This is a genomic window from Bacillus cereus group sp. MYBK195-1, from assembly GCF_051916605.1.
In the GTDB taxonomy this organism is placed as follows: domain Bacteria; phylum Bacillota; class Bacilli; order Bacillales; family Bacillaceae_G; genus Bacillus_A; species Bacillus_A cereus.
Map to the genome: position 1 here is coordinate 173,015 of NZ_JBQAGZ010000002.1, position 57,671 is coordinate 230,685.

Consider the following 57,671-nt stretch of genomic DNA (forward strand, 5'->3'; position numbering starts at 1 on the left):
CTGCCCGTAAAAGCCCGATTGGTGAGAGCTGATAATCAGTGGGGGATGAACAAAACCCCCACTGATTAAAGTTTCACTTTATAGTATGAGAAAGAATGTATGAACTATACAAATAATTCACATATAGTCCATACACTTTTGATTTTGCAGAGTAGTTTAATTGTTTAACTCTTTAATAATTATATCCAAACAGTGGGAAAGACGTACATGTGCGTCAGGAAAAATATCTAGTTGATGAAGATAGTATTTTAAGGAACTTTTACACCATTGGTAAGCACTAAGTAGAGCTGCTCTATAGTCCGTAGTATTTTGTAAAAAGCCATATTCTTTTGCTGTTATAACAAGGTGTGTGAAATCTTCACAACCTTGAAGGAGCTTATTGTGTATTTGTTGTCCAGCATGGTAGCGAAATTGACTTAAAGGCTCAGAAATGTATATTGCATTTCCTTTAGAAAGTAAAGAAATCCATGAGGCCATATCAACACTACAAGAATATTGTCGCTCTTTAAGGGTGCCAAAAGGTTCAGTGAGCAATTCCTTTCGGAACAAAGTAGTTGTAGGCTCACCGATAATGTTGTGTCCGCCCTTTAACATCCAATTACCTAAAAATATCCCGTTTAATGGGGTATCTTCACTATATAACCTTTGTGTTGGATGGGAATCACCTATTAGATTTCCATGATCATCAATACGTACTCGATAAGAAGTAACAAGAGCAAGGTTTTTATTGGGATCTTGCTCAAAATAGGCCATCATTTTTTGTATTTTATGCTTATAAAACACGTCATCGTCCATTAAAAAATTTATATACTCACCATTTGATTTTTCTATGAGCATAAGGTCATTGTGAAATTGTCCTAGAGTAGGGATATTTCGAATGTATGTTATATTTTTATAATTTGGTAAGTATTGTTCACGTATTAAAGTTGCTGTTTCATCATTTGTACTATCATCTCCGATGATGATTTCAATATTAGAATAAGTTTGTGCCAATGCACTTTCTAGAGCAATTTTGAAATAATGAGGCCGATTATAAGTGGGAATAAGGATGGAAACGAGAGGTGGATTTTTTTCATTTATCATACATAACTTCCTTTCAGAAGCTTTTTTTTGTAAGAACAATATCTTGGTAACTTGTATATTCATGTCTGCCGCACCATAAACCGTAATGCGGCTTATTGATTATTTCTAGGCCGTACTTATTCAATAGATTGCAAATATCTGTCTCAGGATAAGCAACTGCGAAATTCGGAATATCTTTATTTACAACGTAGCAATTTTCGATTCGATGATAAAAACCTAGTGTACTTTGTCCTGCATTTAAATAATAGGACGATTCAGGATTTATAAGAAAGAATGTAATGAAACATCTCCCGTCTTTTTTTAATACACGTACAATTTCAGATACGTAATGTTCTAATTCTTTTGGGAGAAGATGCGTAAATACAGAAGTTAAAAAGATAAAATCGAATGTCCCGTCTTCATAGGGAAAACGATATTGAGAGGCATCTTCTTTTCCTTCTGGATTATAGAATTGATTGTATATGTCAACATGTTCAAAGTGAAAATTATTACGCATAGTTGAAATGTTATTTTGACACCAAGTAATTCCATCTTTAAACAAATCAAATCCATAATACGCTCCATCATCATGTAAGTAATTCAATAATGGTACAGCCATTCGGCCGACGCCGCAGCCTACATCTAATACTTTTTCATTTGGTTTTAAAGCGCCAATTTGAATAAAATGCTTTAGGAACTCTTTTCCAACTTTTTTGAAGTCGCCACCTACATATTGGACGAGTTCAGGAGGGGGGAGTAAAGTCATTTCTTTGTTAAGTTCGCTCATGAGTATACCCCTTTCTTGTATGAGAAGATGCAGTAAATCTATTAATAAAATTTTCAATTTGTAGTGAGAGAACACAGGAAAACAATTGTTATATGTAGGGAGATTCCGAAAAAGAATACTTAATTGGATTAGAAGTAAGAGAAGAATGAGTGAAAATGGAATCTCCTATAGATTAAATCTTTTTTATTCTTTTCTCCAATAAACACCAAATACATCAATTTTAGTAATAGGGGCTTTTAAATTCCGTTGATTTCTAAAGTCTGTCACAGCCTCAGCGCATGGTGGTAGCCCGTAGTCATCGATAATTATATAGCCACCTTTAGAAACTTTATCATATAAGTTCACGAGACCATCCATTGTGGATTCATACATATCACCATCAAGCCGTGCAATTGCAATTTTTTCAATTGGTGCTGTTGGTAAAGTATCTTTAAACCAGCCTTTTAAAAATTTCACTTGATCATTTAGTAAATCATATTTTTTGAAATTCTCTTGTACTTGTTCTAAAGAGACGCGTAAGTAATCGAATGTGTGTAAATAATCACCGTAATCTTTTGGATATTGTTCTAGATTCGGTGCTGGCAAACCTTCAAATGAATCTGCAACCCACACATTACGATCCGTAATGTTGTTTGCTTGTAAAAAACCATTCATAAAAATGCATGATCCTCCGCGCCATACACCTGTTTCAATAAAATCACCTTCTATATTTTCACGAACAACGGTTTCCATCGCCTCTTGTAATTGGTTCATACGTTCTCGACCAATCATGCTATGTGCTGCTCTTGGCCAATCCATTCCATCATGGCGTTCACTTTTTGAAACATTTGGTTTTACAATTTTTAAGTTATGGTTTTCAGCATATTGCTTAATGAATAAAGGGAGGGGGACTGTAACTGGTTCGAATTCTGGTTCTTTCGAAATATGTAGAGATGCGGGTAAGTATGCCTCATATTCTAACCATATTTCAAATAAAATTGTCTTTTTTAGCAATTCGAGGTAAAGCTGAACAGCAGATTTACTTTCCATATTTGTGCCTCCTGCAAAATGTCATACAACAATATGATTATGTACATAATGAACGTTTCATGATTGAATTTGAAATTGAAAAAGCAGTAAAACTGATATCAGTTTTACTGCTAAGTAAAAAATTAAGCAATTTTTTCAATAATAATGGATGCACTCGTGCCAAGAGCTAATGATAACCCAAGTCCTGTAACAATTACTTCAACTAATGATGGAGTTGTCGTAATTTGCGTAATGGCTTGAACAACGATAGGTGATCCAACTGAAATTAAACTCGTTCCAGTACCTGGTACAGGTACTCCGTTCACTTGGATTGTAAGACCTCCTAATAGACTTACTGCTGCAGTGTATACGATAACAGTAATTTTATAGAATCCAGTTTCACTAATTACGAAAGTATCAGCATCTAATTGAGAAATTGCTGTACCAAACTGAGATCCAACAGTATTAAATGGTACTGGAGCATTAAGTCCAAGATCCAAAGAAATCCCAGCGGAGTTAAATGCATATAGTCCTGCTGGAAGTCCTAGTCCTGATGGTCCAGTCGGTCCCGTAGGTCCAGTAGCCCCAGTTGGTCCAGTAGCCCCAGTTGGTCCAGTAGCCCCAGTGTCACCAGTCGGCCCCGTAGGTCCAGTAGCCCCAGTGTCACCAGTCGGCCCCGTAGGTCCAGTAGCCCCAGTGTCACCAGTCGGCCCCGTAGGCCCCGTAGGTCCAGTAGCCCCGGTGTCACCAGTCGGCCCCGTAGGTCCAGTAGTCCCAGTGTCACCAGTCGGTCCCGTAGGTCCAGTTGGCCCAGTCGGCCCAGTCGGTCCCGTAGGTACAGTCGGCCCCGTAGGTCCGGTCGGTCCCGTAGGCCCGGTCGGCCCAGTCGGAAGGGTAAACGGTGGTATCGGTGGTAATGTAGGTCCTACAAGATTAGGGTCAAATGCACTAGCTGATAAAGATTCATCGGGATTTAATCCATTTGAATAATTATTATTTGACATAAATTCACCTCCATAAAGCGTTCATTATATAGTAGATGCAAAACCGAAAGAAAATGACACGGACATTTGAATTATTGAAAAGAAATCTTAAACTACTTGAACAATTTAAAAAAATGGAAAGTTTAGTATATGTATAACATATGATTGATTTGGAAGAGGGTGATTATGTTGAACAAGCAAGGAATTACAATTAGTTTATGTATGATTGTTCGAGATGAGGAGGAGACAATAGCCCGTTGTTTAGACACAGTTGAAAAAATTGTGGATGAAATTATAGTGGTTGATACAGGCTCCGTCGATCGAACGAAAGAAATCGTAGAGAAATACACTTCTAACATATATGATTTCCAGTGGATTGATGATTTTGCAGCAGCAAGAAATTTTTCTTTTTCAAAAGCGACGCAAGAGTATATATTGTGGCTAGATGCAGATGACGTCTTATTAGAAGATGCTCAAGAAGCATTGAAACTTTTAAAAAGAGAATTAGATCCTAAAATTGATGCTGTTTCGATGCCTTATCACCTTGCAATGGATTCTAACGGGAAACCTTTATATTGTACAAAAAGAAATCGACTTGTAAAGCGTGAAAAACAATTTCAATGGTTTGGAAAGGTTCATGAGTATTTAGCTATTTCTGGTGAGGTTTTTAGTAGTAATGTTGCTATTACACATAAAAAAGAAAAAAAAGTAACAAATCGTAATTTGAAAATTTTTCAAAATACTGTAGCGGCAGGTGAAGAATTAAGTCCGAGAGATTTATTTTATTACGCAAATGAATCTACGGATAACCAAAAATATGATGATGCAGTTCTTCTATATGAAACATTTCTTAATCAAGACGAAGGATGGTATGAAGAGAAAATTTATGCATGTGGTAAGTTAGGAGATTGCTATGCAAAGCTCGGAATGTGGGAGAAGGCAATCGAATCTTGTGTGAAGTCGTTTCGGTATGACGTCCCTAGAGGAGAGAATTGTACAAGAATAGGATATATATATATGGAACAAGAAAAATATAATGAAGCGATATTTTGGTTTAAACTTGCTACGGAAGTACCAATGGCAACGGAAAGTCCTTTCCATAGTCCAGCTAGCTACACATGGCTACCCTATTTACAAATGTGTATTTGTTATAGCAGGTTAGGAGAGCAGGATAAAGCATATTATTACAATGAATTAGCAGCTTCTTATGTTCCGAATAATGCTGCAATTGAATATAACCGTAAATATTTTCGTGGAGTTTTTGATAAACCATATAAAGCGTAATAGGTTTCGTTTTTTGTAGAAATGATTTATCGTTATTCTAACTCTAATAGATTGGTTATATATTAGAGTATCAGTAACGTAACCAATATAGATAAAAAATTTTATACTGCTATTTGCGGACTAATAATCAATGGGGAGGAACAAAAACTGCACTTTATAGAATTCATATGAGATTTATATTTCTAATTCAATTTGCATAAGGAGTGTGTGAAATGAATCGCGAAAAAAGTTCTTTATATGAAGAAAAATCCGAACATTATTATAATGCAGCGAATCCGAATTTATTAAAGCATATAAAAAAGGAATGGAAAGAAGTTCTTGATATTGGTTGCTCGAGCGGTGCATTGGGAGCGGCTATTAAAGAAAATGGTACACGTGTATCAGGAATTGAGGCGTTTCCAGAGGCGGCAGAAAAAGCGAAAGAAAGACTAGATCATGTTATTTTAGGGGATATAGAAAAAATAGATCTTCCTTATGAGGAGGGGCAATTTGATTGCGTCATATTTGGGGATGTATTAGAGCATTTATTTGATCCGTGGGCTGTAATAGAAAAAGTAAAGCCATATATAAAGCAAAATGGTGTGATTTTAGCAAGTATACCAAACGTTGCTCATATTTCAGTATTAGCTCCCTTACTTGCTGGAAATTGGACGTATACAGAATATGGTTTATTAGATAAAACACATATTCGTTTCTTTACATTTAATGAAATGCTAAGAATGTTTTTAAAAGCAGGATATGTTATTAGTAAAGTAGATCGTGTATATGTTGATCATAAAATGTATGAACCGCTTATTGAGGAGTTATATGGAATTTGTAAAAAATATCGTCTTGGAAGTGGCTTCATGGCTGAGACAGTTGTATTTCAGTATATTATTGAAGCTGAAAAATCACAATTATGAGTGCTGCAGACAAAACAATATTATTTGTTACATGTATAAATGATCGGAAATTGTATGCAAACTGCGTGCGTCATATATTGCAATTGTTAGTACCGCCAGGGTATATTGTACAATTTATGCCGATTCGAAATGCGAAAAGTATGACGAGTGGATACAATCAAGCCATTTCGCATCCAGCGAAGTATAAAGTTTATTTACATCAAGATGTTTTTATTATAAATAGGGCTTTTTTATACGGATTACTTCAATTATTTGAGGAACATGAACACCTTGGGATGATTGGGATGGTTGGAGCGCAATATGTTCCTCCGACTGGCGTATGGAACGAAGGGCGTGGAATTGTAGGAAAGGTCATTGGTTATATGAATGATTTGTTTTATATGGCAAGTTTAGAACAACCGTATCATGAATCAAAAACATTTATTCCTGTAGAATGTATTGACGGTTTATTAATGGCGACACAATATGATGTTCCGTGGCGAGAAGATTTATTTGACGGATTTGATTTTTATGATGTATCTCAATCATTTGAATTTAAAAAAGCAGGATATACAGTCGGTGTACCTGTACAGCGCGATGCTTGGTGTATCCATTATCATTTTGATGTGAATATGACGAACTATGAAAAGTATCGGAAAATATTTGTGGAACACTATATGTCAGATGTAAATAAGGAAGAATAAAAGGGGGGACAAAAATGAAAGATCATACAATATTAGTCGTTGTTTGTGTAAATAATGAGGAGCTTTTCAAACAATGTGAGAGCCAAATAAGAAACATTTTTGTTCCCCCAGGTTACACAGTACAAATTTTTCCGATACGAGATGCACAAAGTATGGCAAGTGCTTACAACCGAGCCCTTTCATATCCAGCGAAATACAAAGTGTATATACATCAAGATACATATCTTATTAATCGAGACATGTTTTCTACACTTATATCTCTTTTTAAAGAAAATGAAAAGCTTGGTTTAATAGGAGTCGCTGGGGCTCAGTTTTTACCGAATAACGGGATATGGTGGGAAGGGAAAAATTTAGTAGGGAAAGTGATTGAGTATAGAAGACGGAATTATCAATTATTAAATTTAGATCAGGTTTTTTATGGCAATCAACCATTTTTGTCAGTTCAGGCAATTGATGGTTTATTCATGGCAACGCAGTATGATATTCCGTGGCGAGAAGATTTGTTTCAAGGGTTTCACTTTTATGATGTGTCACAGTCTTTAGAGTTTCAAAGGGCTGGTTATTTAATCGGTATCCCAAATCAAGCAAATTTATGGTGTATTCATTACAACGGGGATGAGTTTGATGCGGATACATATGAGAAGTACCGGAAAGTGTTTGTAGAACATTACAAAGATATATTATCTCCATCATAAAGGAGAGATGCAAAGTGAAAGGAATTATTTTAGCAGGTGGTACTGGATCGAGATTATATCCAATAACGAAAGTAACGAATAAACATTTACTTCCTGTTGGTCGGTATCCGATGATTTATCATGCGGTATATAAGCTAAAACAATGCGATATTACAGATATTATGATTATTACAGGTAAAGAGCATATGGGGGATGTTGTTAGCTTTTTAGGGAGTGGTCATGAATTTGGAGTATCCTTTACGTATCGTGTGCAAGATAAAGCGGGCGGGATCGCACAGGCGTTAGGGCTTTGTGAAGATTTCGTCGGGAATGATCGTATGGTAGTTATATTAGGGGATAATATTTTTTCAGATGATATTCTTCCGTATGTTGAAGAGTTTGCAAACCAAAAAGAAGGTGCGAAAGTGCTATTGCAATCTGTAGAAGATCCCGAAAGATTTGGCGTAGCACATATTCAAAACCGAAAAATAGTTGAAATTGAAGAAAAGCCGAAAGAGCCGAAAAGTTCTTATGCGGTTACGGGAATTTATTTGTATGATTCGAAAGTCTTTTCTTATATTAAAGAATTAAAACCTTCTGCACGGGGAGAACTTGAAATTACAGATATAAATAATTGGTATTTAAAGCGAGGGGTACTTACTTATAATGAAATGAGCGGCTGGTGGACTGATGCGGGAACTCATGCTTCGCTTCAAAAGGCGAATACGTTAGCACGGGATATTAATTTTGGGAAACAGTTTAACGGAGAATAGGTGAGAATATGAAAGTTGTAGAAACAAATTTTACCGATGCAAAATTGTTAGAACCGAGGTTGTTTGGAGACGATCGTGGCTTTTTTTCAGAGAGCTATAATAAGCAGGTGCTAGAAACATTAGGGATAACGTATTCATTTGTACAGGATAACGTATCTTATTCGGCTAAGGCAGGAACGATTCGGGGACTACACTTTCAAAAAAATCCGAAAGCACAAACGAAACTCATTCAAGTTATGCAAGGGGCAATTTATGATGTTATCGTTGATTTACGAAAAAAATCACCGACATTTAAACAATGGAAAGGATATATTTTAAGTGCAGATAACCATCGGCAATTACTAGTGCCAAAAGGGTTTGCACATGGATTTTGCACGCTTGTCCCGCATACTATCGTTATGTATAAAGTAGATGAATATTATAGCGCAGAGCATGACTCAGGATTACTTTGGGAAGATAAAGATTTAGCAATTCCTTGGCCAGTAACCGATCCTATATTGTCCGATAAGGATCAGATATTACCATTACTAGAGGAATATGAAGATAGTTTTTAAGTAGGAGAGTTGTTTATGAATATATTAGTAACAGGTGGGGCTGGATTTATTGGAAGTAATTTCGTTCATTACATGCTACAAAGTTATGAAACATATAAAATTATTAATTACGATGCATTAACATATAGTGGGAATTTAAATAACGTAAAATCTCTTCAGGATCACCCGAATTACTCTTTTGTAAAAGGAGAAATTCAAAATGGAGAGCTATTAGAACACGTTATAAAAGAGCGAGACGTACAAGTGATTGTAAATTTTGCAGCTGAATCACATGTGGACCGTAGTATTGAAAATCCGATTCCTTTTTATGATACAAATGTAATTGGAACGGTCACTTTATTAGAACTAGTTAAAAAATATTCGCATATAAAACTTGTGCAAGTGTCAACGGATGAAGTGTATGGCTCTTTAGGAAAAACAGGGAAGTTTACAGAGAAAACACCGTTAGCTCCAAATAGTCCATATTCTTCAAGTAAGGCGAGCGCGGACATGATAGCTCTATCTTACTATAAAACATATCAATTACCGGTTATAGTAACGCGTTGTTCTAACAATTATGGACCGTACCAGTATCCTGAAAAATTAATTCCATTAATGGTTACGAATGCACTAGAAGGAAAAAAACTACCGCTATATGGTGATGGTTTAAATGTAAGAGATTGGTTACATGTAACGGATCATTGCAGTGCGATTGATGTTGTTCTGCATAAGGGACGTGTCGGAGAAGTATATAATATAGGTGGAAATAATGAAAAAACAAATGTAGAAGTTGTGGAACAAATTATTACTCTTTTAGGAAAAACAAAAAAAGACATTGAATATGTTACAGATCGTTTAGGGCACGATCGTCGTTATGCGATTGATGCAGAGAAAATGAAGAATGAATTTGATTGGGAACCGAAATACACGTTTGAACAAGGATTACAAGAGACGGTGAAATGGTATGAAAAGAATAAGGAATGGTGGAAACCACTAAAAGACCAGTAAGGGGCATGTTAAATGAAAGAGAGGGTTATCATAACAGGAGCAAACGGTCAATTAGGAAAGCAACTATTTGAAGAGTTAGACTCTGAAGAATATGATATATATCCATTTGATAAAAAGTTATTAGATGTGACAAATATATCCCGAATACAACAAGTGGTACAAGAAATAAAACCACATATAATTATTCATTGTGCTGCCTATACGAAAGTAGATCATGCGGAGAAAGAACAGGATTTTGCGTATAGAATAAATGCAATCGGAGCTCGAAATGTAGCGGTTGCTTCACAATTAGTAGGGGCGAAGCTAGTTTATATTAGTACTGATTATGTATTTCAAGGTGCCAGACCAGATGGATACGACGAATTTCATAGTCCAGCGCCGATAAATATATATGGGGCCTCTAAGTATGCGGGGGAGCAGTTCGTCAAAGAGTTACATAATAAATATTTTATCGTTCGCACATCGTGGCTATATGGTAAATATGGAAATAATTTCGTGAAAACGATGATGCGATTAGGAAAAGAAAGAGATGAAATATCCGTTGTAGCGGATCAAGTTGGCTCTCCTACGTATGTGGCGGATTTAAATATGGTTATTAATAAGCTCATTCATACTTCTTTATACGGTACATACCACGTATCAAACAGTGGTTCATGCTCTTGGTTTGAATTTGCACAAAAGATATTTTCGTACGCCAATATGAAAGTGAATGTATTACCTGTTTCAACGGAAGAATTCGGGGCTGCAGCTGCGAGACCCAAATATTCTGTTTTTCAACATAACATGCTACGATTAAATGGTTTTTCACAAATGCCGTCTTGGGAAGAAGGATTAGAGCGGTTTTTTATAGAAACCAAAAGTCATTAACAAATTTCTGTTAATGACTTTTTTGTTTGCCTTTAAGCGGTTTTATGGTACTATAATTATAGTATCAGGTACTAATAACAAGTATAAGTATTTCTGGGAGGATATATCATGGAACTATTACAAGGGAAAACATTTGTTGTTATGGGCGTTGCGAACCAAAGAAGTATTGCATGGGGAATTGCTCGCTCTTTGCATAATGCAGGTGCAAAATTAATATTCACATATGCAGGAGAACGTTTAGAAAGAAACGTTCGTGAATTAGCGGACACATTAGAAGGACAAGAATCACTTGTATTACCTTGTGATGTAACGAATGATGAGGAACTTACAGCTTGCTTTGAAACAATTAAACAAGAAGTAGGTACTATTCACGGTGTAGCACATTGTATTGCTTTTGCAAATCGCGATGACTTAAAAGGTGAGTTTGTAGATACTTCTCGCGATGGATTTTTACTTGCACAAAATATTAGCGCATTCTCTTTAACAGCTGTAGCAAGAGAAGCAAAAAAAGTAATGACAGAAGGCGGAAATATTTTAACGTTAACATACCTTGGCGGCGAGCGTGTTGTGAAAAATTATAACGTTATGGGTGTTGCGAAAGCTTCATTAGAAGCGAGCGTGAAATATTTAGCGAACGATTTAGGTCAACACGGTATTCGTGTTAACGCTATTTCTGCAGGACCAATTCGTACGTTATCTGCAAAAGGTGTAGGCGATTTTAACTCAATCTTAAGAGAAATTGAGGAGCGCGCACCACTTCGTCGTACAACAACGCAAGAAGAAGTTGGCGATACAGCAGTATTCCTATTCAGCGATTTAGCACGCGGTGTAACAGGAGAAAACATTCACGTTGATTCAGGGTATCATATCCTAGGATAAATATAATATTAATTTTTAAAGGACAATCTCTAAATGCTGAGATTGTCCTTTTTATTTGTTCTGAGAAAGAACGATTTTTAACGAAAGTTCTTACTACGTAATGAATATAACTATAATAGTACACGATTTATTCAGCTACGTATGGAAGTGGGAGGGACGAGTGTGAAGAATAAAAATAAAAGTTCAACAGTTGGAAAACCGTTGTTATATATCACGCAAGTAAGTTTAGAACTTGCTGCACCGAAAATCAAAAGGATTATTCTGACAAACTTTGAAAATGAAGATCAAAAAGAGAAAAGTAATGGACATGAAAATATTGTAAGCAGTGCTGTGGAAGAGGTAATAGAACAAGAACAACAAGAAGAGCAGCAAGTGGAAGAAAAAATAGAAGAAGAAAAAGAAGAACACATAGAACAAGAAGAGCAAGAACCAGAATCAGTAAGAACTGTCCCGTATAATAAATCATTTAAGGATATGAATAATGATGAAAAAATTCATTTTTTACTAAACCGCCCTCATTACATTCCGAAAGTAAGATGCAGAATAAAAACAGCTACAGTCTCATATGTTGGATCGATCATATCGTATCGTAATGGCATTGTATCTATTATGCCGCAAAATAGTATGAGAGATATTAGGTTGTCTATAGATGATATCCAATCGATTAGTATGGCCGGTTTTTAAATATGTAAAGGTGGTAGAAAGCTTCTACCACCCCAATAGTTTTTTAGTTTACTTTACGATAGAAACGTCGCGTAAGCATTGAATCGCACAGAAACAGCTTAAATCAACAGTAATGCAAGTAGTTGTAGATATTAATCTTGCATTTGGTACAGCTAAAAACGTACAAATTGGATCGTCACCAGGTGGTACCGGAGAACTGTCACCTAATACTACAGTTAATACACGTAGTACAGCACAGCTATCATCATCTACACTTTCCACACGGAAAATTGGAGATCGGCAGCTAGTAAGGCTTGCTGATGGTGCGAATGCTTCAAAAGGTTCTCCAGTTTTTGTGTATAAAATAAAAGGGCGTGTATTTGCTACTGATGCAGTATTGTGTGCACCTAAAAATGGGATTTCACAACCAGATCCACATGTTGTGGTAGAACAATCTTGTAATTCATTGATGAATTTTACAACGTCAACTACACAATGAGAAGAGCCATGGTGTTTATTTTCGTTACAACTCATTAATGTCACTCCTTATCTTCTTGTTTGTATTTACATTAATAAGATATTGGAGTCGAGGAGATTTGGTCACAATCTCAAGACCTTTTTTTTTAAATAGGCGAAAGAGGATAAGGGAAGGTGAAATTATGCTGTTTACAAGCTGGCTTTTATTTTTTATTTTCGCGTTAGCAGCTTTTAGGCTCACTCGTTTAATTGTATATGATAAAATAACAGCCTTTTTGCGAAGACCATTTATTGATGAATTAGAGATTACGGAGCCGGATGGAAGTGTATCAACGTTTACAAAAGTGAAAGGTAAAGGATTAAGAAAGTGGATTGGCGAATTATTAAGCTGTTATTGGTGTACAGGTGTATGGGTTAGTGCTTTTTTATTAGTTTTATATAATTGGATCCCTATCGTTGCGGAGCCGTTACTTGCATTATTAGCTATTGCAGGTGCAGCAGCAATCATTGAAACGATTACAGGATATTTTATGGGAGAATAATATATTTTCATAATACGAGAAAAAGCGGAGTTTAAAAGAATGAGGGAACGGAAATAAAAAGTTGTTCATATAGTAAATAGACAGAATTGACAGTAGAGGAGATGTTTGCTGTGAGCAATAATCCAAGGCAAAATTCATATGACCTGCAGCAGTGGTATCAAATACAGCAACAACACCAAGCACAACAACAGGCATATCAAGAACAATTACAACAACAAGGATTTGTGAAGAAAAAGGGATGCAATTGCGGGAAAAAGAAGAACACAATAAAACAATATGAAGAATGAAACACTCATGCTACTGTGAGTGTTTTTTATTATGTATAAAAAGCGGTATTTCTGTATTAGAAATACCGCTTTTTACTAGCTAATTTGTGCAACTGTTAATGCTGCCGCACGGATGTCTACAGTTCCAATTAACTCAACTGGCACAATTTGAATTAAGTCACCAGGATTTAAGTTAATAAGAATGACACCACTGGATACATCTACTTCACCAGTACCAATAACGTTAGAACGAACTGCTGTACCTGATCCAGGAATAATATTAGCTGGTGTATTTAATGATAAGAAGAAACGACCAGCTTCTGGTGCAGTAGGTACGTTATCAAGACTAATTGTTAATGTATAACTAATTTGATAAATACCAGCTCGTAGAATTCGAATGCCATCTCCGACACTTACTGTATCGTTGATTACAGGAACAGTAATATTTGGGTTTGGACTTACACTAGGTAATAGTAGTGGTGTAAATAGTGAAGCGAACTGAGGTGCAGAAGCATTGAAAGCAAAACCAAAGGCAGGTAGTGTACTAGCTGGTTTTGCCTCGCAATCGATTTTAGTAAATTCGCAATCAGAAGAGAACATGTTTTTCACTCCTTTATCTGTTTCTACTTTCAGTTAATGAAAAGGACAGGTTCTATGTTCTAGACAAGTTCCCAATTTTAAGAAATTTACATAAGAATACTCTTTAAGCATGGATTGGGTGGCAGAATTATCTGCCACCCAATCCATGCTTAACTCATTATTTAGTTTTAAATAGAAACATCACGTAAGCATTGAATAGCGCAGAAGCAACTTAAATCAACAGTAATGCAAGTGGAGGTTGATATTAGTCTTGCATTTGGTACAGCTAAAAACGTACAGATTGGGTCGTCACCAGGTGGTACAGCGGTACCATCACCTAAAACTACAGTTAATACACGCAATACAGCACAGTCATCATCATCTATACTTTCTACGCGGAAAATGGGAGAACGGCAACTAGTAAGGCTTGAAGATGGTGCAAATGCTTCGAAAGGTTCTCCGGTTTTTGTGTATAAAATAAAAGGACGTGTATTCGCTACTGATGCATTGTTATGTGCACCTAAAAATGGAACTTCGCAACCAGATCCACATGTTGTCGTTGCACATTCTTGTAGTTCATGTATAAAACGAACGACATTCGATACACAGTTGAAATCACACTCATGTTGATGATCTTCATTACAATTGCAGCTCATTATGTTCACTCCTTCTCGTGAGTTCTGACATACACTATTACAATATGAGTGGGATATGGCTGATATTACGTTAATTCTCACGATAAAAACAAGGAATTTATATAGGAGGGATGTACATAGCGTGATATAAAAAAAGACATCCTTATTTAGTGGATGTCTTTTCAGGTAAATCTTTTCGCACAGTATATAAAAAACGAGATATATCTAATTTCTTTCCTCTGAAAAATTGCGGAGAAGAAATGTAAAGTTCTTCTTTCGCACGTGTAATGGCGACATACAGTAACCGGCGTTCTTCTTCTAACGCTTCAGAAGTTTCCGTAACACGATCATTTGCATCTTTTAAAGAAGAAGTATGGGGCAGGATTCCATCACTCGCTCCAAGTAAAAAGACACATGGAAATTCAAGGCCTTTTGCGTTATGAATTGACATAAGTGAAACGGCATCTTTTTGCGGCATTGTTTTTAATGCTTCCATTTCTTTTTGACCTTGAATCGCCTCGTCGATAAATTGTAAATAAGCTGGAATATCGGTGAAACGAGTGGCAGACTCCATTAATTCTTCCAACATTTCTTCTTGTATGTCTTTATGCATTGTAAAGGAAGAACGATCGTTACTTTGCAAGTACTCTAAATATTTTCCTTTACCATGAATGATTTCTTTTAATGCTTTTTTCGGTTCTAATTCTTTTATAAATTTAATAAAATCGATGCGCTCATTTACCTTTTTCACTTGAAAAGGTTTTAAGCTTGGATTTAATAGTAAGAAATGAAGAAGAGAAGGGAAGCGCCCCTCACCATATTTCCATTGTTCACGTTCAATAAATGAAATACAATCATCACGTCCGATATACATCGTCGGCAATATGTTTGAAAGTGATTCTAGTCGAAACGGCTCAATCACAAGTCGTAGATGATCTAATACAGGCTTAATTAAAGAATGTTCATAAAATGATTGGCTCGCTCCGTGTTTAATAAACGGGATTTTATGAATGGTAAGCTGATCAAGTAACGAACGACTTACAGAATGTGTGCGATATAGTAAACAAAAATCTTTATAGTTTCGTTCACCGCTATCTACTTTTTCTTGAATGAGCTGCAAAATTTGATTTGCTTCATCAAGAGTTGTAGCAGGTCTTGCATAAAAAGGTTGTACACCTTCTTCACGAACGGAGTATAGCTCTTTATCAAAACGTTCTTGATTTAATTTTATAACTTCATTTCCAAGCCCGACGATAAAGGGATTGGATCGATAATTCGTATTTAGTGCAATGATTGTTGTGTTATCAAATTCTTTTGGAAAAGATAAAATAATTTGGTGACTTGCTCCTCGCCAGCCGTATATCGCCTGGTCGTCATCACCTGCGATAAATAAATTATTTCTTGGCGTGGCTAACAATTTTACAATTTCATATTGTGCATAGGATGTATCTTGAAACTCATCTACTTCAATGTAGTGAAAACGTTGTTGTAATTGAGTTAGTAAAGGAGCATTATTTTCTAACATATAATATGTTTCCAATAAGATGTCATCGAAATCAATATAATTGTATCTTTGTTTTACCTCTTCAAAACGTTCGTATACTTCTTTAAATTCTTGTTCGACTGGTGTTTTCGCTTTTACATCTTTCGGACGATTTAATTTGTTTTTCTCAAGTGAAATCATCGCGAGCATCGTTTCCGCATCGTAATCGTCTTTTAAACGCAATTCTTTTAAAATTTTTTTTATCATAATTTGTTTATGTTTTTCATTTGCTAAAATTTGCTGATTATACCCTTGACTACGAAGCAATTTTAAGAAAACAGAGTGGAATGTACCAGCAACAACGTAGCTACTTGCTGCATGATTCATACCTGGTAACTTCGCAACACGACTTCGGATTTCTTCAGCTGCTTTTTGTGTAAATGTAAGTAATAAAATATTTCGTGGATGAACTTGTTTTACATTTACTAAATAACCAACGCGAGTTGTTAAAACAGATGTTTTCCCGCTTCCGGCACCAGCTAGTGTAAGAACAGGACCTTCTGTTGTGCGCACGGCTTCTAATTGTTTTTCGTTTAAAAAAACATTTTGTTGCTCGAGAGCGCGGAAATAAGCCGCATCTACATCTTCTTCCATAATTAAATGGGTAGATGTTTTTGGAATATGAAATGTCGCACGCGGAATATCAGCGTGTGTTAACGATTTTTGTGAAAATTTTTCTTGTGTCATATGTTCACCTTCAAAACTATAGCATCAACATTTAACTTTAGCGGAAGAAAAAGAAAATAGCAATGTAAAAAAACAGGAGGGGTCACCTCCTGCTTTCAAATTACAATTCTTTTATCATTACGACGTGCGGGATATTTGCTTCCATAAATACATCAGAACTTGTTACATATCCAAGTTTTTTATAGAAATCTTCAGCATGTGTTTGAGCGTGAAGTTTCAATTTCGGTAGCGAATTTTCTTTTGCATACGCTTCAAGCGAATCCATAACAATTTTTCCGATGCCTTTTTTACGATGGGAATTTAGCACGCAAATGCGTTCCATTTTTCCGATACCATCAAGGGTGCGAAAACGTCCAGCACCAACTGGAACATCATTGTCATATATAACAACGTGTGTTGAAGTTTCTTCAAACTCATCGTACTCTTCTTCAGCAGAGACACGTTGTTCATTTACAAACACTTGTTTACGTACAGAGAATGCATCTCTTAGTTGTTCGTCCGTTTGTACAATCTGTGCGTGCAAATTAGTTGTTCCCCTTTCCAAGACGGAATGTTTCGTGTACAGTCCATGTTCCATTTTCTAATTGATATAGAAGATGGAAACGATCAATTGGTTGTTCGTAATAGAAATCTTTCATACGTAATCGGCCCAACACATCAGCATGCTCTGCATCTGATAAGCCTTGTCCGATTGTTAAATGAGGTACGAAAGCATATTCGCGTTCTTGCGTGAATAACCCGCTATGCATTTCTTCATTTAAGAAAGTAAGTTCAGGTGTTTTTTCTACTTTAAAGTAAAGGACGTTATTAACAGGTGCGAATGAACCAACTTTCCCAACATGAAGGGTGAAAGGGTTCGTTTTACTTGCGATTGTATGTAACTCGTTTACAATCGACTCTAATTGTTCATCTTGCGCCTCAAAGGGTGTTTTCAATGTAATATGTGGCGGAACTAATGCGTAGTGCGGGTCATAACGTTTACGCAATCCGTTCGCTTTATCTTGAATCATTTTAGATGGAAAAATTACAATGCCTAATTTCATGTTCCAATTCCTCCCTTTGTAAGTCTAGTTAGATTTTGAGATAAATAAATCTCTTTATCTATTATATCAAATTATTCTGAATACTGCTCTCTATTATTTCATTGGTAGAATATGAGAGAAGGCTTTCGGTAAATCAGTCTGCCAATATTTCCAAGTATGATTGCCTTCAAATTCCTCGTAATGCGTGATGAAGTTTCTAGCTGTAAGAAGCGTATTTAACTCACGGTTCGGCCCTACGAAATCAGATACTTGTCCATCAGTACGCTTTACAGCCGTTTCTTCTGTACCAATGACGTGATACAGTTCTAATGCCTGTGGATCTTTGAATTCTTTTGCTAAGTTCATCACTGTCTCATCCACAAATGGTGATTGCATAACGACTTTACCGAATGTATGCGGATACATAAGTGCAGTCAGAAAGGAAACTGTTCCGCCAAGAGAATCACCAATTAACACACGACCTTTCCCCATTTGGTACGTTGGATAATTTTCATCAATATATGGTGCAAGCTCGTGAGCAAGGAAACGAATATATGCAGCATTTTTTACTTCATTTGGGAAATATTTTTCTTTACGATCATGTACATTTTTATATGGAATACCGACAATAATTGTACGGTCAATTTCTTCGGTTTCACGAAGGCGCTCAATTACACGGTGCGCTTTACCGAGCTGAAAATAATCTCTACCATCTTGTGCAATTACAACTGTATGTTTGTGCAGTGGTGTGTAATTTACTGGTAAATAAACGAGAAGTGTAACGTCTTCTTGAAGTGATGCGCTATAAAATGAAATTTCTTCAATTCTCCCTATTGTTTGACTCATGTAGATCCCCCTAAATAAAAATTTACTGTAACGATTGTAAGAGCGACGCTTGTAGTGAAAAGGAAAGAAATATTCACTAATTGGTGCCTTAATTTCTATTTTACCATAATGGTACGAAGAATCTAAAAAATTAGTATTTAAGTTACGAAAGAAAACGGATATAATGAAGTGGGATTTTTGACAGGTGAGAGGGGAGACAGGATTTGAAACAAGAAAAATCAATCGCACTACCATTGGCTATTTCTATAATTGCCATTTCCTTTGCAGCAGTTTTTGTAAAGATGTCCTCAGCACCATCTTCAATATTAAGTATGTACCGCTTATGGATTATCGTACTTATTATGCTGCCTATCGTATGGAAAAAAAGAGAGGAATTTAATAAGATTCAAATGAAAGATTGGGGCTTTTTAATTGGATCTGGTTTCTTTTTAGCACTTCATTTTCTTTTATGGTTTGAATCTTTAAAGCATACAACAGTTGCTAGTTCAACAATTATTTTGGCACTTCAACCGATCGTATCTTTAGTTGGAGGTTTTTTTCTATTTAAAGAAAGAACAACATATTCAGCCATTGCAACGATGGGAATCGCTATTTTAGGAGTAATGTGCATTGGTTGGGGAGATTTAGGTTTAAGTAAGCAAGCAATTTATGGTGACATATTATCCTTTCTAAGTGTAATAGCAGTTGTCGGTTATTTATTTATCGGGCAAACGACAGTGAAGAAAGTATCACACTGGATTTATAGCTTTACAGTCTTTGCGTGCGCAGGTCTTTTTATGGGGATTTATAATGTCATATTACAAGTACCCTTTACAGGTTATACGAAGTGGGATTGGACTGTTTTTCTTTTACTTGCGGTTGTGCCGACAGTGTCACATGTAATTAATAATTGGCTGTTAAATTATGTGAATGCAACGACAATTTCAATGAGTATTTTAGGAGAACCTGTTGGAGCATCTATACTTGCGTTTTTCTTACTTGGAGAAAAATTAAATGCAATGCAAATTATCGGTAGCATGCTCGTATTGTTTGGTGTATCTGTTTTCTTACTGCAGCAACAAAAGCGAACAGCAAAAAATGTCGTAAACGAGCCGGTGTATACACAGGAATTATAGTGTTAGGGGAGAAAAGAGAAGTTATGATACTTCTCTTTTTGTTTTATAGAAATGAGGGCGTAGAAGGAGGAGGAAAATGGAAGAGATAGTAAAGAAGTATATGAATAGATTTACAACACTAAGTGAAGAAGAGTAGCAAATGATCCTCAGTGAATTACAAATTGAAGAATATAAAAAAGGAACAGTATTCCTAAGACAAGGAAATGTTCCGTTAAAATGTTATTTTGTATTAAAAGGATGCGTTAGGCAACATAGTATAGATCAAGCAGGGAAAGAAGTTACATCAAATTTTTATACAGAAGAACAGGCAATTTCGAATTTCAACCATCATAAACAAGATAAATCTTCATCTTTTTTTATTAATCTTGTAAAAAGTAAAAACTCAAATATTGAAATCAAGTAAAAGAGTGGCTACGAAGCCACTCTTTTACTTTGGATTTGTCATATAAGGTTGTACATGAATGACACATAGGTCACGGAATTTGCCTTCAGCAGTTGTGACAATTACGACTGCTTTACCTGCACTTTTTCCAGTAATCGTTACGGTGTCATCTTTTGGATATATGGTGATGATATCAGAATTCATATTTGACCAAATAAGCTCTTTATTCGTTGCTTGTATTGGTAAAATGGAAGCTGATAACACAATGTTTTGTCCCGTTTTTATTTTTAATTTATGTTTTTCCATATGAACACCGATGACTGAAATAACAGAAGGAGCAATTGAAATTTTAGGCGGATTAGGTTGCATGTTTAAACAAGACGCAGAAGTATTTGTGATAGGTGAAAATTTTCGTGTTTGTTGTTGCTGGAAAGCTGCTAACATGTTGGAGTCCCCTTTCTGTATAAGTGCTGATACTCATACTATAAAGGAGTAGTGTTATGTTAAATTTAACGAAACATAAAGAATTTGTTAAATTTGATAAGAAGATTGTCGAACTGTAAAAAATCTCTGCTGTTATGATAACAGCAGAGATTTTTTTATAAATTATGAAGATGTTGTTTTTCGAAATCCTCAAATTGCTCTTCAACTTCTTTTGAAGGTTGTGTTAGTAAACTAACAATTACGATGGCTAGTAAACTAATAGCGAAGCCTGGAATCATTTCATATAAGAAATCTTTTAAGAATTTGAATTGAGTCCATATAATAACAGTAGCGGCACCAGAAATCATACCGGCAAGTGCGCCCCATTTCGTCATACGTTTCCAATATAAGCTTAATAAAATAGCAGGTCCAAATGAAGAACCGAACCCAGCCCAAGCGTATCCAACAAGAGCTAAAATTGTATCATTTTGTTTAAATGCTAAAGCGCATCCAACTAATGCAATAACAAGTACAGCCATACGACCGACAAATACAAGCTCTTTATCAGAGGCAGAGCGTTTAAAGAATGTACGATATAAGTCTTCCGTTACTGCACTTGAAGTAACGAGTAACTGAGATGAGATTGTACTCATAATCGCTGCTAAAATAGCGGCTAATAAGAATCCAGTAATAAGTGGATGGAATAAAATTTTTCCTAGTTCAAGGAAAATTGTTTCTGGGTTAGATAATGTTAACTCTTGTTGTGAATAGTAAGCAATACCGATAAGACCAGTAAACATAGCTCCGACAACAGAGAAAATCATCCAGCTCATACCAATTCTTCGTGCGCTTTTCAGTTCTTTTACGGACGAAATCGCCATAAAGCGTACGATAATATGAGGTTGTCCAACATAACCAAGCCCCCATGCGAATAAAGAAATCATTCCTAAAGTAGAGGCACCTTTAAAAATATCTAAACGTGTTGGATCTACAGAGCGGATTGTATCAAATGCAGGTCCAAGTCCATTCGAATTCATAATTGTTACGATAGGAACAAGAATAAGAGCGACTACCATAATGATTCCTTGCACGAAGTCTGTCCAACTTACTGCTAAGAACCCACCAAATAATGTGTAAGCTACAACAACGCCTGCAACAATGAATAATCCAACGTGGTAGTTCATACCAAATGAATTTTCAAATAATACAGCGCCTGAAACTAATCCTGAAGCTACATAGAAAGTAAAGAAAATCATAATAACAAGTCCAGATACTAAACGTAGCATATGAGATTTGTCGTGGAAACGGTGTTCCAAAAATTCTGGAATAGTAATAGAGTTATTTGCAATTTCTGAGTAGGTACGTAAGCGAGGAGCAACATAAAGCCAGTTTGCGTATGCGCCTAGTGTTAGGCCGATCGCAATCCAACTACTACTTAATCCAACGCTAAACATTGCACCTGGTAATCCCATTAAAAGCCAACCGCTCATATCGGATGCTCCAGCACTTAATGCCGTTACTGCGGGGCCTAGTGTACGCCCGCCAAGCATATAATCTGTTAAGTTGGACGTTCGTTTATAGGCGAAATAGCCGATTACTAACATCCCGAGCATGTAAATAGAGATTGAAGTTAAAGTTAACATCTGCGTACTCATGAAGTTCCCCTTCCTTTTGTCATGTCTTTTGATGCGTTAATACCTGATTGATTAAAGTTTCACTTTATAATCTATCATGATTATTCTGAAAAATCCATATAGAAATACGAATTTTCAGAAATGTAAGCGTTTTTTGATGTTATTTTACTTTTTTAATATATAATATTCATACAAAAAACCTTATTTTTAATAGAGTATTTATTATATTTACATAAAAAGAGGTTGTTTTGTCAATATAATATTGAAAGGAAAGAAAAATAAAATTTTAAAAAAAGTATTGACTTGTAAAAAAAGTCAGGTCTATAATGAGTGCAACTTAAAAAAATGCAAGCGTTGATGAAGAAGAGTACACATGATGAACATGTCAGAGAGCTGATGGTTGGTGCGAATCAGTATGGAATTGATGTGGAATGGGCTTCGGAGCTTCCAAACCGAAACGAAAGAAGTAGGCTTTGGCGACATGATCTCATCGATACAAGAGACACGTATTGTTTTTGATACGGTAAAGTGCGTTACATTTGTAACGAATTAAGGTGGCACCACGGGAGTACCCGTCCTTTCTATAGGATGAGTACTCCCTTTTTGTGTATAAAAAATTAAATAAATGAAATCGTTTAAGTAAGAAGAGTACGTATATTGGAGACGTTACAGAGAGCCGGGAATAGGTGGGAGCCCGGTACGGTGCCATATACGGAATGGGCTTACGAGAGGTATGCTGAACAATTATTTTCAGTAGGCAACCCGGGTTCCGCCGTTACAAGGATAAGGTATAAATTTTGTACCTGAACAAAGCGGGATGCTTTTGCATCCAACACGAGGTGGTACCGCGGTATATTTATCGTCCTCTACATATTTTCGATATGTAGAGGACTTTTTTATTTTTCAGGGCGAGGTGGAGGACATGATGATGAAAGAAGAATTTATAAAACAAAAAAGAGAGAGAAAGACATTTTTAGTAATCACTGAAGAAGAAGGAGATAGCATTACGCCAATTTCTTTATATAGACGTATGAAAGGGAAGAAGAAATTCTTATTAGAAAGTTCACAGCTTCATCAAGATAAAGGGCGTTATTCTTACTTAGGATGTAATCCTTATGGAGAAGTGAAAAGCGTTGGTATGGAAGTGGAACGAACGATTTTCGGCCGGGCAGAAAAGTTACAAGGTAACGTACTACAAGTGTTAGAAGAAGTAATCGCACCATCACAAGTAGACAGTCCATTTCCATTTTGCGGAGGAGCAGTTGGTTATATTGGGTATGATGTCATTCGGCAGTATGAAAACATTGGAACGGATTTACACGATCCATTAAATATTCCAGAAGTACACCTTTTACTATATCGTGAGTTTATCGTTTACGATCATTTACGCCAAAAGTTGTCGTTTGTATATGTATGCAGGGAAGATGATTCAGCAGATTATGAGGAAGTATACGAAAGGATGCGAGTATACAAAGAGGAAGTGCTACAAGGAGAAGAAGCCGAAGTAAATGCAATACAATCCACATTATCATTTACTTCTTCTATAACGGAAAAAGAGTTTTGTGAGATGGTAGAAATTGCGAAAGAATATATAAGAGCGGGAGACATATTCCAAGTCGTACTATCACAGCGTTTACAAAGTGAATGTATTGGGGATCCATTCGCGTTATACCGAAAACTTCGAATTGCAAATCCATCACCATATATGTTCTATATCGATTTTCAAGATTATGTTGTACTCGGTTCTTCGCCGGAAAGTTTACTATCAGTAAGGGAGGATAAAGTGATGACGAATCCAATTGCTGGTACAAGGCCGAGGGGGAAAACGAAGAGGGAAGACGAGGAAATCGCAAAAGAACTGTTAGGCAATGAGAAAGAGCGAGCAGAGCATATGATGCTTGTAGATCTTGGGCGAAACGATATTGGTAGAGTGAGCGAAATCGGCTCGGTTACGATAGATAAATATATGAAAGTAGAAAAATACTCTCACGTTATGCACATTGTATCTGAAGTTTACGGAACATTGCGAAAACAAATGGGCGGATTTGATGCGTTAGCGTATTGCTTACCAGCAGGTACGGTTTCTGGAGCTCCGAAAATTAGAGCGATGGAAATTATAAATGAACTAGAGAATGAAAAAAGAAATGTATACGCTGGTGCAGTTGGATACGTTAGCTTTTCAGGAAATCTTGATATGGCGCTCGCCATTCGAACGATGGTCGTAAAGGGTGAAAAAGCATATGTTCAGGCAGGAGCAGGAGTCGTTTACGATTCAAATCCAGTAGCTGAATATGAAGAAACATTAAATAAAGCGAGAGCGCTTTTGGAGGTAATGAAATGATTGTACTTATCGATAATTACGATTCGTTCACATATAACTTGTATCAACTGTTAGGCGAACATGAAGAAGAAATTGTAGTTGTAAGAAATGATGAAATAACGATAGAACAGTTAGAAGAGATGAATCCAAGAGGAATTGTACTTTCACCAGGACCAGGAAAACCAGAGGATGCTGGCATTTGTATCGACGTCATCCGTCATTTTTATAAGAACGTTCCCATATTAGGGATTTGTCTTGGCCACCAAGCAATCATAGCTGCATTTGGAGGAGACATTGTTAGAGCAGAACGTATTAAACATGGAAAAACATCGCGTGTGAAACATAACGGAATGTCAATCTTTTCATACGCTACACAGCCGTTAACGGCAATGCGCTATCATTCCCTTGTTGCAGAGCAAACGAGCTTGCCAGAGTGTTTTGATATATTAGCGACAGCGATGGACGACGGAGAAATAATGGCAGTCCGTCACAATTATTATCCGCTCTTCGGATTACAGTTTCATCCGGAATCAATCGCAACAGAAGAAGGCGGAAAGTTAATACGTGCCTTTTTAACAGAAGTAAAAGAGGAGGAAAGAGTATGAATAACTATCTTCGTAAATTAGTTGAGGGTCAACATTTAACAGAAGAGGAAATGTATAAAGCAGGATTACTTTTATTAAGTGAAAACATATTAGAAAGTGAAATTGCAGCTTTCTTAGTCTTACTGAAAGCGAAAGGTGAAACTGCAGAAGAAATATACGGTCTCGTTCGAGCTCTTCGCGAAAAGGCATTGCCGTTTTCGAACCATATACAAGAAGCAATGGACAATTGCGGGACGGGTGGTGATGGTGCTCAAACGTTTAATATTAGCACAACATCAGCATTCGTACTGGCAGGAGCAGGTGTAAAGGTTGCAAAACATGGTAATCGTGCTGTTTCTAGTAAAACAGGAAGTGCAGATTTATTAGAAGAACTAGGTGTAAATATTAGTAGTACGCCAAGCGAAATTGATTATTTACTAGAGCATGTAGGTATTGCATTTTTATTTGCACCAGCGATGCATCCAGCACTAAGGCGCATTATGAAAATAAGAAAAGAATTAAACGTACCGACGATCTTTAACTTAATTGGCCCTTTAACAAATCCAGTGAATTTAGAAACACAATTTGTCGGTATTTATAAACGAGATATGTTATTACCAGTTGCACAAGTATTACAAAAGTTAGGCCGGAAACAAGCGGTTGTCGTAAACGGGAGTGGTTTTTTAGATGAAGCATCATTACAAGGAGAAAATCACGTTGTTATTTTAAAAGATAATGAAATAGTAGAAACGAGTATTGAACCTGAGAAATACGGTTTCCAAATAGTGAAAAATGAAGAGATTAGAGGCGGGAATTCGAAAGAGAATGCAAAGATTACGCTCGGAGTATTAAGCGGAGAAAAGAGTGTTTACCGCGATACTGTTTTATTCAATGCAGGTCTAGCTCTTTTCGCAAATGGAAAAACGGAAACGATTGAAGAAGGAATTACACTAGCGGCACATAGCATTGACTCTGGAAAAGCATTAGCCAAACTAAACTTATTAATTACAGCAAGTAATGAGAAATTAGAAAGGGTGAATTAACGTGGGGACGATTTTAGACAAAATAGTAGACCAAAAGAAAAAGGAAGTTGCGGCATTATATGAAACGTATACACCAGTAAAAGAAAGTAGAAAGACACATTCACTTGTAGAAGCATTACAGCAGTTTACTGTCATTGCAGAAGTAAAGCGAGCATCACCATCAAAAGGAGATATCAATTTACACGTTGACGTACGAAGACAAGTGGAAACATATGAGAAATGTGGTGCAGGAGCAGTCTCTGTTTTAACAGATGGTCAATTTTTTAAAGGATCGTTTCATGATTTACAAACGGCGAGAGAAGAAAGTAGCATTCCGCTTTTATGCAAAGATTTCATAATCGATAAAATTCAAATTGATAGAGCGTATGAAGCTGGCGCAGATATTATTTTACTAATCGTAGCGGCGTTAACGGAAGAGAAGTTAAAAGAGCTGTATAGCTACGTGTTAGAAAAAGGATTGGAAGCGATTGTTGAAGTTCATGATGAACAGGAATTAGAAACTGCGATTGTATTAAATCCGCATGTTATTGGTATTAATAACCGTAATTTAAAAACGTTCGAAGTAGATTTAAGCCAAACTGAAAAGCTTGGAAAAAGATTGAATGAGGAGAAATTACTTTGGATTAGTGAAAGCGGGATTCATTCAAAAGAGGATATTATTCGTGTTAAAAAAGCAGGAGCAAAAGGTGTATTAATTGGAGAGGCACTTATGACATCATCTTCTATTAGTAACTTTTTTGAAGACTGTAAGGTGAATATATGAAAGTGAAAATTTGCGGCATCACTGATATGGAAACAGCAAAACGTGCTTGCGAATACGGCGCAGATGCACTCGGATTTGTTTTTGCAGAAAGTAAGCGGAAAATCATTCCAAAGAGAGCGGAAGAAATCATTCAGGAGCTTCCAGCCAACGTGTTAAAAATCGGTGTTTTCGTAAATGAATCAGTAGAAGTGATCCAGAAAATTGCAGATGAGTGCGGGTTAACACATGTACAACTACATGGAGATGAAGATAATTATCAAATTAGAAGATTGAATATTCCGTCTATAAAATCACTAGGAGTAACTTCAGAGAGTGATATGAAAAACGCTCAAGGGTATGAAACGGATTATATATTATTTGATAGCCCGAAAGAAAAGTTTCATGGAGGAAATGGAAAGACATTTTCATGGGAACTACTTGGGCATATACCAAAAGAATTGCGAAAGAAAACGATATTAGCTGGTGGATTAAACGCTCTTAATATAGAAGAAGCAATTCGAACTGTTCGGCCATACATGGTCGATGTGAGCAGCGGAGTAGAGACAGAAGGAAAGAAAGATGTAGAGAAAATAAAACAATTTATTATAAAAGCGAAGGAGTGTTCCAAATGAACTACGCATATCCAGATGAAAAAGGACATTACGGTATATACGGAGGACGATACGTTCCAGAAACGTTAATGCAATCTGTACTAGAACTAGAAGAAGCATATAAAGAAGCGATGCAAGATGAAGCATTTCAAAAGGAATTAAATCATTATTTAAAAACGTACGTCGGAAGAGAAACACCGCTATATTATGCTGAAAATATGACGAAGTATTGCGGTGGTGCAAAGATTTATTTAAAACGTGAAGATTTGAACCATACAGGAGCTCATAAAATTAACAATACAATCGGTCAGGCACTACTTGCAGTGCGAATGGGCAAGAAAAAAGTTGTCGCTGAAACAGGAGCCGGACAACACGGAGTTGCAACAGCTACTGTATGTGCTCTTCTCGGGTTAGAATGTGTTATTTTTATGGGAGAAGAAGATGTAAGACGTCAAAAATTAAATGTGTTCCGAATGGAATTACTCGGAGCGAAAGTAGAAAGTGTAGCAGCAGGTAGCGGTACATTAAAAGATGCGGTAAACGAGGCGCTTCGTTACTGGGTTTCACATGTGCATGATACGCACTACATTATGGGATCTGTTCTCGGACCACATCCATTCCCGCAAATTGTCCGTGATTTCCAAAGTGTAATTGGGAATGAGACGAAGAAACAATATGAAGAATTAGAGGGGAAATTACCAGAAGCAGTTGTTGCTTGCATTGGTGGTGGGAGTAACGCGATGGGAATGTTTTATCCATTTGTACATGATGAAGAAGTTGCTCTTTACGGCGTAGAAGCAGCTGGAAAAGGCGTTCATACAGAAAAGCATGCAGCAACTTTAACGAAAGGAAGTGTCGGTGTTTTACACGGATCAATGATGTATCTTCTGCAAAACGAAGATGGGCAAATTCAAGAAGCACACTCTATTTCAGCAGGACTTGATTATCCAGGTGTTGGTCCAGAACATAGCTTGCTAAAAGATATTGGCCGCGTTTCTTATCATTCGATAACAGACGAAGAAGCATTAGAAGCATTTCAATTATTAACGAAAAAAGAAGGCATTATCCCGGCGCTAGAAAGTTCACATGCTGTCGCATATGCATTAAAATTAGCTCCGAAAATGAAGGAAGAAGAAGGACTTGTTATTTGCTTATCAGGCCGCGGTGATAAAGATGTAGAGAGTATAAAACGTTATATGGGAGAGGTGTAAAAAATGGGAGTAGAAAAAATTAAATCAGCGTTTGAAAATGGCAAGAAAGCATTTATTCCGTACGTAATGGGCGGAGATGGCGGCCTTGAAAAATTAAAAGAAAGAATTCGTTTTCTAGATGAAGCTGGAGCAAGCATCGTTGAAATTGGTATTCCGTTTTCAGATCCAGTCGCGGATGGCCCAACGATTCAAAGAGCAGGAAAGCGAGCGCTAGATAGCGGCGTAACATTAAAAGGCATTTTTCAAGCGTTAGCAGAGGTAAGGAAAGAAGTACAAATGCCCTTTGTTCTTATGACATATTTAAATCCTGTACTTGCATTCGGAAAAGAGAGATTCATCGAGAACTGTATAGAAGCAGGTGTAGACGGCATCATCGTTCCAGACTTACCGTATGAAGAACAAAATATTATTACGCCGTTACTTCGAGAGGCAAACATTGCGCTCATTCCACTCGTTACCGTAACGAGTCCTATTGAAAGAATTGAAAAAATTACGAGTGAATCAGAAGGGTTCGTTTATGCTGTTACAGTAGCGGGCGTAACGGGAGTACGTCAAAACTTTAAAGAGGAGATTCATAGTTACTTAGAAAAAGTAAAATCACACGTCAACTTACCAGTAGTCGCAGGATTTGGTATTTCAACAAAGGAACATGTAGAAGAAATGATTACAATATGCGACGGAGTTGTCGTTGGAAGTAAGATCATTGAGCTTTTAGAAAATGAAAAGCAAGAAGAAATATGTGAATTAATATATGCAACAAAACAAAAAGAAGAGGCGTAGTCTCTTCTTTTTGTTTTGCGTAATAAATGTTAAAATATACAGAAAATACATATAATTTAGAGGGTGAGAAGGCATGCTAAGACGTAAACTACTATATCTATTTTTAACTGTACCGCTATACGCTTGGCTTATTAGCATGACGAAAATAGAGTTAATGGCTCTATTTTTAGGGTATGTATTCATCTTTTCCAATTTAAATCGCATTCAAGAACAGTCTATTTTAGAAATATGTCTATTTTCGATTAGTATAGAATTATTTAGTATCGTTTCGATTGTATTATTAAACGAATTATTTCTACGGATTCATTCATTTGCATTAATGAAATTTTGGAATATTATATTGCAAGCAATATGTACTTACATTGTGTTTGTTGTGTTGAAAGAAATAGTCGGAAAGCAGACAGTTTTTCAGGATAATAGAAAATGGGAGTGAATAAAAAGGAGCCGTTTGGTTCCTTTTTTGAATCTGTTGTAAAAACAATTGAAAATTATGACATCTGTTATATAATAGTTAAAAATTGTATTTAAAACGAAAAGAGATGATAACATGGCCATATTGTTGGCACTTATCCCAATTATGATGATTTTCATTTGTTTATTTTTATTTAAACAAACGTCATTAAGGTGCTCGTTAATTTCTTATGCTGTGTCTGTTGGAATTGTTTTACTCTCGCCAATGTTTCAATTAGGGATAAGTGAAACTGTGCACGCAACGATTAAAGGATGGTTAATTTGTTTTATTGTCGGGTACGTTTTATTTTTCGGTATTTTTTTATTTCACCTCATGAACAAAATGGGGTACATCGATCAAGTAGCACGTTTTCTAGAAGCAGTTACTCAGGATCGCTTATTACAAATGCTGCTTATGTGTTTTGGCATTTGCCCGCTTATTGAATCAGTAAGTGGATTCGGTATCGGCTTCATGGTTGCAGCACCTATTTTTCTTTCACTAGGATATAAACCATTTCAAGCTGTACTACTCTCATTCATCGGCTTACTAGCTAGTTCATGGGGCGCAATGGCAACTGGTACGATTATCGGTTCGCAGCTAATAAATATGCCTCTTACAACACTTGGCACAAATACAGCGCTATTAAGTATTCCGATGTTTGCTTACTTCGTTATTCTTTCTTTACACGTTGTTGGCGGCTGGCAAGCGGTTATAGAAAAGTGGAAAGAAGGAGTAGGGTTCTTTCTATTATTTTCTCTCGGAATCTATCTTTCTAATGCGTACGTAAGTGTTGAACTAGCCGGGATATTAAGTTCTATCGTTACGATTACCTTTGGCTTTTTTATCATTAAATTAAAAGGAAAAAGTGGGCAAAATCTTATAACAGAACATGCGGCTGCAACGGAGAGAGAAGTATCCATTATAAAAATTATTAGCCCTTATATATTTCTAACAGTTTGTATTTTACTTTCTCGCCTCGTTCCAGCATTACATGATTTGTTCAGATCATATGCGGTTCTTGATTTGAAATCATACTCTTACAAACTAGAGTTACTATATTCACCAGGATTTTGGCTCGGTATGACTTGCTTATTTACTATTATTTTCTTCCGCATCCCGCCTAATATTATTAAACAATCACTCTCACAAACGATAAAACAATGGATTCCATTTGCTATTACGACGACAATGTTTATCGCCATTTCAGAACTAATGGGTGCATCAGGCATGCATTCATTACTCGCAAAGACAGCTGGTGAAACATTTGGAACCTTTTTCGTTTTCGTTGCTCCGTTTATTGGCGCTATTGGTGGATTTTTAACAGGTAGTAACGCAGGATCAAATGCAATGTTTATAAAACTACAAATGCAAACCGCACAAAACGTAGCACTCCCGTGGCAATATGTCACAACACTTCAAAACACCGCATCATCAGTAGCTACAATCGCTTGTCCATCGCGGATTACACTAGGTGCTTACTTATGTAATATCCCTTACCGTGAAAATGAACTATTAAAGAAGACGACGTTAATGATCTTTGGTGCGGTTTTGCTTGTAGTGGTAGAAGTTATTGTTTGGTATATGTTGAGAAATTAAAAATCCTCCTAACATAGGAGGATTTTTTTTATGAGTGGATAATGATTTAAATATGAATAGCTTCTACTAAATGAATAGGAGATGAAATGTATGCCCCTAAAAAACTACGGTGTGTTAAAAGGTACAGTTATACAATCAAAGATTGGAAAAGGGAAAACACCTCATTATCAAGTTCATTTACAGGGCGAGACAGGAGTAGATTATCGTATTGCAATTAACGTAAAGTCGCAAAGTTATCCATCAGAAGTTTTATATTTTGCGAGTAACAATATTAAGTCAGAGGCGATTCATATTTTACCGACATTACCATTCGGTTTTACAGAAATAAAAAACAATGAACCGAAAGTAGCTTTAGATTATGTAAGAGGAAATCTATTTGACTCAAATCAAATGATTCCTTTACCTCCCGAAAAAGCAGGAACAGATAATGATTTAAATGAAAAAATAGAACGTTATATAAAACGAGCAATAGAAGAAAAAGCAATTATTTACGCGTTTGGCGAAAGATGGGGACCAGAAGAAAATACACCAGATTCCTATTTTCATTTCAAACCAGGAAACGGTATACATGATATTCATATGAATCAAGGGAATGTAGAAAAATGGCAAGGTGATGATGGCATATGGCAAGACGGAGGAATACTCATTCACTTTGAAAAGGAAGAAGAATGGATCGGTATCTTTCTTGCATTCCAATCACAGTCATGGTGTACCGATGAAGAAGGGCACGCTCGTGTGCCTGTTGAGCATTGTGATTATAAGGGGAATAATTAATAAGAAGAGGGCGTTCAAAAAGAACGTCCTCTTCTTATTTTATAAAACGAAAAACTAACAAGTGTAGAAATACAAGAGAAAAGCAGTGCTACACTAGAAAACGCAATGAGATACATATTATATTTCATAACCTGTCCAATTAGCTGGCTACTGTCGTATTGAAACAGTCCCGCTATGATGTTGAATAAAAATAAAACGATAAACATGACGATAACTCCGTCTATTGATCCTTTAATGTCTGGTTTACTTAAAGCGATATGTGCGGAAATGCAAATGGCGATAAATAAAAATAACCAAAAGGAAGGATTCAATAAATTGCCGATTGTAAATAAGCTTTTCAATAATACAAACGTCGACAAGAGCATGTTTTGGATCATTTCTACATTAATAGAAGTAGAAGCAATCGTTTTTTCGAGAGTTGTATTAAATAAAAAATATGATTCTGGTACGAAATAGCGCATTAAAAGGATTAGTGCAGTAATACCAGAAATAATAGGCCCAATGCCGATGAAGAAATTCCCAATCCGTTGATACACACTTTTTTGATTGTATTGATGTTGTACGTAACCTAAAGCCCCTTGACTTGTATCTGTCGGGAAGAACTGTGTTGCTACAATCTTATGACGGAACAGCACGCACATAATGGCATGTCCAAGTTCGTGAATAGGAACACCAATCCAAGCCGTTAATAGGAATCCTTTTCTTCCAAAAGCTCTCGACCAATACATGCGTGTGAGAGATTCTAAATAGCCTAATAGAAATCCAATTACAATGATAACGCCAATTAAAGATAATAATTGGATTACGCTTGTAAGGAGTATTTGAAAAATTGAGTTTACCAATTCCATTGCCAGTCATCCAATCTGTTAAAAATATTATTTATTCTGTTTCATAATAGCATTTTTTTTCAAGATTGCTAGCACATATATTTCTTTCGAAAGAAGGATTTCAGAATCTTTTTCTTGTAGTCATGTTTTATGTACAAATTCATATATTGAATTTGTAACACCCTATACGGTATATCCTTAAGGAGGGATAAGAGAATGAAATGTCCGTCATGTCATACAGAAAATGCATCAGAGGCAAAGTTTTGCGGGAATTGTGGACATTCGTTAACGGAAGAAGTAGTGGCAAGTAGTGGCCAAGAAGAAGGGCCGGAACAAGCACGTGCGGCACCAGCAAAGGAAGCTCGGCCAAATGAAACGGTAGAGCAAGCGAAGCGGTTTGCGAGCGGCTATTTTCAATTTTTTAAACATGCATTACAAGCACCGACAGCGATTATGAAAAGTGGCGCTATTGAAGTGCGAAATGGAATTGTAAGTCTTGTTCTTATTTGTTTTTTAGGAGCATGTATTTTTTATAGAATGATGAGTGCAGCATCAGCAGTTACGAGAACATTTGCACCAGATATATCTACTCCCACGTTTTTTGGAGAATCTATAACGGTCTTTTTCTTTTTATTAATTTTAACTTTATTTGTCGGATTTATTATTTTTGTAAGTGGTAAGATGATGAAATCATCTTTTTCATTTCTTGAAGTATTCGGTATATGGGGAACGATAGCGACGCCGGCTATTGTCATATTAGTCCTTTCTTTTCTTTTTAGTTTCTTATTAATTTTTTTCTTACCGATATTATTATCGGTAGCTGCAACTTATATAGGGATTAGTATAACTGTAGCCGTATTAAAGCTAGACAATGGCGGATTAGATCTCGTTTACACACTTATTATTGCAAATGTTTTAATTGGAATTGCAACATTCATTGTACTTTGGTCTTACATTAGCACGATAATTCAAGCCTTAACACAGGGAATAACTGGCTTCTAATGAAAAGGTGGTTGACTGGATGAATGTATGTACAAAGTGCGGAATTCAGTTTGAAGATGGTGTGCAATTTTGTCAAAACTGCGGGACGAAGAGGGGACGTTCTGTAGTAAAGAAGAACATGAGCGGTGGTGCAAAAGTTGGCATTACACTGTTAGCGCTATTTGTTATAGCAATTATTGGATTGTATTTGTACGGATCGTCGTATTATACGCAGGTGGCACAAGTAGACCGGATAATTACGATTTTACAAGAGAGGGACGGAGAGAAATTAGCTGAGATCGTTACGGCAGATGATCCATCGGTTATGATAACGAGAGAGTGTGTAACGCCTCTATTTTCATATATAAAAGAAAATCCATCTTACGTAAATGAATTAAAACAATATTTGAGACAAGGTGAAAAACAACGGGACGGAATAGAAAAAGCTGATTTTTCATTAACGAAAGACGGAAAGTATTTCTTTATATTTGATCGATATAAATTGAAAGCAAAGACGTACTATACAACTTTGCTTACAAATGAAAAAGACGTATCGTTAAAAATGAACGGAAAAGAAATTGATAAGACAGATGACAAAAAGTTTGAGAAGCAATATGGGCCATTTCTTCCGGGAAATCAAGTGTTTCAATCAGAGTATAAAAATGACTACGTAAAATTATCTCGTGAGGAAAAGGTTGTACTTATGAAACAAAGCCAAAATAACGTAACGATAGATTTAACGTTGCAAGGTCAATATATTACAGTTCAAACGAACGCGCCTGGTGCAACATTGTATGTAAATCAAAAACCGGTTACAGCGCTGGCAGGAGAAGAAATTACATGGGGGCCTGTAGCGACTGATGGAAGTGCGACGATTTATTTAGAACGAAATGGAGAAAGTGGACGGGAAACGACAAAAGTAGAGACGGTAACGGCACTTTCGTCTTATAATCTTCCATTCCAAAAGAAAAGTACAGAAAAAACAGTTGTTTATAATGTTACTCCGTCATCTACGACTGGGTATGTATATAATGGTTTCATCTTTCCTGATAGTGATATTCGAAAATTAACGAGCACAGATTTAACATATTTATCGAAAGAACAGTTGAAAATTGCTAGAAATGAAATATATGCAAGGCATGGACATATTTTTCAAACGAAAGATATGCAAGCATATTTTGCAAAACAGCCTTGGTATAGAGAAAATCCTTATTTTAAAGGAACGTTAACAGATATCGAAACTTATAATATTGAACTAATCAAATCAAGAGAATAGAGCGCTTGAAAAAGGTACAGTGTATATTGCTGTACCTTTTCTATCGTTATTTGGCTGGAGCAGGTTCCCTAGAGAAAAAGATATGAAAGAGAAATGTGACTTTACTTGCCCCTCCTGATGTACTGGCTTGCACATCAGATAAAGAACTAGACGTTAAAGCAGCTTCAGAATGTGGAGGGACGATTATTTTAAGAGCATCTTTTGATTCTGATGATATAGTAACCGTTATTGTATCATCAGAAACATTTACAATTTTAACAGTACCGACTGGGAAGATGGACCTACCAGCGTGTGATGCAGAAGCGAAGCGGGTAGCTTTCCAAATAGTTTGAGAGAAAGTGTCATTGTCTGATAACCAAGCGCGAGCACTGTATAATGTTGCATTAATGGTAAATTCTTGTTCAAGCGGGAGGGCGGCTTTCGGTTCTTTCGGTTCCTCTGGAAACTGAGCGAGAAGACCAGCGCACATGTATGTTTCACCTACTTTCAATAGTTACTGTTATAGCATATTAAACATGTTGTTTATAAGACACGACAGTTACCTATTCATACATAAGTTTGTGCACCAAATTTGAAGATGAAATTCTCTTTCTTTACAATGGAAGTAGGTGTTATTTCTATAAAATATGGAAAACGTAAAGAGTATGTAAAAAAGAAGGAGTGGTAAAGTGAACTATGTCATTATTGGCGGAGATGCAGCTGGTATGAGTGCAGCGATGCAAATTGTTAGAAACGATGAAAATGCAAATGTTGTAACTTTAGAAAAAGGTGAGATTTATTCATACGCTCAGTGTGGATTACCGTATGTCATTAGTGGTGCTATCGCTTCAACTGAAAAGTTAATCGCGCGCAATGTGAAGACGTTTCGTGAGAAATATGGAATTGATGCGAAAGTGCGTCATGAAGTAACGAAAATAGATACGGAAAAGAAAATGGTGTACGCAGAGCATACGAAGACGAAAGATGTCTTTGAATTTTCGTACGATCGATTATTAATTGCGACTGGTGTACGTCCTGTTATGCCGGAATGGGAAGGACGGGAATTACAAGGCGTTCATCTTTTAAAAACAATTCCGGATGCTGAGCGTATATTAAAAACGCTAGAAACGAATAAAGTTGAAGATGTAACCATTATTGGCGGTGGTGCAATCGGACTGGAAATGGCAGAAACATTCGTCGAACTTGGTAAGAAAGTAAGAATGATTGAGCGAAATGATCATATCGGTACGATTTATGATGCAGATATGGCAGAGTACATACATAAAGAAGCAGATAAGCATCATATTGAAATTTTAACGAATGAAAATGTAAAAGCGTTTAAAGGGAATGAACGAGTAGAAGCAATCGAAACGGATAAAGGTACGTATAAAGCAGATCTTGTTTTAGTGTCGGTTGGAGTGAAGCCAAATACTGATTTTCTTGAAGGGACAAATATACGTAAGAATCATAAAGGAGCAATCGAAGTAAATGCATATATGCAAACGAATGTGCAAGACGTATATGCAGCCGGTGATTGCGCAACACATTACCATGTTATAAAGGAAATTCATGATCATATCCCGCTCGGAACGACTGCTAATAAGCAAGGGCGACTTGCTGGACTGAATATGCTTGATAAACGAAGAGCTTTTAAAGGTACGTTAGGCACAGGCATTATTAAATTTATGGATTTGACACTCGCAAGAACAGGGTTAAATGAAAAAGAAGCAAAAGGGCTACACATTCCGTATAAAACGGTCAAAGTAGATTCTACAAATATGGCGGGCTATTATCCAAATGCAAAACCACTTTACTTGAAATTACTATATCGCTCCGATACGAAACAATTATTGGGCGGGCAAGTAATTGGAGAAGAAGGCGTAGATAAACGTATTGATGTGATCGCGATGGCACTTTTCAATAAAATGAGCATTCATGATTTAGAAGATGTCGATTTAAGTTATGCACCACCATATAACAGCGTTTGGGATCCAATTCAGCAAGCGGCAAGGAGAGCAGAATAGCACTTTTTAAAGTGCTATTTTTTTACAATGAGGGAGTAAATAAAGTTTCACTTTATTTTGAATATACCGTTCCCCCTTGAAAACATAGTACGTATCGCTTATATTTTCATATAGTATTTATTTTTTAAACGAAGCAATGAACGAACCAGGGGGCGCAGTATGGCAATTAATATGAAAACAATTGAAGAATGGATTGTTGAATCAAATACAAGACATGAAGAAGACTTTGGACACATTGTGGAAGAAATGAAAGAAGTATGTGTCGGACTTGATAACGCGACATTAATTTATACGAAAAATGTATTTTGTTTCGGTAAAAAAGTAGAAGTATTTTTCTTCTTCCAAGACCATGTCGTGATCGGACAAGAAAAAGACGAATATATTGAGATTGAAAAATTAAAGTATGATGCCATTACAAATAGTAATTTAAAAACAAATGACAAAAATACAACGTTAGAATTAAAGTTTGCTAACGGACAATCTATCAATTTAGATAGTTTAAATGATAACTACGGTACGAAAAATTGGTTATTTGCTAGACAAATTAAGAGTATTTTTAAGTTAATCTAGTAAAAAAGCACGCCGTCCATCGGCGTGCTTTTAACTATGCAAAGCCCCTTTTAACCAATTCCGCGCCCGATATGCCCCGACTGGAACTTGAATAAGAGATGTTTCATTCCCAGCATCTATTCCGTACAATTGATCACATGAATTTGTATCAAAACTAAGTAAAGGATGCCCGCCCATCCCCATCGCGGTCGCTGCAAAAACGAGTTTATGAACGAGTATACCTGCTTCCATTTGATGAATACGGTACCCTCTATAGCCTAGTGCATTTGTATAATAATCTTTCTTTCCGACTACATGTAAGCAAAGTGGTACTTGAAAAAGGTTTACGTTATCCATCGTCATACTAGACTGAAGTGGGTAGCGAAGGTCTCCATATCGAATTGGTTGTATGGAATGTGTTTTACTGTTATAAGCGTAAGCTCCGTTTTCAATATTTTTCACGTTATAAAAACATCCATATAAGGAGACACGTGCATTTTCATTTGCATACTTACCGTCAAGGTCGTTGTAATAGGGGAAGGAGAGGCTCACTTCTTGTAGTAAAGTAGCGAGCTCAGCTGCATCCCACTTCGTTAAAATAAAGTCCGCATCAGGAGAATATCGTTTTTTACAAAGTTGTAGGAAATCATACGATAACCGTTCTACTTTCGGTAGCTGTACAGCGTACGCATTATGTTGATAGTGCTCTTCATGATGTAGTGTTTGGAAGTGTGCTGTCGATTCGATCATAGAAGCTTCATTTATTTTTGTTATCATCGGATATTCATCTACATGTTTTGAGCGAACGAAATGTTCATGTGCGAGCGGCGGAATTTGTTGCAACAACTCATGAGAAGTAACTGTTTTATTTTCACGGTAATCATTGTGAAACCAATTAGTTTCTGGCTCTGTACTTAAAGGAATAACGGCATACACACTTTCTTCACCTTCTGACAATCCGAGTAAATGGTTCAGTGCACGGTCTAGAAATTGAAAGTATACGCCGTTCGTATAACCGAACTGTTTTGCACATTCTAGCAATTGTCCAATGAGAACCCCGCTATCTAATCCTTGAAGTCGATATGAAAAGTTATTGTATTTAAAGAAGTTTTTCCAAAACATAGTGGATACGAATGCAGCACCGAAACAATCATGTATATTACAGCGATTACCGAGTGCGTCTTCTAAATAAGCATCGAAATTTCCTTCGCGAAGTAAAATAAGTCGGTGATGCGCGGCGTCATAATGGTAAATGCCGTCTGGGTAATCGTCAATCTTTAAATAGATATACAATTCATTCGGGTATAAGGCACCGCCTGAAGGAATGGATCTACGTAATACATTTCTCTCGCTATTTAGCTGACATAATTGTGTTACACCAAATGAATACCAAAGGTAGTGACCAATCTCATTTAGAGTAGGTGTAGTAGAAGAGTTCGATAAAGATAACGGGATTTCTAAGGAGAGCGGGATGGTAGGTACATTTCGATATAATTTATAAGGAAGCGGTGCGTCTTTCCAGTCCACCTCATGATTCGGCATAATTTCATCGATAGAGAAATGGAGATGATGTAAAAAAGTATCTAGCTGCATGAAATCCCTCCTTTACTATGGAAACGGATGTGGATGTGGATTTAATTTTTCATTCGTTAAAGGTTCGTCTGTATATCCAAGTGTCATCGGTACGGTATATACCCGGTCTAGTCCTGTAACCCGAGTAAGATGGTGTCCGAACGTCATTGGTAGCATGCCTGGAATAATAACTTTTACACAATGTAATCCGTTCTTTTCTATAAGGGGAACGGTTTGATCTACAACGATTATTTCAAGATTAGATTGATGCAAACGATTTAAAAGTTGGTGGAGATCGGATGTTAAATCCATATCAAATGATTGTGATACATTCATTTCTTGGAACGTTTGCACCGGTGCATCTTCTCGTAAAAGGAAGTGAAGACGTTCTTCCGTTTCTTTCAATCCATACAGCATACTATGGTCTTCCATTTTATTAACGAAATAAGGATCTTGTAAGCATTTTTCGTAGTATTCTCTTTTGTGCTCGAGCTCATCGTCTGTTATAAGTAACATGCCTGCTATTTCTTGAATGGCGCTTTTTAAGGCTCGAATAGGATCTAAATGAGCGCCTCCTGCACAAACAACGTTCATTCCATTTTCACGCGTATTTTTTGCAATTACCCATAAGCTCGGGATGCCGTGTTCCATCGTCGCATTAAAAGCGTGTAATTCGTACCCGGTAATCGTACGTAACCGCTGGATCATTAATTGTAATTCTGTATCATTTGCTGAATTAAGATCCAGGCGGGGAAGAGGTAATTCGGCATACCAAGTGAGTAAGAAGGCATCACGCTCTACAATTTCTAAAATGCCGTGAAAAATCGCTTCTTCTAAACTACCGCCAATTGCACATCCATTTGATGTTTCATACACGAAAGCATCTCGATGACCGAGGCTATAATAAGCAATTGATTCAGGAACTAAAAGCGGTCTGTTTTGTGATAAAGAATATCCCCATACCCAGTTTTGCTCATAATCAGGATCAAACGGTTTAAATGGAAAACCATCACGATTATAATGTTCATTGGTATGTACACCGAGCGAGAGGGGATTTAGTGCATGTTCCTCTAAATCATGAAAACTACCATGCACATTTGTCTTTTTCCCTCGAGGTGACATACCACAATATCGTTCTAAACCTTCTAAAATAGCAGTTGCTTCACTTACTGCAAATGAATGGGTTCGGCCTGCAACACCTTCATTTCCAAACATCAATGGCATGTTTATAATGACGTCAGCGAATGGTAATACAGAATGCTGCATTTTGCCGTTCAACATACCGACCCGATAATCTAAATAGTCTCTTGTTAAAAATGTGTTTAATTCATGAATGGAACGGCAGCGATACGTTTCGGTGCTTACTTTTAAACTTGGTTGTAAAGAAACTTCCGCCGCATCCGCAGTATCATCAGGTAAATTACTACATACAGGACAGAGAGGATCTGGAAGAAAAGAATGCCGCGTACATTGTAATGTTTGTAAGTTTAGTAAAATAAGTTCATTTTCTAAAGAAGAATGGTTATAAGTTAATATTTTTTCTGTTTCTGCGCAAATAAGATGGCACATTTGCAACATTCCATTTTGGGTGGCACGTACATCACGTCTCGTTACATTATCTGCTTTAAAGGCATATTTCCGCTGTAGTTCCCACATTTCTTTTTGATCAAAGCCAGCGATAAAACGGCGTCCATCAGAACAATGGGAACATCCGGGCGTAAGAGGATGAATGTAAGGACCGATAATACCTTCACCAAATGAAGTAAAACCACGTAGCCACGGAATATGATTTGAACGAAAAATTAGCTCAGCATCATGATGAATAGTAGAAGGAGATCCATCATGTAATACGAGAGCGAGATGAATATTTTCAGGAAGTTCTTCTGTAAGAGTATGCTGACGAATGATGGAATATTGTTTGCATAATTGATCATGTACATAGTCTGCAAGAAGGCCATCTCCTATAAGCAATATATTTTGAATCATAAACCGTCCTCCTTTGCAATTAATACCCCATACACACCGTCTAAGTTTTCTTTCAAAAATGGTTCAATCGCTAAATCAAATACGAAGGGGTAAAAATTATGTTCTTCTAAATGTTGTAAGGCGAGTTGTAAAGATTGTACGCTTGGAATTTCTTCTTCCGCTTGTATTTCCACTCTAAAAGAATACGTGTCATATAAAATAATAGAGGATTCAGGCAAGATATTAGCTCTGTAAGGAATTTCTTCATTTTGAACGTGAAAGAGTGATAGTTGTAGTGCGTTTCGTAACGCTAACGTCATATTAATATTAGATGCACCGTACCATCTATCATTTATACCAACCCAAACGACTGGAAAACTGAGAATCTCTTCACTCATTGCGATTTTAGGCGTTTCATGGATTGTAGAGAGAGCATCGTAATAAAATCTACAATGTTTATCTTGAATATCAGTTAACTCAACAGTTGTAAGTTCCTCTAGCATATGTGACTGCCGCTCATACAGTTTATTGTTTAAATGTTGTTGCAGTGCCCGGTAAAATCCTTCTGTCATTGTTTCTCCAGCACCGATACCGATATTGTTATGTTCAGGAATAAGGCGGTGAATGATTTCTGCTACATATGTTTCAATTCCTGTTAAACCAGCTTCTCGGCGTGCTTCATTATGAGTCAATCCACTGCGAGTCATAAGAGGCAGAAGGGAAGCTGGGCCATCTGATAGTGGAGTGGCTACTTGAATATAGCATTGTGATAACGGTAATTGATATGAATCTTGTTCATCCCATACATGGAATATACCGGCTTCTTTAGAAGTTAATGAGTCGAAAAAGCGGAATACATCAGTTGAAGTATGTTGGCCATACCGATGCTCAAGTTTTTCAGAAAGATTTTCTATCGTATCAATTGTAAAACTTTCATCAGTTGCAAGAGGGTGTTTTATAAAAGGATGCCACGTTCCTTCAAGTGTTTCATAGTTTAATAAAAAGAATTGTGATTCTTTTTCACGATATGAATCATCCGCGACATGTTTAAATAATTCAAAAACGATTACATTTGCTAACATGGCAGATGTAATTGGTGAGACGGAATCCGATGAATTTTCATTTTGCAAAGTCGTTTCATGTAGCCGATGCCATGCGGATTCCCAGCATTCATCACGATTTTCTGTTACGACAGGTCCAGCTATACCGAGTGTTGATAAACAAATAGCTGGTATGAAATTCTTTTTCGTTTCTCTACAAATAGTGTGAACTGTTTTTAAACCGTCAATGTCTCCGTTTTGAGAAACATATAAAATCCAATCAAAAGGTTCGAATACCTCATGTAAGGGACGGTCAATTGTAGTATCGATTTCTTGAAGGAGTACACTGTTATCAACTTCATATGCACGTTCTATTAGCTCATGTATTCTGTCATAGTTTGTTTCATCCCGATCTGTAACGAGGTAATGAAATGTAGGTAAACCAGATTCTAATAAAGAAGAAACTAAGGAAGTAAGCATATTACCAGAACCAATTATAAGGACATTTGCCGCGCGATACGTTTCGAATTTTAGAGCACCTGAATGAGAATCTGCTTCTAAAAATTCAATTTGCGAAGCATATCTATCAAGTAATGCGCTGTTTAATTCATGAGGTGCATCTTGACTTACATCACGGACAAATCCATTTGTATATAAAATCTCTCCAATTTCAAGTACACGATTTTGATAGGGAAGAGGGAGACCATCCGTTATTTCTGCTAAAGAATAATTACCGTCAAACATCGGCATTAATTTTTCAATCCAGTTATAAATTCCGTCACCGTCCATACGAAATGAACTGGCGTTATTTCGAAAATAGACACCCCCGTTTGAATCGGGGAGGAAGAAAGTATCCTTATTTACTTTAAGTTTTGCATGAATTGGAAGGTTATTCATTTTAATCCTCCTTACGTTTAGGCATACATTATTACCTTATGTCATGAAATTTGTCCCGTATGAACACAATAAAAAAAGGCTGTAGAATGAATCATTCTACAGCCTTTAATAGATTTTTAATCTATCAACCTTCTAATAATAATGACTTTGGATCTTCAAGCATATCTTTAACAGCAACAAGGAAGCTAACTGCTTCTTTACCATCAACAATACGGTGATCGTAAGATAAAGCAATGTACATCATTGGGCGGTTTTCCATACGCTCGTTATCAATTGCAACTGGGCGTACTTGGATTTTATGCATTCCTAAAATACCAACTTGTGGGCTATTTAGGATCGGTGTTGACATTAGAGAACCGAACACACCACCGTTTGTAATTGTAAATGTACCACCTTGTAGTTCTTTTAATGAAAGTTTGTTGTCACGTGCTTTTTTACCTAATTCACGAATTTCACTTTCAATTTCAGCGAAATTTAATTGGTTAGCATCGCGTACAACTGGAACAACTAATCCATCTGGAGCTGCTACTGCAATACCGATATCATAGAATTTTTTAATGATAAGCTCGTCACCTTGAATTTCAGCATTTAATAATGGGAATTGTTTTAATGCTGCAACAACTGCTTTTGTGAAGAATGACATGAAGCCAAGACGTACATCATGTTTTTTCTCGAAAGCATCTTTGCGTTCTTTACGTAATTCCATGATCGCACTCATATCAACTTCGTTAAATGTTGTTAACATTGCAGATGTTTGTTGAACTTCTACAAGACGTTTTGCAATTGTTTGACGGCGGCGGGACATTTTCACGCGCTCAACTGGTTTTTCGAATTCCGTTTTTGCAACTGGAGCAGGAGCTGGACTCTTTGGAGCAGCTGGTGCTTCTTTTGGTGCTGCAGCATGAGCTTGTACATCATGTGGTCTCACGCGTCCAAGTGGATCTGTGCTACGTACGTCGTTTAAGTCGATTCCTAATTCACGAGCCATTTTTCTAGCAGCTGGTGATGCGATAGGACGGTTTGTATTTGGTAACCCTTGTAGTGTTGCAGTTTGCTCAGCATTTGGTGCCGCAGCTTTCGGTGCTTCAGTCGTTTCTTGTTTTGGTTGCTCAGCCACTGGTGCAGGTGTACTTACTGCAACTGGTGCTCCATTAGCATCTAAAATTGCGATAGTTGCGCCAACTTCAACTGTATCCCCAGGTTCGCCTAGTAACTTCGATACAATACCTGAATCTTCTGCAATGATTTCTACATTGACTTTATCAGTTTCAAGCTCAACAACGCTGCCACCTTTCTCAACTTTGTCGCCTACGTTGATAAGCCATTGTGAGATAGTTCCTTCAGTAATAGATTCTGCAAGCTCAGGTACTTTAATTTCGATCATTTTAAATGTCCTCCCCTTATTTGCCTAACGGTGTGTTTTTTCTTCTTTTGTTTTCGGTAATCTCCATTTGTTAGCCTGCCCCTGGGCAGAATATCTGCCCAAGGAACAAGCTAGAAACTTTCATTGTTACTTTCTAGTTGCTGAAAACTTCAATTTCTTGTTTATCTTGACGGAAGTTATACTTCACATCTAAAGCGTGTGAAACAATTAGTTCTTGCTCAGCTTTGTGAGCGAATGGATCGCCACCAGATGGGCTAGAGCGATCTGGGCGTCCAATATAACCTGTTTTCACTTTATCTCCAGCTAGTTCGAACAGAATTGGAGCCATGTAATGCCATGCGCCCATATTACGAGGTTCTTCTTGAACCCAAATAATTTCTTCTAAGTTTTTAAAGCGTTTAATAATAGATTGAATTTTCTCAGCAGGGAATGGGTATAGCTGTTCAATACGAACGACATGAATTTCATCTAAGTTGTAGTCATGTTTACCAGACTCGATTTCTGCTGCTAAGTCAATCGCCATTTTACCTGTGCTTAAAACAAGGCGTTTTACTTTGTTTGGTTTCGTGCCAAGGTTTTCTTGTTCTAGAGCAGGTTGGAAACGTCCTTCGCTTAACTGACTAGCAGTTGAAAGCGTAAGCGGGTGACGTAATAAACTCTTCGGCGTCATCAGTACTAATGGTCGAACAGCTTCTGTTCCTAAGATAGATGCTTGACGACGTAAGATATGGAAGTATTGTGCCGCACTCGTTAAGTTGGCAACTGTCCAGTTATTCTCAGCAGCTAACTGTAGGAAACGTTCAGGACGTGCACTAGAGTGCTCTGGTCCTTGACCTTCATAACCGTGTGGTAATAGAAGAACTAAACCAGATTTTTGACCCCATTTTGCTCTTCCTGCTGAAACATATTGATCAAATAATGCTTGCGCAGTATTTGAGAAGTCACCATATTGCGCTTCCCACATAACAAGCGTTTCTGGAGCGAATACGTTATAACCATACTCGTACCCAACAACAGCAGCCTCTGATAACGGACTGTTATGAACAGAGAATGAAGCGTTAATGTTTGGTAAGCGATGTAATGGTGAATATGTTTCATTTGTATCAGTATCGTGTAATACGATGTGACGATGAGCGAATGTACCACGCTGTGAGTCTTGACCAGTTAAACGAATTGGCGTACCTTCTTGTAAAATAGAAGCGAATGCTAATGACTCAGCAAGTGCCCATTCAATTTTACCGTTCTCTTCAAGAGCATCTTTACGGCGCTCAAGAATTTTCTTCACTTTCGGATATACGTTAAAGCCTTCTGGCCAAGATAGTAGACCTTCATTAATTGCACGAAGTGAGTCAATCTCAACACCAGTATCAATTGACTGAATACCTTTTGCAACAACATCTGGTACTTTAACGTGAATTGTTGCATCACTCGTATCAGCTGGTGGTACTTGTGCATAGTCGGATTTTAATTGCTCTTGTGTAAACTGCGTAATTGTTTCAACCTCATCTGCATTTAGAACACCAGCAGCTTGTAATTGATCTGCATAAATTGCTCTTACAGTTGGATGGTTTTTAATTTTTTTGTACACTTGTGGTTGCGTAACTGCTGGATCATCCATTTCGTTATGACCGTAGCGGCGGTAACCAATTAAATCGATTAAGAAATCTTTTTTGAACAACATGCGATATTGAATCGCAAGGTTAGCAGCTGCAAGACAAGCTTCCGGATCATCCGCGTTCACGTGAACAATCGGAATATCGAAACCTTTTGCAAGGTCACTAGAATATTTTGTAGAACGAGAATCATAGCTATCAGTCGTAAAACCAACTGCATTGTTTGCGATAACATGAATCGTTCCGCCTGTTTGATACGCGTTCAATCTGCTTAAGTTGAGCGTCTCAGATACAATACCTTGACCAGGGAATGCAGCATCACCATGAACTAAAATTACGAATGATTTTGAAGTATCTTGATCTGGAAGACCAGATTTTTTACGATTCTCTTGAGCCGCACGTGCGAAACCTTCTACTACAGGATTCACGAACTCAAGATGACTCGGGTTATTTGCTAATGTAACGCGAGTACTAACTTCTTCGTTACTAACGACTTGTTCTCTACCTAGGTGGTATTTCACGTCGCCAGTCCAGCCAGAATTAGCTACTGCGCCTTCTATTTTTGCATGTTTGAACTCAGCAAACATGTGGCTATATGGTTTTTCTAATACGTGAGCAAGTACGCTTAGGCGACCGCGGTGAGCCATACCAATCATGACATCCTCTACGCCGTTCTTAGCACCTTCTAGAACAATTTCATCTAAAACAGGTACAAGCATATCAACGCCCTCGATAGAGAAACGTTTTTGCCCAACGAATGTTTTATGCAAGAATTGCTCGAAACCTTCAACAGCTGTTAAACGTTTTAAAAGAGCAGTTCGTTTTTTATTTGATAGTGGTTGACGCAATGAATTTGATTCCACCATTTGATGCAACCACGCGCGTTCTTCACTATCTTGTATATGAGAAAATTCATAAGCTAAAGATTTTGTATAAACGTCTTTTAATCTATGAATTACATCAAGTGCAGTGTGAATACCTTCTGGTGCATCTGGCCATACTGTTTTCGCTGGAATCGCTTTCAAGTCAGCATCGCTCAGTTCGTTCATTGCTTTCTCAAGAAGAGATTGTCCATTTGCAGCATCTTCCATCGGGTTGATGTGAGCCAACGTGTGCCCGAAAGAACGAATCTGTTCAACAAGTTGAACGACTTTAAGAATTTTTTCAATGTTACCTGTGTTTTGAGGAGAAAAATGTGTTGCTGTGTTGTCCCCTGTTACGACATCATCTTGAAACGAAGGAGCTCCAAAAATTTCAAAAAGCTCTTGTAATTCCGGATCAACAGAACCTGCTCCAGTTACGTAAAGATCATACTGCTCAATAACATAACCAAGGTTCGGACCGTGGAACTTGGCCCAAGGGTTTGTCGTTGTATTCTTCCTCGTCATTTGTTTAAACCTCCCAATGCATATAATCCTTTTCCATACAAAGGTGCATTTTGCTCTTTTTCAATAAGTAATGAATCAATAATCAATGTAAATGTTTTCTTTACTCTTATGTTATTACAATAATTTACATAATACCAAACACTATTACTTATCTGTTTTGTAAAAAAACATTCACAATAACTTATCACCCAAGTTAATCTTTCATGTTATAAAGTAATTTTACAGAAAAATGGGGTGGATATATTTGGTATGCCTATACTAATAGCTATAATTGTTGTATTTAAATATAGGTATAATAGTTAGAATGTTTCGATAAAAATAGTTTGAATTATGTATATTGAAATAATAAGCGCTTTCATAGATATTATACAACAATATAACGGAATATAGTATAAAAAATAAAAAATTATGAATTTATCGTAAACTTTATTTAGATAGTGTTAAATATTGAAAGGAAAGTGAAGGATTTCTACAAAAAAAGTTGCTAAACATAAAAAATGCTCCATAAACAGTTAGTTTCTATAAATATGACGAAAAACACCGTAAAACAAATAACGCATTTCGTGAAATAAAAAATAAATGAAATATTTTAAAAGGATAAAACAAATATGGAGATATTAAATTTTAAAAAAAGAAGTGAGGAGATATAGTAACATTTATTTACAGTGTTCCGTGTTTCGCTTCAAAATAGACGTGCTGAAATTTAAAAAAGTTTCTTCTATATAAATAGCGTGAATAATAATTAAAATATATGTAAAGGGAACTTGACGTAAAGTTTACTTTACATATATACTCGGTATATGGAAGGAGGGAGAAATTTCCTTGGAAAATAAAATGGTCGAATACCGAAAAAAATTTGGACTATCTCAAGAAAAGTTGGCTGAGCAACTTGGAGTTTCCAGACAAACCATTATCTCAATTGAAAAAGGGAAATACGATCCATCACTTCCGCTAGCATTTGAAATAGCGAAAACATTTCAGACAACAATAGAACATGTATTTATTTATGAAGGAAAAGAAGAGGGGGAATAGGGATGAATTATTCACAAAAGTACTTTGTAATTATGGGGATTATTTTTCTATTTATGAGTGGATTTATGATATTAACAGGTATAATGACGCATTCTGCACCGCCAAGTCCTACTTATACGTTACTTGCAATGATGATTATGTGTTTCTGCCTTAGTTACTTGCACCCACAATTTAAAGAAAAAGACGAGCGAATGAAACTGATTCGTTATAAAGGAATGTTTGTAACCTTTTTTGCATTAACGGCATATTATCTTCTTTTCTCTATCGGCTTAAACTTAAAAATACTTACACTATCAGCTACTGAATTATTGAATATACTTATGGCACTTACAATGAGTACCGTCTTTATCTCATTTGTTGTTTTAGCAAAAAGATATTAAGATGGAGGAGAGAAAGGAAGATTAACATATGCAAATGATGTATGCTTTTGGCATTGGGCTTGTATTATTTTTAGCCGTATTCTTATTTATTCGTAAAGACGTTCAAGGTGGGACGTTAACGAAGCGAGGATTTTATAAATTAATCGGCTGTTTAGTTATTATGCTTATAGCAATTATTGTAATGATCGTATTAATTAATCAGTCACTATAGAATGTAAAAACGGAACCTTACTTTGGTAAGGTTTTTCTTTATTGTTCAACCTAAAAATTACCACCAAATCCATTTGCTGAAAATAAATTGTGTTATATAATCCAATGAAATGATAGATAAGGAGTGTAGTATATGAATAAAAAAACTATCTTCTATTTATTAACTTGTATACTACTTATATAATATGTAACAAAAGAGAACAAGTGCCACCTATATTAGTATGGGACGAACAAGAATACTATGTTACGAATGAACCTGCCAAAGTAGAAGAAGTTGGGCAAAAACTTGGCGAAGTAACAAAGAAAATTAAAACAAGTAAAAAAACCTACTAAAAATAGAGAATCTAATACATTACAAGAGAAAACAGAAGTATTCATAATGATTGAGGAAGAAAAAAGTGATTACCCGCCTTTAATCATAAAGGAAGCTTATAGTGATGAATATAGGGTAGTGAGGCTGATGTTGAAGCAAGTATTATGATGAAAAGGAGGTTCATATGGAGACACTAACTTCGTATCCGTAGTCGTTAAGAAAAATATTAGTCTTTTTCCTCCTATTGGTGTCGCTTACATTTTGATGAATAGAGGAGCAATGCAAAAGAGAGATTTCATTTTATATTTATTATTTACTGCTATTAATATATCGCTTTGGTTATTGCTTATGATTTTTGATTGGAGTATGTGGATGGTATTAGATAGTAGGGAACAGAAAATGTGGTTCATTTGTGCTACGGATACAGATTGATATAAGAGAGGCCTTGTAGGAATGCTGCAAGGTCTTTTATCTTTTGGGAATTAATAGAAAACGAATCATATAAATGCTATACTAAAAAATGTTTGTAATGTCAGTTTCATAATATTGTATGATGCTGACTTACTAGAAAAGATAAGAGGAGAATGAGCGTGCAAAAGATAAAGAGATTATTGCTATTAATGATGGTAGTAGGATTAACAGCAGGTGTTTTAGCAGGGTGTGCAAATCCGAAAGATACTACAGAAGAATTTTTAACAGCGATACAAAAAGGTGATGTAGAAAAGGCTCGTACATTTGTTGAGAGTGACAAGGAATTTAATAAACTAAATGAAAAAACAGATGATGCTGAGGCAAAAGCAATGCTAAGTGCAATTACAAAGAACTTTAAATTTGAAAAGCTAGAAGAAGTATCGAAAAAGGATGACAAAGCAGAAGTAAAAGTGAAAATTACATCTGCTGATCTATCCGTTGCTGTAACAAAAGCAGTGGGAGAAGTTATGCCAATGGCCTTCGCTAGCGCATTTAGCGAAGACAAAGAACAATCTGAAAAAGCGATCGAAAAAACAATGACCTCAACCATCATCAAAAACTTAACGGATAAAGATGCAGCAATGGCAACTCGCGAAGTTACATTGAACTTAAAGAAAGACAAAGATGGCGACTATAAAATCGTTGCTGACGATAACTTGAAAGAAGTATTGTTTGCCAATGCGAAGTCTTTGGAGAAGATGTTTGGTGGAAAGTGATTGAATTAGATAAAAAGAGACACCATATCACGTAGAAGGTTGATATGGTGTCTCTTTTTTATGACCCCGGAGAGGCTCGAACTCACGACCTCCACCCTGTCAAGGTGGCGCTCTCCCTGCTGAGCTACGGGATCCCAACTATAAATATTACGACCAGCAATATGTTTTCATTCATATAATAAGATAATTTTTATAATTTATTGAATATTGTAACATTTGGTGTATTCCTATAATAGCAACAAACTTCAATAGTGTAAAGATGAAATTTTCGTAATATTAATGCTCGAATTTTTATATAAAAAATAAGCCCCGAAGAGCTTATTTTAATAATAATATCACCGCAATTATCAATGATAGTATCAAAAATACAATCATAAATAATGCAACTCAGTCATGAGCTATCGCCCTGTAACTGTCATTCCTGCTGTGTAAATTGTATCAATAGAACCGTCAGCGCCTTTTATTTCGACTTTATAACGATATGTTCCATCCTCATAAATATCATCGCCATATCCTGTGAAAGTTGCAATTTCATCATTGCTTCCAGCTGGGACCCATTGATTTTGCCAACGGAAGTTGGTTTCAAATTCTCCCCATCTATCGCCATATTTCTTTTCAAGGCTGACATTGTAATGAATTTCTTCAGCTCGGTCATTTGTAATTCTTGCAATTACGCTGTTACCAAAAGTAACTTGTGTAGAGTGTACCTGAACTGTAACACCGTTCACCGTTTCACCAGGACCACAAATGTAATGACAACCATCCCATTCGTCAGCATGTGCCTTCGGTGTATCAATGTTCATAGCTGTTAAACCGCCTAAAGCTAAAGCGCCTGTTAATAATACCTTACTAAATGCGTTCACTTGAAATTCCCCCTAAGTATATTCTCAATTCGTTCGATAGATATCACATTAATCTAATCGAACGTTTTTTCCTTAAGTGTATTCGCTATGAATCTTTCATCTTGTAGTAATCTAATCACTACATAAAATTTCATAGTTTTGATTCCATATATGTATCATGATTTATATAGAACAAATCTGTTAATAGGCTTTGGTTATTACTTATTCCACTACTTCTTATTACCTTTTATTGGTAAAACGTTGGTTTTATTATATAATATTATTATCTATTTACAAGAGAAAATAATATTATATGCAAAAATGCATAATAAAAAACACTGCTTGTATTCTAGATTACAGATTAAATGGAGTGTTGGGTTTCAATTAATATTTGAGTGGAACTTAATGCTAATTTTTTATGCTTAACAGTATGCATATATCATCGTTTATTAAAGTCATAATTGATAAACCTTGTTCAGAGGACGCTCTTCCTGCTGAGCTACAGAATCTTCAAAAGGGAAAGTATAAGCGATTATGCTAGTAATGTATGAAGGAATAATGATGAGAAGCGAATTCAGTAGAAATTAGTCTTTGGATGTAGTGGTTATATTATTTACGATACCAATCCAAAGGACCTTCAGCACTCAAATCAACAAGAAAAGGGAGTAAGAAATGTAAAGGTAAGCTTATAAGTTCTGGCATAGCGTTCACCGTTTTCTTTGATAGATATTGTCTCATAAAACAATACGGACAATCCTTCTCAAATGTCACGAGTATTGCCCATACATCTTTTATTGTCCACTTCGTTTTACAATACGTACAACGCGTCATGAGATTCCTCCTCATTTTAAGTTTTCTTCTAATATACTCCATTCCATTGTAAGAAAGTCATTTGTATTTAGTGTGGTAAAATGTAAGTTATTTTATTTTTATGTGAATCTATTTAGTCATTTATGATCAATTACATATCATTTGATATTTTTGCAGAATGATAGATTTTCAGTTTCAATATGCCAATTGGCCAATATATCCTTTTTACAATTTACTGAAAATCATGTATAACAGAGATACATGATTATTTTATCTCGCTATTTGCGGGCAGTAAGATCCCTTACCTCGAAATTCAGCAAAAGTAAAGAAGTTAGGTTCGGGTCGGAATGCCCGTAAAAGTCCGATTCGTGAGGGTTGATGAAAGTGTCACTTTATAAATATTCAGAAGTAGAGGGAGAAAAGTTGTAATGGTAAGAAAAACGTTCAAGATGCGCGTGTCTAAAAATAGAACGATTTCGATTAATGGATCGATTCTTGATGTGGATGTTACACATGATGAATTTTTACAAGAGTTTGTTGAGTGGGTTGATTCTAAAGGTTGGTCGTTTATGGGAATAACAGATGAGATTACGCCCGAGGAAGCTAGTCAAAAGTTAATAGATTCGTTGATTGATGAGAAGGATAAGAAAGAGTAATTCCTTCTTATTTTTATTGTATATTTATGTTCTTTATCGTAAAAGTATGATATAGTAAAAAATAGTGAAAATTCTTCCAATATAATACAAATTACATATGATTGGTAGATTTATTATTTTGTTAAGGAGTAAATGGAAAAGGGAGAGTCATATGGTAAATTTTAAGAAAATTTTGGTTTTTATTACAGTTATTTGTTCGTTTTTTTTGACGCCCATAACATTGCGTGCTGAGACGAATATTGGAGTAAATCCAGAACAAGTTGCACCACCACCTGCGGAAGGACCGAATGTTTTTAGTCAGTTTGCAACGACAATTGATGCAAAAACAGGAGATGTTTTGTATGACAAAAACGCATATCACCGCGCATTTCCTGCTAGTACGACGAAGGTGTTAACAGCGATTTTACTCATGGAGCATACAAAGCCAGAGGATCAATTTACATTTTCACAATTAGCATTAGATCAAGAGAAGAGTAATTATCAAATTGAGTTTCAACCTGGAGAGACAATTAATAGAAATACTGCGCTTATGATTTTAATGGTGCTGAGTGCGAATGATGTGTCGTATGCGATTGCGGAGCGGATTGGCGGGAGTGTTGAGAATTTCGCTAATATGATGAATGAGAAAGCGAAGCAATTGGGGGCGAAAGATAGCCACTTTGTAACACCGAATGGATTGCATGATCCGAACCATTATACGACGCCGTATGATATGGCTATGATTACGAAGGGTGTGCAAAAGTATCCTGAAATTTTACAAGCGATGAATACGAAAAGAACGACAGTTACGACGTCTAGGCAGACGGTGTCTATTTTTAATAAATCTAATTTTTTTGAAAATCCATATAGCATTGGCGGTAAGACAGGGTTTACGAATGAAGCACGTAATACACTTGTTTTATTAAATGAGAAAGATGGAAATCGTATTATAAGCGTAGTAATGGCTTCTCAAAGACCTGAAATTTATGAAGATTTGAAGCAGATGGCGGAATATTCTTTCGGTCAATTTACGAAGCAAATGGTGCTTGATAAACATAATTGGCATCAAAAAACAACATATTTAAATAAAGATGTTAATTCTGAGTTGGAACAAAGTGCGGAGCTTATGCTTAAGAAAGATGAAGGGAAAAATGTGAAAACTATTTTCCGGGCGGCTTCATTAGATAAAGAATCTTTATATCATAAAGGAATACATCGTGGTGAGGTAGTTGGTGCAGTTGATATTACGAAAAATAATCAAACAATTGCGACGGTAAATGTTCTTTCAACAGAAGATGTCACTTTTACGATGCCTAAAAAAGATACAACTATGCCTGAAGTAAAAGACTCAAATGTGAAAGTAATAAGTGTTGGGATAGGTGCGATTGTATTATTTGGAGCAATTTTATATGTAGTGTTGCGCCGAAATACAAAAGGAATGAAATCAGAAGGTAAATAAATTACTAATAAAAAGACTGTGTAAAATTTTGGCACAGTCTTTTTTCTATATTTTAAATAACTAATAATTGTAAATTTTCTTATTGCAATAATTTGAAGTTCGTTATATCATTTACTTGTGTTCTTGTTAAAGAACGCAAGTGGATATTGTATACTTCAAATAATATAAAACAACGGAGAGGGAGAGAGACGATGAAATTAATATGGAAGATAATTAGCAACGCGATCTCATTTGTTTTATTTGCATTGATGGTTTTTTTAGCTTTTGTAGTTATTTCTTCAAAAGCAAGCGGTGGTGATCCGACAGTGATGGGATATCAATTTAAGAGCGTTCTTTCAGGATCAATGGAGCCGACGTTTTTAACAGGATCAATCATTGCAATAGAACCAAACAAAGATGGTTCCAAATATCAAAAAGGTGATGTTATTACCTTTAAAGAGAAAGATCAAAAAATTATCACTCACCGTATTATCGGTGTGAAAGATACAAATGGAAAAGTAATGTATGAAACAAAAGGGGATAACAACAACGGACCAGATTTAGAGCCAGTACTTGCAGAAAATGTAGTTGGAAAGTATGCAGATATTACAGTTCCGTATGTTGGTTATTTACTGAATTATGCGAATTCTAAAACGGGAGCAGCATTGCTTCTTATTATTCCAGGAGTCTTTTTACTTGGTTATTCCGCGATTTCTATTTTTGGCGCTATTCGTAGCATTGATGGAGAAAAGAAAGATAAAAAAGTAGAACAATCTGTCTAGTTCGTTTGGTTATACTTTCCTTTTAGGAAGTTAACAAATATATATTAAGGGGATATGGACATGACTTTAAAGAAAAAATTAGGAATGGGTATTACATCAGCAGTATTAGGAGCAGCGTTAGTTGGTGGAGGAACATTTGCATTTTTCAGTGATAAAGAAGTGTCAAACAATACATTTGCGGCTGGAACACTGGATTTAGCATTAAATCCATCAACAGTTGTTAACGTATCGAATTTAAAACCTGGGGATACAATTGAAAAAGAATTTAAACTAGAAAATAAAGGCTCTTTAAATATTAAAAAGGTTCTACTGAAAACAGATTATAATGTAGAAGATGTAAAGAAAGACAATAAAGATGATTTTGGTAAACATATTAAAGTAACATTCTTAAAAAATGTAGATAAGCATGAGACAATTGTGAAACAAACTACTTTAGATAAATTAAAAGGTGACACACTTACAGCTGTAGATAATGATTTATCGGCTTGGTTCTGGGATGAAAAAGGTATTTCAGCAGGTAAATCTGATAAATTCAAAGTGAAATTTGAGTTCGTTGATAATGGAAAAGATCAAAATCAATTCCAAGGCGATAAGTTACAATTAAATTGGACGTTTGATGCACAACAAACAGCAGGTGAAGAAAGATAATAAGAAAAAGGGCTATCACATGGATAGCCCTTTTTCTATTTTTCTAGTATTTGTCTATCAATTTTAATAGTTCTTTACTATAATATAGATAATGTTCTGTATAAAGAACGCAATGTTCGATGGGAGAGATTAAGATGCTGAAAAGACCGCGTAATTTTAAAAAGATGCTTATATTGCCGTGTATGTGTTCTATTACGTTTTATTTAGGATCTCAAATTATGACGCATACAGAAGCGGCGTTCATTCATGAAACGAAAGTAGAAGCGACGCTTTCTACAGCAATCATATTTCCGAAAACAGTTAATACGTTAAAAGAGCAATCTGAGAAACATAAACAGTTTATTGAGCGTGAGTATGGAACGATGAAGGGAAAATCGAAAGCAACTTCTATTGAAGAAATAAAACAGGCGATTTCTGTATGGCAACAAGGGCGTGAGAAAATTGTTGCTGAGAAGGAAGCCCTGCAAAATGTATATACTGAAATAGAAGCTCCTTACAATCAAATACAAGAAGAATTAAAGGTAAATAAAGATGAGTCGATGCAGCAAGTGTCCATATATGTAAATGAAGGCTTCCGCAGTATCAAAGAGAAGCGTGACTATATTGAGAAAGAAATTAGCTTGAAAGCTATTGATGAGCAAATTCAGGCTCTTCAGCAACAATTAAACGTTGCAATTGAAGCGGAAGGACAAAAGAAAGCAGAAGAACAGAAGAAAGCCGAAGAACAAAAGAAAATAGAAGAACAAAAGAAAATAGAAGAACAAAAGAAAATAGAAGAACAGAAGAAAATAGAAGAACAGAAGAAAATAGAAGAACAGAAGAAAGTAGAAGAACAGAAGAAAGTAGAAGAACAGAAGAAAGCAGAGGAACAGAAGAAAGTAGAAGAACAGAAGAAAGCAGAGGAACAAAAGAAAGCTGAAGAACAGAAAAAAGTAGAAGAGCAAAAGAAAGCGGAGTAACTGCTTTAGTGAAACAGCCGGAAAACAAGAATGTGGTGTAAGAGAGAGTGAACGAATAAGCAAGACTAGTAATATTTATACGAGTGTGAGGGAACGTTAGCCCTCACCTCTTTGTTTTTCTTTTTTCTTATAGTATTAAATGATTTGAGTGTGAAAAAAGTTATAAATTATCATTGTTTTTTTCTGAAAAGTCTAAATGATATTGAGAAATAAAAATAACTGAAAATATTAATAAATATGTGTTGTGTTTATATAGGATCGTTCGTTATAATGAACATAAGGTTTTTAAAAAAGAACGCATATTAGCTAAGCTAATATAGTTTTCTTTACATCTCTTATTGAAAAATAAGTGATAAAAATATAAAAAAAAGCTAGGGGGAATTGATTGTGAGTCTGAAAAAGAAATTAGGTATGGGAGTTGCATCAGCAGCATTGGGGTTAGCTTTAATTGGTGGAGGAACATTTGCATTCTTTAGCGATAAAGAAGTATCAAACAATACATTTGCAGCTGGGACGTTAGACCTTACATTAAACCCTAAGACGCTTGTAGATATTAAAGATTTAAAACCAG

The 57,671-nt window shown here is 36.2% G+C and carries 59 protein-coding genes, 1 tRNA gene, 3 pseudogenes and 2 other annotated features (1 of these 65 cut by a window edge); of the genes and pseudogenes, 40 read left to right on the top strand and 23 right to left on the bottom strand.

Translation table 11 applies throughout. The annotated features are described in order from the left end of the window. Positions 1-156: 156 nt before the first annotated feature. The 4 genes from ACTFRY_RS10495 to ACTFRY_RS10510 all read right to left on the bottom strand — a co-directional run bounded on the left by ACTFRY_RS10495 (position 157) and on the right by ACTFRY_RS10510 (position 3,861). A complete protein-coding gene (locus tag ACTFRY_RS10495; RefSeq protein ID WP_001999321.1) occupies positions 157-1,083 on the bottom strand; it encodes a glycosyltransferase family 2 protein in 927 nt (308 codons plus the stop codon). A gap of 13 nt (positions 1,084-1,096) precedes the next feature. Next, positions 1,097-1,849: a class I SAM-dependent methyltransferase gene (locus ACTFRY_RS10500; protein WP_001292836.1), complete on the bottom strand. Its 753-nt coding sequence runs from the start codon at positions 1,847-1,849 to the stop codon at positions 1,097-1,099. Positions 1,850-2,032: 183 nt separating this feature from the next. Beyond that, complete coding sequence (locus ACTFRY_RS10505) at positions 2,033-2,878, bottom strand: TylF/MycF family methyltransferase (protein ID WP_000444389.1); 846 nt, start codon at positions 2,876-2,878, stop codon at positions 2,033-2,035. A 122-nt stretch (positions 2,879-3,000) separates the two neighbouring features. Beyond that, positions 3,001-3,861, bottom strand: a complete 861-nt coding sequence (locus tag ACTFRY_RS10510) for a BclA C-terminal domain-containing protein (protein WP_350369253.1) — start codon at positions 3,859-3,861, stop codon at positions 3,001-3,003. Between the two features lie 165 nt (positions 3,862-4,026). On the opposite strand from ACTFRY_RS10510, the gene ACTFRY_RS10515 reads away from it, so the two are divergent. The 10 genes from ACTFRY_RS10515 to ACTFRY_RS10560 all read left to right on the top strand — a co-directional run bounded on the left by ACTFRY_RS10515 (position 4,027) and on the right by ACTFRY_RS10560 (position 12,127). After that, a complete protein-coding gene (locus tag ACTFRY_RS10515; RefSeq protein WP_000932907.1) occupies positions 4,027-5,124 on the top strand; it encodes a glycosyltransferase in 1,098 nt (365 codons plus the stop codon). A 212-nt stretch (positions 5,125-5,336) separates the two neighbouring features. Further along, entirely contained in the window at positions 5,337-6,026 is a 690-nt protein-coding gene (locus tag ACTFRY_RS10520) for a class I SAM-dependent methyltransferase (RefSeq protein WP_001078431.1), read from the top strand. Further along, entirely contained in the window at positions 6,023-6,709 is a 687-nt protein-coding gene (locus tag ACTFRY_RS10525) for a glycosyltransferase family protein (RefSeq protein ID WP_001271183.1), read from the top strand. The genes ACTFRY_RS10520 and ACTFRY_RS10525 overlap by 4 nt, the downstream gene beginning before the upstream one ends. 14 nt (positions 6,710-6,723) lie before the next feature. Continuing rightward, positions 6,724-7,404 (top strand): glycosyltransferase family protein, encoded by a 681-nt coding sequence (locus tag ACTFRY_RS10530; RefSeq protein WP_000651520.1) that lies wholly within the window; start codon positions 6,724-6,726, stop codon positions 7,402-7,404. A gap of 14 nt (positions 7,405-7,418) precedes the next feature. Continuing rightward, on the top strand, positions 7,419-8,156 hold the full coding sequence (locus tag ACTFRY_RS10535) for a sugar phosphate nucleotidyltransferase (RefSeq protein ID WP_000676160.1): 738 nt from the start codon (positions 7,419-7,421) through the stop codon (positions 8,154-8,156). Between the two features lie 8 nt (positions 8,157-8,164). Beyond that, positions 8,165-8,710, top strand: a complete 546-nt coding sequence (gene rfbC / locus ACTFRY_RS10540; RefSeq protein ID WP_000869413.1) for a dTDP-4-dehydrorhamnose 3,5-epimerase — start codon at positions 8,165-8,167, stop codon at positions 8,708-8,710. Between the two features lie 15 nt (positions 8,711-8,725). Then, positions 8,726-9,697, top strand: a complete 972-nt coding sequence (rfbB, locus tag ACTFRY_RS10545; protein ID WP_001024171.1) for a dTDP-glucose 4,6-dehydratase — start codon at positions 8,726-8,728, stop codon at positions 9,695-9,697. 12 nt (positions 9,698-9,709) lie between these two features. Continuing rightward, positions 9,710-10,564: a dTDP-4-dehydrorhamnose reductase gene (gene rfbD / locus ACTFRY_RS10550; protein ID WP_000664648.1), complete on the top strand. Its 855-nt coding sequence runs from the start codon at positions 9,710-9,712 to the stop codon at positions 10,562-10,564. Between the two features lie 108 nt (positions 10,565-10,672). After that, a complete protein-coding gene (gene fabI / locus ACTFRY_RS10555) occupies positions 10,673-11,443 on the top strand; it encodes an enoyl-ACP reductase FabI (protein WP_000421886.1) in 771 nt (256 codons plus the stop codon). A 162-nt stretch (positions 11,444-11,605) separates the two neighbouring features. After that, positions 11,606-12,127 carry a spore coat CotO family protein gene (locus ACTFRY_RS10560; RefSeq protein WP_016117424.1) on the top strand — a complete coding sequence of 174 codons (522 nt, stop codon included), beginning with the start codon at positions 11,606-11,608 and terminating at the stop codon, positions 12,125-12,127. A gap of 48 nt (positions 12,128-12,175) precedes the next feature. On the opposite strand, the gene exsY is transcribed toward ACTFRY_RS10560, so the two are convergent. Next, complete coding sequence (exsY, locus tag ACTFRY_RS10565; protein ID WP_001277740.1) at positions 12,176-12,640, bottom strand: exosporium assembly protein ExsY; 465 nt, start codon at positions 12,638-12,640, stop codon at positions 12,176-12,178. A gap of 125 nt (positions 12,641-12,765) precedes the next feature. Here exsY and ACTFRY_RS10570 point away from each other — a divergent pair, with 125 nt between their 5' ends. Continuing rightward, entirely contained in the window at positions 12,766-13,125 is a 360-nt protein-coding gene (locus ACTFRY_RS10570) for a DUF1360 domain-containing protein (RefSeq protein WP_000899662.1), read from the top strand. Positions 13,126-13,226: 101 nt separating this feature from the next. Further along, positions 13,227-13,412: a hypothetical protein gene (locus ACTFRY_RS10575; protein WP_033682795.1), complete on the top strand. Its 186-nt coding sequence runs from the start codon at positions 13,227-13,229 to the stop codon at positions 13,410-13,412. A 75-nt stretch (positions 13,413-13,487) separates the two neighbouring features. Here the strand turns inward: ACTFRY_RS10575 and exsF are convergent, their stop codons facing one another. From exsF to ACTFRY_RS10605, 6 genes are all read right to left on the bottom strand, one after another. Continuing rightward, complete coding sequence (gene exsF / locus ACTFRY_RS10580) at positions 13,488-13,991, bottom strand: exosporium protein ExsF (protein ID WP_000492942.1); 504 nt, start codon at positions 13,989-13,991, stop codon at positions 13,488-13,490. 167 nt (positions 13,992-14,158) lie between these two features. Beyond that, positions 14,159-14,626: a spore coat protein CotY gene (cotY, locus tag ACTFRY_RS10585; protein ID WP_001277719.1), complete on the bottom strand. Its 468-nt coding sequence runs from the start codon at positions 14,624-14,626 to the stop codon at positions 14,159-14,161. Between the two features lie 142 nt (positions 14,627-14,768). Next, a complete protein-coding gene (locus tag ACTFRY_RS10590) occupies positions 14,769-16,835 on the bottom strand; it encodes an ATP-dependent helicase (RefSeq protein WP_000191160.1) in 2,067 nt (688 codons plus the stop codon). Between the two features lie 100 nt (positions 16,836-16,935). Further along, complete coding sequence (locus ACTFRY_RS10595) at positions 16,936-17,358, bottom strand: GNAT family N-acetyltransferase (protein ID WP_000543307.1); 423 nt, start codon at positions 17,356-17,358, stop codon at positions 16,936-16,938. Between the two features lies 1 nt (position 17,359). After that, positions 17,360-17,878 carry a YjcG family protein gene (locus ACTFRY_RS10600; RefSeq protein ID WP_000765863.1) on the bottom strand — a complete coding sequence of 173 codons (519 nt, stop codon included), beginning with the start codon at positions 17,876-17,878 and terminating at the stop codon, positions 17,360-17,362. A 93-nt stretch (positions 17,879-17,971) separates the two neighbouring features. Beyond that, positions 17,972-18,703, bottom strand: a complete 732-nt coding sequence (locus ACTFRY_RS10605; protein WP_098616864.1) for an alpha/beta hydrolase — start codon at positions 18,701-18,703, stop codon at positions 17,972-17,974. 203 nt (positions 18,704-18,906) lie between these two features. Between ACTFRY_RS10605 and ACTFRY_RS10610 the strand changes: the two genes are divergently transcribed. After that, positions 18,907-19,818: a DMT family transporter gene (locus ACTFRY_RS10610; protein WP_098616863.1), complete on the top strand. Its 912-nt coding sequence runs from the start codon at positions 18,907-18,909 to the stop codon at positions 19,816-19,818. Between the two features lie 76 nt (positions 19,819-19,894). Further along, positions 19,895-20,167 (top strand): annotated as a pseudogene (locus ACTFRY_RS10615) (Crp/Fnr family transcriptional regulator); the annotation flags it as partial. 78 nt (positions 20,168-20,245) lie between these two features. Here ACTFRY_RS10615 and ACTFRY_RS10620 read toward each other — a convergent pair. Beyond that, positions 20,246-20,644, bottom strand: a complete 399-nt coding sequence (locus ACTFRY_RS10620) for an Ig-like domain-containing protein (RefSeq protein ID WP_000878733.1) — start codon at positions 20,642-20,644, stop codon at positions 20,246-20,248. 155 nt (positions 20,645-20,799) lie between these two features. After that, on the bottom strand, positions 20,800-22,278 hold the full coding sequence (gene putP / locus ACTFRY_RS10625; RefSeq protein WP_016117426.1) for a sodium/proline symporter PutP: 1,479 nt from the start codon (positions 22,276-22,278) through the stop codon (positions 20,800-20,802). Positions 22,279-22,602: 324 nt separating this feature from the next. After that, positions 22,603-22,840: a binding site (T-box leader), on the top strand. 42 nt (positions 22,841-22,882) lie between these two features. Beyond that, positions 22,883-23,127 (top strand) — a binding site (T-box leader). 52 nt (positions 23,128-23,179) lie between these two features. Between putP and trpE the strand changes: the two genes are divergently transcribed. The 10 genes from trpE to ACTFRY_RS10675 all read left to right on the top strand — a co-directional run bounded on the left by trpE (position 23,180) and on the right by ACTFRY_RS10675 (position 32,369). Next, complete coding sequence (gene trpE, locus ACTFRY_RS10630; protein ID WP_141541488.1) at positions 23,180-24,598, top strand: anthranilate synthase component I; 1,419 nt, start codon at positions 23,180-23,182, stop codon at positions 24,596-24,598. Further along, positions 24,595-25,182: an aminodeoxychorismate/anthranilate synthase component II gene (locus ACTFRY_RS10635; RefSeq protein WP_000636317.1), complete on the top strand. Its 588-nt coding sequence runs from the start codon at positions 24,595-24,597 to the stop codon at positions 25,180-25,182. Before trpE ends, ACTFRY_RS10635 begins: the two co-directional genes overlap by 4 nt. Next, complete coding sequence (trpD, locus tag ACTFRY_RS10640; protein ID WP_098616862.1) at positions 25,179-26,204, top strand: anthranilate phosphoribosyltransferase; 1,026 nt, start codon at positions 25,179-25,181, stop codon at positions 26,202-26,204. The genes ACTFRY_RS10635 and trpD overlap by 4 nt, the downstream gene beginning before the upstream one ends. Before the next feature lies 1 nt (position 26,205). Further along, complete coding sequence (trpC, locus tag ACTFRY_RS10645) at positions 26,206-26,967, top strand: indole-3-glycerol phosphate synthase TrpC (RefSeq protein WP_098616861.1); 762 nt, start codon at positions 26,206-26,208, stop codon at positions 26,965-26,967. Next, positions 26,964-27,578: a phosphoribosylanthranilate isomerase gene (locus ACTFRY_RS10650; RefSeq protein WP_098616860.1), complete on the top strand. Its 615-nt coding sequence runs from the start codon at positions 26,964-26,966 to the stop codon at positions 27,576-27,578. The genes trpC and ACTFRY_RS10650 overlap by 4 nt, the downstream gene beginning before the upstream one ends. Beyond that, the gene (gene trpB, locus ACTFRY_RS10655; RefSeq protein ID WP_001105038.1) at positions 27,575-28,768 is read left to right on the top strand and encodes a tryptophan synthase subunit beta; all 1,194 of its coding nucleotides are present in this window, start codon (positions 27,575-27,577) and stop codon (positions 28,766-28,768) included. The genes ACTFRY_RS10650 and trpB overlap by 4 nt, the downstream gene beginning before the upstream one ends. A 3-nt stretch (positions 28,769-28,771) precedes the next feature. Further along, positions 28,772-29,548 carry a tryptophan synthase subunit alpha gene (trpA, locus tag ACTFRY_RS10660; protein ID WP_000537850.1) on the top strand — a complete coding sequence of 259 codons (777 nt, stop codon included), beginning with the start codon at positions 28,772-28,774 and terminating at the stop codon, positions 29,546-29,548. A 73-nt stretch (positions 29,549-29,621) separates the two neighbouring features. Continuing rightward, entirely contained in the window at positions 29,622-29,981 is a 360-nt protein-coding gene (locus ACTFRY_RS10665) for a DUF4029 domain-containing protein (RefSeq protein ID WP_000946130.1), read from the top strand. A gap of 114 nt (positions 29,982-30,095) precedes the next feature. Further along, positions 30,096-31,595, top strand: coding sequence for an L-lactate permease (locus ACTFRY_RS10670; RefSeq protein WP_098616859.1), 1,500 nt, complete (start codon positions 30,096-30,098; stop codon positions 31,593-31,595). 90 nt (positions 31,596-31,685) lie between these two features. Beyond that, positions 31,686-32,369, top strand: a complete 684-nt coding sequence (locus ACTFRY_RS10675) for a DUF2278 family protein (protein ID WP_001128606.1) — start codon at positions 31,686-31,688, stop codon at positions 32,367-32,369. Positions 32,370-32,383: 14 nt separating this feature from the next. Here ACTFRY_RS10675 and ACTFRY_RS10680 read toward each other — a convergent pair whose 3' ends face one another. Beyond that, positions 32,384-33,217: a hypothetical protein gene (locus tag ACTFRY_RS10680; RefSeq protein ID WP_098616858.1), complete on the bottom strand. Its 834-nt coding sequence runs from the start codon at positions 33,215-33,217 to the stop codon at positions 32,384-32,386. 195 nt (positions 33,218-33,412) lie between these two features. Between ACTFRY_RS10680 and ACTFRY_RS10685 the strand changes: the two genes are divergently transcribed. Together ACTFRY_RS10685 and ACTFRY_RS10690 are read left to right on the top strand one after the other, a co-directional pair. Continuing rightward, positions 33,413-34,198 carry a zinc ribbon domain-containing protein gene (locus ACTFRY_RS10685; RefSeq protein ID WP_044795491.1) on the top strand — a complete coding sequence of 262 codons (786 nt, stop codon included), beginning with the start codon at positions 33,413-33,415 and terminating at the stop codon, positions 34,196-34,198. Between the two features lie 19 nt (positions 34,199-34,217). After that, positions 34,218-35,453, top strand: coding sequence for a TcaA 3rd/4th domain-containing protein (locus ACTFRY_RS10690; protein WP_098616857.1), 1,236 nt, complete (start codon positions 34,218-34,220; stop codon positions 35,451-35,453). A gap of 46 nt (positions 35,454-35,499) precedes the next feature. Here the strand turns inward: ACTFRY_RS10690 and ACTFRY_RS10695 are convergent, their stop codons facing one another. Beyond that, a complete protein-coding gene (locus ACTFRY_RS10695; protein WP_098616856.1) occupies positions 35,500-35,922 on the bottom strand; it encodes a hypothetical protein in 423 nt (140 codons plus the stop codon). Between the two features lie 199 nt (positions 35,923-36,121). Between ACTFRY_RS10695 and ACTFRY_RS10700 the strand changes: the two genes are divergently transcribed. Together ACTFRY_RS10700 and ACTFRY_RS10705 are read left to right on the top strand one after the other, a co-directional pair. Beyond that, on the top strand, positions 36,122-37,456 hold the full coding sequence (locus ACTFRY_RS10700; protein ID WP_001110227.1) for a CoA-disulfide reductase: 1,335 nt from the start codon (positions 36,122-36,124) through the stop codon (positions 37,454-37,456). 159 nt (positions 37,457-37,615) lie between these two features. Next, positions 37,616-38,026, top strand: coding sequence for a DUF3908 family protein (locus tag ACTFRY_RS10705; protein ID WP_098616855.1), 411 nt, complete (start codon positions 37,616-37,618; stop codon positions 38,024-38,026). A 30-nt stretch (positions 38,027-38,056) separates the two neighbouring features. Here ACTFRY_RS10705 and ACTFRY_RS10710 read toward each other — a convergent pair whose 3' ends face one another. From ACTFRY_RS10710 to odhA, 5 genes are all read right to left on the bottom strand, one after another. After that, positions 38,057-39,598: a SagB family peptide dehydrogenase gene (locus ACTFRY_RS10710; protein ID WP_098616854.1), complete on the bottom strand. Its 1,542-nt coding sequence runs from the start codon at positions 39,596-39,598 to the stop codon at positions 38,057-38,059. A gap of 15 nt (positions 39,599-39,613) precedes the next feature. Further along, positions 39,614-41,563, bottom strand: a complete 1,950-nt coding sequence (locus tag ACTFRY_RS10715; RefSeq protein ID WP_098616853.1) for a TOMM precursor leader peptide-binding protein — start codon at positions 41,561-41,563, stop codon at positions 39,614-39,616. Further along, positions 41,560-43,479, bottom strand: a complete 1,920-nt coding sequence (locus tag ACTFRY_RS10720) for a putative thiazole-containing bacteriocin maturation protein (protein ID WP_001061570.1) — start codon at positions 43,477-43,479, stop codon at positions 41,560-41,562. The genes ACTFRY_RS10715 and ACTFRY_RS10720 overlap by 4 nt, the downstream gene beginning before the upstream one ends. A 124-nt stretch (positions 43,480-43,603) precedes the next feature. Further along, on the bottom strand, positions 43,604-44,863 hold the full coding sequence (gene odhB / locus ACTFRY_RS10725; RefSeq protein WP_000569926.1) for a 2-oxoglutarate dehydrogenase complex dihydrolipoyllysine-residue succinyltransferase: 1,260 nt from the start codon (positions 44,861-44,863) through the stop codon (positions 43,604-43,606). Positions 44,864-44,996: 133 nt separating this feature from the next. Beyond that, a complete protein-coding gene (gene odhA / locus ACTFRY_RS10730; protein ID WP_098616852.1) occupies positions 44,997-47,864 on the bottom strand; it encodes a 2-oxoglutarate dehydrogenase E1 component in 2,868 nt (955 codons plus the stop codon). A gap of 822 nt (positions 47,865-48,686) precedes the next feature. On the opposite strand from odhA, the gene ACTFRY_RS10735 reads away from it, so the two are divergent. From ACTFRY_RS10735 to ACTFRY_RS10760, 6 genes and pseudogenes are all read left to right on the top strand, one after another. Next, the gene (locus ACTFRY_RS10735; protein ID WP_098616851.1) at positions 48,687-48,896 is read left to right on the top strand and encodes a helix-turn-helix transcriptional regulator; all 210 of its coding nucleotides are present in this window, start codon (positions 48,687-48,689) and stop codon (positions 48,894-48,896) included. A 2-nt stretch (positions 48,897-48,898) separates the two neighbouring features. Continuing rightward, the gene (locus tag ACTFRY_RS10740) at positions 48,899-49,276 is read left to right on the top strand and encodes a hypothetical protein (RefSeq protein ID WP_001109911.1); all 378 of its coding nucleotides are present in this window, start codon (positions 48,899-48,901) and stop codon (positions 49,274-49,276) included. A gap of 28 nt (positions 49,277-49,304) precedes the next feature. After that, complete coding sequence (locus ACTFRY_RS10745; RefSeq protein WP_097855591.1) at positions 49,305-49,487, top strand: DUF3976 domain-containing protein; 183 nt, start codon at positions 49,305-49,307, stop codon at positions 49,485-49,487. A gap of 132 nt (positions 49,488-49,619) precedes the next feature. Further along, positions 49,620-49,967, top strand: a pseudogene (locus ACTFRY_RS10750) (hypothetical protein). Positions 49,968-50,063: 96 nt separating this feature from the next. Next, positions 50,064-50,250 (top strand): annotated as a pseudogene (locus ACTFRY_RS10755) (hypothetical protein). A 139-nt stretch (positions 50,251-50,389) separates the two neighbouring features. Further along, the gene (locus tag ACTFRY_RS10760) at positions 50,390-50,986 is read left to right on the top strand and encodes a DUF4878 domain-containing protein (protein ID WP_001169495.1); all 597 of its coding nucleotides are present in this window, start codon (positions 50,390-50,392) and stop codon (positions 50,984-50,986) included. A gap of 61 nt (positions 50,987-51,047) precedes the next feature. On the opposite strand, the gene ACTFRY_RS10765 is transcribed toward ACTFRY_RS10760, so the two are convergent. From ACTFRY_RS10765 to ACTFRY_RS10775, 3 genes are all read right to left on the bottom strand, one after another. Further along, a tRNA-Val gene (locus ACTFRY_RS10765) sits at positions 51,048-51,120 on the bottom strand. Between the two features lie 264 nt (positions 51,121-51,384). After that, positions 51,385-51,849: a hypothetical protein gene (locus tag ACTFRY_RS10770; protein ID WP_000991074.1), complete on the bottom strand. Its 465-nt coding sequence runs from the start codon at positions 51,847-51,849 to the stop codon at positions 51,385-51,387. Between the two features lie 588 nt (positions 51,850-52,437). After that, positions 52,438-52,659: a hypothetical protein gene (locus ACTFRY_RS10775; RefSeq protein ID WP_000196288.1), complete on the bottom strand. Its 222-nt coding sequence runs from the start codon at positions 52,657-52,659 to the stop codon at positions 52,438-52,440. Between the two features lie 407 nt (positions 52,660-53,066). Between ACTFRY_RS10775 and ACTFRY_RS10780 the strand changes: the two genes are divergently transcribed. The 6 genes from ACTFRY_RS10780 to calY all read left to right on the top strand — a co-directional run. Continuing rightward, a complete protein-coding gene (locus ACTFRY_RS10780; RefSeq protein ID WP_000251856.1) occupies positions 53,067-53,294 on the top strand; it encodes a hypothetical protein in 228 nt (75 codons plus the stop codon). Positions 53,295-53,445: 151 nt separating this feature from the next. Continuing rightward, positions 53,446-54,732 carry a D-alanyl-D-alanine carboxypeptidase family protein gene (locus tag ACTFRY_RS10785; RefSeq protein WP_098616850.1) on the top strand — a complete coding sequence of 429 codons (1,287 nt, stop codon included), beginning with the start codon at positions 53,446-53,448 and terminating at the stop codon, positions 54,730-54,732. A gap of 191 nt (positions 54,733-54,923) precedes the next feature. Beyond that, positions 54,924-55,493 (top strand): signal peptidase I SipW, encoded by a 570-nt coding sequence (sipW, locus tag ACTFRY_RS10790; RefSeq protein WP_000767793.1) that lies wholly within the window; start codon positions 54,924-54,926, stop codon positions 55,491-55,493. A 60-nt stretch (positions 55,494-55,553) separates the two neighbouring features. After that, a complete protein-coding gene (locus tag ACTFRY_RS10795) occupies positions 55,554-56,141 on the top strand; it encodes a CalY family protein (protein ID WP_000172854.1) in 588 nt (195 codons plus the stop codon). Positions 56,142-56,275: 134 nt separating this feature from the next. Next, positions 56,276-57,100, top strand: coding sequence for a DUF4047 domain-containing protein (locus ACTFRY_RS10800; RefSeq protein WP_440032343.1), 825 nt, complete (start codon positions 56,276-56,278; stop codon positions 57,098-57,100). A 387-nt stretch (positions 57,101-57,487) separates the two neighbouring features. Further along, positions 57,488-57,671, top strand: the 5' portion of a protein-coding gene (calY, locus tag ACTFRY_RS10805) for a biofilm matrix protein CalY (protein WP_000053713.1). 410 nt of this gene lie beyond the right edge of the window; the window shows 184 of its 594 coding nt (coding positions 1-184); its start codon is at positions 57,488-57,490; its stop codon lies beyond the right edge, outside the window.

Excerpts from the sequence above, each read along its gene's own strand:
- ACTFRY_RS10650 (WP_098616860.1), top strand. The coding sequence starts at position 26,964 with ATGAAAGTGAAAATTTGCGGCATCACTGATATGGAAACAGCAAAACGT.
- ACTFRY_RS10785 (WP_098616850.1), top strand. The coding sequence starts at position 53,446 with ATGGTAAATTTTAAGAAAATTTTGGTTTTTATTACAGTTATTTGTTCG.
- ACTFRY_RS10505 (WP_000444389.1), bottom strand. The coding sequence starts at position 2,878 with ATGGAAAGTAAATCTGCTGTTCAGCTTTACCTCGAATTGCTAAAAAAG.
- ACTFRY_RS10635 (WP_000636317.1), top strand. The coding sequence starts at position 24,595 with ATGATTGTACTTATCGATAATTACGATTCGTTCACATATAACTTGTAT.
- putP (WP_016117426.1), bottom strand. The coding sequence starts at position 22,278 with ATGAGTACGCAGATGTTAACTTTAACTTCAATCTCTATTTACATGCTC.
- fabI (WP_000421886.1), top strand. The coding sequence starts at position 10,673 with ATGGAACTATTACAAGGGAAAACATTTGTTGTTATGGGCGTTGCGAAC.
- ACTFRY_RS10745 (WP_097855591.1), top strand. The coding sequence starts at position 49,305 with ATGCAAATGATGTATGCTTTTGGCATTGGGCTTGTATTATTTTTAGCC.
- ACTFRY_RS10675 (WP_001128606.1), top strand. The coding sequence starts at position 31,686 with ATGCCCCTAAAAAACTACGGTGTGTTAAAAGGTACAGTTATACAATCA.
- rfbC (WP_000869413.1), top strand. The coding sequence starts at position 8,165 with ATGAAAGTTGTAGAAACAAATTTTACCGATGCAAAATTGTTAGAACCG.
- sipW (WP_000767793.1), top strand. The coding sequence starts at position 54,924 with ATGAAATTAATATGGAAGATAATTAGCAACGCGATCTCATTTGTTTTA.
- ACTFRY_RS10685 (WP_044795491.1), top strand. The coding sequence starts at position 33,413 with ATGAAATGTCCGTCATGTCATACAGAAAATGCATCAGAGGCAAAGTTT.
- ACTFRY_RS10690 (WP_098616857.1), top strand. The coding sequence starts at position 34,218 with ATGAATGTATGTACAAAGTGCGGAATTCAGTTTGAAGATGGTGTGCAA.
- cotY (WP_001277719.1), bottom strand. The coding sequence starts at position 14,626 with ATGAGCTGCAATTGTAATGAAGATCATCAACATGAGTGTGATTTCAAC.
- ACTFRY_RS10575 (WP_033682795.1), top strand. The coding sequence starts at position 13,227 with ATGTTTGCTGTGAGCAATAATCCAAGGCAAAATTCATATGACCTGCAG.
- ACTFRY_RS10510 (WP_350369253.1), bottom strand. The coding sequence starts at position 3,861 with ATGTCAAATAATAATTATTCAAATGGATTAAATCCCGATGAATCTTTA.
- ACTFRY_RS10670 (WP_098616859.1), top strand. The coding sequence starts at position 30,096 with ATGGCCATATTGTTGGCACTTATCCCAATTATGATGATTTTCATTTGT.
- odhA (WP_098616852.1), bottom strand. The coding sequence starts at position 47,864 with ATGACGAGGAAGAATACAACGACAAACCCTTGGGCCAAGTTCCACGGT.
- ACTFRY_RS10520 (WP_001078431.1), top strand. The coding sequence starts at position 5,337 with ATGAATCGCGAAAAAAGTTCTTTATATGAAGAAAAATCCGAACATTAT.
- ACTFRY_RS10775 (WP_000196288.1), bottom strand. The coding sequence starts at position 52,659 with ATGACGCGTTGTACGTATTGTAAAACGAAGTGGACAATAAAAGATGTA.
- ACTFRY_RS10780 (WP_000251856.1), top strand. The coding sequence starts at position 53,067 with ATGGTAAGAAAAACGTTCAAGATGCGCGTGTCTAAAAATAGAACGATT.
- ACTFRY_RS10495 (WP_001999321.1), bottom strand. The coding sequence starts at position 1,083 with ATGATAAATGAAAAAAATCCACCTCTCGTTTCCATCCTTATTCCCACT.
- ACTFRY_RS10740 (WP_001109911.1), top strand. The coding sequence starts at position 48,899 with ATGAATTATTCACAAAAGTACTTTGTAATTATGGGGATTATTTTTCTA.
- trpB (WP_001105038.1), top strand. The coding sequence starts at position 27,575 with ATGAACTACGCATATCCAGATGAAAAAGGACATTACGGTATATACGGA.
- ACTFRY_RS10715 (WP_098616853.1), bottom strand. The coding sequence starts at position 41,563 with ATGATTCAAAATATATTGCTTATAGGAGATGGCCTTCTTGCAGACTAT.
- ACTFRY_RS10600 (WP_000765863.1), bottom strand. The coding sequence starts at position 17,878 with ATGAAATTAGGCATTGTAATTTTTCCATCTAAAATGATTCAAGATAAA.
- odhB (WP_000569926.1), bottom strand. The coding sequence starts at position 44,863 with ATGATCGAAATTAAAGTACCTGAGCTTGCAGAATCTATTACTGAAGGA.
- ACTFRY_RS10500 (WP_001292836.1), bottom strand. The coding sequence starts at position 1,849 with ATGAGCGAACTTAACAAAGAAATGACTTTACTCCCCCCTCCTGAACTC.
- ACTFRY_RS10710 (WP_098616854.1), bottom strand. The coding sequence starts at position 39,598 with ATGCAGCTAGATACTTTTTTACATCATCTCCATTTCTCTATCGATGAA.
- trpA (WP_000537850.1), top strand. The coding sequence starts at position 28,772 with ATGGGAGTAGAAAAAATTAAATCAGCGTTTGAAAATGGCAAGAAAGCA.
- ACTFRY_RS10525 (WP_001271183.1), top strand. The coding sequence starts at position 6,023 with ATGAGTGCTGCAGACAAAACAATATTATTTGTTACATGTATAAATGAT.
- ACTFRY_RS10665 (WP_000946130.1), top strand. The coding sequence starts at position 29,622 with ATGCTAAGACGTAAACTACTATATCTATTTTTAACTGTACCGCTATAC.
- ACTFRY_RS10695 (WP_098616856.1), bottom strand. The coding sequence starts at position 35,922 with ATGTGCGCTGGTCTTCTCGCTCAGTTTCCAGAGGAACCGAAAGAACCG.
- exsF (WP_000492942.1), bottom strand. The coding sequence starts at position 13,991 with ATGTTCTCTTCTGATTGCGAATTTACTAAAATCGATTGCGAGGCAAAA.
- ACTFRY_RS10530 (WP_000651520.1), top strand. The coding sequence starts at position 6,724 with ATGAAAGATCATACAATATTAGTCGTTGTTTGTGTAAATAATGAGGAG.
- trpE (WP_141541488.1), top strand. The coding sequence starts at position 23,180 with ATGATGATGAAAGAAGAATTTATAAAACAAAAAAGAGAGAGAAAGACA.
- rfbB (WP_001024171.1), top strand. The coding sequence starts at position 8,726 with ATGAATATATTAGTAACAGGTGGGGCTGGATTTATTGGAAGTAATTTC.
- ACTFRY_RS10720 (WP_001061570.1), bottom strand. The coding sequence starts at position 43,479 with ATGAATAACCTTCCAATTCATGCAAAACTTAAAGTAAATAAGGATACT.
- ACTFRY_RS10680 (WP_098616858.1), bottom strand. The coding sequence starts at position 33,217 with ATGGAATTGGTAAACTCAATTTTTCAAATACTCCTTACAAGCGTAATC.
- ACTFRY_RS10795 (WP_000172854.1), top strand. The coding sequence starts at position 55,554 with ATGACTTTAAAGAAAAAATTAGGAATGGGTATTACATCAGCAGTATTA.
- ACTFRY_RS10705 (WP_098616855.1), top strand. The coding sequence starts at position 37,616 with ATGGCAATTAATATGAAAACAATTGAAGAATGGATTGTTGAATCAAAT.
- ACTFRY_RS10590 (WP_000191160.1), bottom strand. The coding sequence starts at position 16,835 with ATGACACAAGAAAAATTTTCACAAAAATCGTTAACACACGCTGATATT.
- exsY (WP_001277740.1), bottom strand. The coding sequence starts at position 12,640 with ATGAGTTGTAACGAAAATAAACACCATGGCTCTTCTCATTGTGTAGTT.
- ACTFRY_RS10570 (WP_000899662.1), top strand. The coding sequence starts at position 12,766 with ATGCTGTTTACAAGCTGGCTTTTATTTTTTATTTTCGCGTTAGCAGCT.
- ACTFRY_RS10605 (WP_098616864.1), bottom strand. The coding sequence starts at position 18,703 with ATGAGTCAAACAATAGGGAGAATTGAAGAAATTTCATTTTATAGCGCA.
- rfbD (WP_000664648.1), top strand. The coding sequence starts at position 9,710 with ATGAAAGAGAGGGTTATCATAACAGGAGCAAACGGTCAATTAGGAAAG.
- ACTFRY_RS10515 (WP_000932907.1), top strand. The coding sequence starts at position 4,027 with ATGTTGAACAAGCAAGGAATTACAATTAGTTTATGTATGATTGTTCGA.
- ACTFRY_RS10800 (WP_440032343.1), top strand. The coding sequence starts at position 56,276 with ATGCTGAAAAGACCGCGTAATTTTAAAAAGATGCTTATATTGCCGTGT.
- trpD (WP_098616862.1), top strand. The coding sequence starts at position 25,179 with ATGAATAACTATCTTCGTAAATTAGTTGAGGGTCAACATTTAACAGAA.
- ACTFRY_RS10620 (WP_000878733.1), bottom strand. The coding sequence starts at position 20,644 with ATGTTAGCAGCTTTCCAGCAACAACAAACACGAAAATTTTCACCTATC.